This window comes from Bacillus sp. ATD (assembly GCF_050585765.1).
GTDB classification, from domain to species: Bacteria; Bacillota; Bacilli; order Bacillales; family Bacillaceae; genus Bacillus; species Bacillus stercoris.
This window is the reverse complement of record NZ_JBOBQH010000004.1, coordinates 342743-400413: the sequence shown is the minus strand read 5'-3', so window position 1 is coordinate 400413 and position 57671 is coordinate 342743. Positions and strand designations below refer to the sequence as shown.

General features: G+C 44.3%; 55 protein-coding genes, 1 riboswitch and 1 other annotated feature (1 of these 57 cut by a window edge). Of the genes, 40 read left to right on the top strand and 15 right to left on the bottom strand.

What is annotated here, in order from left to right; genetic code table 11:
• Positions 1-202: the 5' portion of a phosphoenolpyruvate carboxykinase (ATP) gene (pckA, locus tag ACQXR1_RS12695; protein ID WP_014665082.1), read on the bottom strand. Its footprint begins 1382 nt before the window's first position; the window shows 202 of its 1584 coding nt (coding positions 1-202); its start codon is at positions 200-202; its stop codon lies off the left edge, out of view.
• 196 nt (positions 203-398) lie between these two features.
• Positions 399-537, top strand: a riboswitch (SAM riboswitch).
• A gap of 167 nt (positions 538-704) precedes the next feature.
• On the opposite strand from pckA, the gene metK reads away from it, so the two are divergent.
• The 3 genes from metK to alaP all read left to right on the top strand — a co-directional run bounded on the left by metK (position 705) and on the right by alaP (position 5482).
• Positions 705-1907: a methionine adenosyltransferase gene (gene metK, locus ACQXR1_RS12690; protein ID WP_014665081.1), complete on the top strand. Its 1203-nt coding sequence runs from the start codon at positions 705-707 to the stop codon at positions 1905-1907.
• 148 nt (positions 1908-2055) lie between these two features.
• Positions 2056-3954, top strand: coding sequence for an asparagine synthase (glutamine-hydrolyzing) (gene asnB, locus ACQXR1_RS12685; protein ID WP_014665080.1), 1899 nt, complete (start codon positions 2056-2058; stop codon positions 3952-3954).
• A gap of 136 nt (positions 3955-4090) precedes the next feature.
• Complete coding sequence (gene alaP, locus ACQXR1_RS12680) at positions 4091-5482, top strand: alanine permease AlaP (RefSeq protein WP_172640561.1); 1392 nt, start codon at positions 4091-4093, stop codon at positions 5480-5482.
• 241 nt (positions 5483-5723) lie between these two features.
• On the opposite strand, the gene ACQXR1_RS12675 is transcribed toward alaP, so the two are convergent.
• A complete protein-coding gene (locus ACQXR1_RS12675) occupies positions 5724-6239 on the bottom strand; it encodes a gamma carbonic anhydrase (protein WP_071581101.1) in 516 nt (171 codons plus the stop codon).
• Between the two features lie 48 nt (positions 6240-6287).
• Between ACQXR1_RS12675 and ytpA the strand changes: the two genes are divergently transcribed.
• Positions 6288-7067 (top strand): phospholipase YtpA, encoded by a 780-nt coding sequence (gene ytpA / locus ACQXR1_RS12670; protein ID WP_069150119.1) that lies wholly within the window; start codon positions 6288-6290, stop codon positions 7065-7067.
• A gap of 20 nt (positions 7068-7087) precedes the next feature.
• Positions 7088-8191 (top strand): tetraprenyl-beta-curcumene synthase, encoded by a 1104-nt coding sequence (gene tbcS / locus ACQXR1_RS12665; RefSeq protein WP_040082058.1) that lies wholly within the window; start codon positions 7088-7090, stop codon positions 8189-8191.
• Here tbcS and ACQXR1_RS12660 read toward each other — a convergent pair.
• Together ACQXR1_RS12660 and ACQXR1_RS12655 are read right to left on the bottom strand one after the other, a co-directional pair.
• Complete coding sequence (locus tag ACQXR1_RS12660; RefSeq protein ID WP_069840176.1) at positions 8181-8765, bottom strand: tRNA (mnm(5)s(2)U34)-methyltransferase; 585 nt, start codon at positions 8763-8765, stop codon at positions 8181-8183. The two genes, tbcS and ACQXR1_RS12660, sit on opposite strands and share 11 nt — an antisense overlap.
• Complete coding sequence (locus ACQXR1_RS12655) at positions 8762-9727, bottom strand: TIGR01212 family radical SAM protein (protein WP_069840175.1); 966 nt, start codon at positions 9725-9727, stop codon at positions 8762-8764. The genes ACQXR1_RS12660 and ACQXR1_RS12655 overlap by 4 nt, the downstream gene beginning before the upstream one ends.
• Before the next feature lie 164 nt (positions 9728-9891).
• Between ACQXR1_RS12655 and ACQXR1_RS12650 the strand changes: the two genes are divergently transcribed.
• From ACQXR1_RS12650 to bceB, 12 genes are all read left to right on the top strand, one after another.
• Positions 9892-10164 carry a YtzC family protein gene (locus tag ACQXR1_RS12650; protein ID WP_014665073.1) on the top strand — a complete coding sequence of 91 codons (273 nt, stop codon included), beginning with the start codon at positions 9892-9894 and terminating at the stop codon, positions 10162-10164.
• Between the two features lie 155 nt (positions 10165-10319).
• Complete coding sequence (locus ACQXR1_RS12645) at positions 10320-10457, top strand: hypothetical protein (RefSeq protein WP_003229119.1); 138 nt, start codon at positions 10320-10322, stop codon at positions 10455-10457.
• Between the two features lie 33 nt (positions 10458-10490).
• Positions 10491-10880, top strand: coding sequence for a GntR family transcriptional regulator YtrA (gene ytrA, locus ACQXR1_RS12640; RefSeq protein ID WP_168781220.1), 390 nt, complete (start codon positions 10491-10493; stop codon positions 10878-10880).
• Positions 10877-11755 (top strand): ABC transporter ATP-binding protein YtrB, encoded by an 879-nt coding sequence (gene ytrB / locus ACQXR1_RS12635; RefSeq protein ID WP_024572828.1) that lies wholly within the window; start codon positions 10877-10879, stop codon positions 11753-11755. Before ytrA ends, ytrB begins: the two co-directional genes overlap by 4 nt.
• The gene (locus ACQXR1_RS12630) at positions 11749-12723 is read left to right on the top strand and encodes an ABC transporter permease (RefSeq protein ID WP_103030879.1); all 975 of its coding nucleotides are present in this window, start codon (positions 11749-11751) and stop codon (positions 12721-12723) included. The genes ytrB and ACQXR1_RS12630 overlap by 7 nt, the downstream gene beginning before the upstream one ends.
• A gap of 30 nt (positions 12724-12753) precedes the next feature.
• The gene (gene ytrD / locus ACQXR1_RS12625; RefSeq protein ID WP_430772261.1) at positions 12754-13731 is read left to right on the top strand and encodes an ABC transporter permease YtrD; all 978 of its coding nucleotides are present in this window, start codon (positions 12754-12756) and stop codon (positions 13729-13731) included.
• A gap of 14 nt (positions 13732-13745) precedes the next feature.
• Positions 13746-14441, top strand: a complete 696-nt coding sequence (gene ytrE, locus ACQXR1_RS12620; protein WP_014477726.1) for an ABC transporter ATP-binding protein YtrE — start codon at positions 13746-13748, stop codon at positions 14439-14441.
• Positions 14431-15741 (top strand): ABC transporter permease YtrF, encoded by a 1311-nt coding sequence (ytrF, locus tag ACQXR1_RS12615; RefSeq protein WP_430772260.1) that lies wholly within the window; start codon positions 14431-14433, stop codon positions 15739-15741. Before ytrE ends, ytrF begins: the two co-directional genes overlap by 11 nt.
• Before the next feature lie 96 nt (positions 15742-15837).
• Positions 15838-16533: a two-component response regulator BceR gene (gene bceR / locus ACQXR1_RS12610; protein WP_069840171.1), complete on the top strand. Its 696-nt coding sequence runs from the start codon at positions 15838-15840 to the stop codon at positions 16531-16533.
• Positions 16526-17530, top strand: coding sequence for a two-component sensor histidine kinase BceS (gene bceS / locus ACQXR1_RS12605; RefSeq protein ID WP_430772259.1), 1005 nt, complete (start codon positions 16526-16528; stop codon positions 17528-17530). The genes bceR and bceS overlap by 8 nt, the downstream gene beginning before the upstream one ends.
• A 101-nt stretch (positions 17531-17631) precedes the next feature.
• Positions 17632-18393, top strand: a complete 762-nt coding sequence (bceA, locus tag ACQXR1_RS12600) for a bacitracin ABC transporter ATP-binding protein BceA (protein ID WP_014665065.1) — start codon at positions 17632-17634, stop codon at positions 18391-18393.
• Complete coding sequence (bceB, locus tag ACQXR1_RS12595; RefSeq protein ID WP_430772258.1) at positions 18383-20323, top strand: bacitracin ABC transporter permease BceB; 1941 nt, start codon at positions 18383-18385, stop codon at positions 20321-20323. Before bceA ends, bceB begins: the two co-directional genes overlap by 11 nt.
• Before the next feature lie 36 nt (positions 20324-20359).
• Here the strand turns inward: bceB and ACQXR1_RS12590 are convergent, their stop codons facing one another.
• Positions 20360-21106, bottom strand: coding sequence for an LMBR1 domain-containing protein (locus ACQXR1_RS12590; protein ID WP_430772257.1), 747 nt, complete (start codon positions 21104-21106; stop codon positions 20360-20362).
• A gap of 188 nt (positions 21107-21294) precedes the next feature.
• On the opposite strand from ACQXR1_RS12590, the gene ACQXR1_RS12585 reads away from it, so the two are divergent.
• Positions 21295-22488, top strand: coding sequence for an MDR family MFS transporter (locus ACQXR1_RS12585; RefSeq protein WP_206869217.1), 1194 nt, complete (start codon positions 21295-21297; stop codon positions 22486-22488).
• Between the two features lie 32 nt (positions 22489-22520).
• Here the strand turns inward: ACQXR1_RS12585 and ACQXR1_RS12580 are convergent, their stop codons facing one another.
• The gene (locus ACQXR1_RS12580) at positions 22521-23306 is read right to left on the bottom strand and encodes a blue-light photoreceptor (protein WP_306289566.1); all 786 of its coding nucleotides are present in this window, start codon (positions 23304-23306) and stop codon (positions 22521-22523) included.
• Between the two features lie 404 nt (positions 23307-23710).
• On the opposite strand from ACQXR1_RS12580, the gene ACQXR1_RS12575 reads away from it, so the two are divergent.
• From ACQXR1_RS12575 to ACQXR1_RS12565, 3 genes are all read left to right on the top strand, one after another.
• Entirely contained in the window at positions 23711-24046 is a 336-nt protein-coding gene (locus tag ACQXR1_RS12575) for a DUF4257 domain-containing protein (protein ID WP_003223352.1), read from the top strand.
• 102 nt (positions 24047-24148) lie between these two features.
• Positions 24149-24363 (top strand) — a binding site (T-box leader).
• A 109-nt stretch (positions 24364-24472) separates the two neighbouring features.
• On the top strand, positions 24473-26887 hold the full coding sequence (leuS, locus tag ACQXR1_RS12570; protein WP_103030873.1) for a leucine--tRNA ligase: 2415 nt from the start codon (positions 24473-24475) through the stop codon (positions 26885-26887).
• Between the two features lie 115 nt (positions 26888-27002).
• Positions 27003-27314 carry a rhodanese-like domain-containing protein gene (locus ACQXR1_RS12565; RefSeq protein WP_014665058.1) on the top strand — a complete coding sequence of 104 codons (312 nt, stop codon included), beginning with the start codon at positions 27003-27005 and terminating at the stop codon, positions 27312-27314.
• 21 nt (positions 27315-27335) lie between these two features.
• Here ACQXR1_RS12565 and melA read toward each other — a convergent pair whose 3' ends face one another.
• The 5 genes from melA to ACQXR1_RS12540 are packed head-to-tail and all read right to left on the bottom strand — an operon-like array spanning position 27336 to position 32733.
• Positions 27336-28634 (bottom strand): alpha-galactosidase MelA, encoded by a 1299-nt coding sequence (gene melA, locus ACQXR1_RS12560; RefSeq protein ID WP_326246004.1) that lies wholly within the window; start codon positions 28632-28634, stop codon positions 27336-27338.
• Between the two features lie 19 nt (positions 28635-28653).
• Entirely contained in the window at positions 28654-29484 is an 831-nt protein-coding gene (locus ACQXR1_RS12555) for a carbohydrate ABC transporter permease (protein ID WP_069150109.1), read from the bottom strand.
• Positions 29481-30392 carry a carbohydrate ABC transporter permease gene (locus ACQXR1_RS12550; protein ID WP_069150108.1) on the bottom strand — a complete coding sequence of 304 codons (912 nt, stop codon included), beginning with the start codon at positions 30390-30392 and terminating at the stop codon, positions 29481-29483. The genes ACQXR1_RS12555 and ACQXR1_RS12550 overlap by 4 nt, the downstream gene beginning before the upstream one ends.
• The gene (locus ACQXR1_RS12545) at positions 30385-31665 is read right to left on the bottom strand and encodes an ABC transporter substrate-binding protein (protein WP_103030870.1); all 1281 of its coding nucleotides are present in this window, start codon (positions 31663-31665) and stop codon (positions 30385-30387) included. Before ACQXR1_RS12545 ends, ACQXR1_RS12550 begins: the two co-directional genes overlap by 8 nt.
• A 33-nt stretch (positions 31666-31698) precedes the next feature.
• Positions 31699-32733 carry a LacI family DNA-binding transcriptional regulator gene (locus tag ACQXR1_RS12540; RefSeq protein ID WP_071581115.1) on the bottom strand — a complete coding sequence of 345 codons (1035 nt, stop codon included), beginning with the start codon at positions 32731-32733 and terminating at the stop codon, positions 31699-31701.
• A gap of 217 nt (positions 32734-32950) precedes the next feature.
• Between ACQXR1_RS12540 and ACQXR1_RS12535 the strand changes: the two genes are divergently transcribed.
• The 11 genes from ACQXR1_RS12535 to ACQXR1_RS12485 all read left to right on the top strand — a co-directional run bounded on the left by ACQXR1_RS12535 (position 32951) and on the right by ACQXR1_RS12485 (position 44248).
• Entirely contained in the window at positions 32951-33850 is a 900-nt protein-coding gene (locus tag ACQXR1_RS12535) for a dienelactone hydrolase family protein (RefSeq protein WP_430772256.1), read from the top strand.
• A 73-nt stretch (positions 33851-33923) separates the two neighbouring features.
• Positions 33924-34406 carry a hypothetical protein gene (locus ACQXR1_RS12530; protein ID WP_430772255.1) on the top strand — a complete coding sequence of 161 codons (483 nt, stop codon included), beginning with the start codon at positions 33924-33926 and terminating at the stop codon, positions 34404-34406.
• Positions 34407-34594: 188 nt separating this feature from the next.
• Complete coding sequence (gene bioW / locus ACQXR1_RS12525) at positions 34595-35371, top strand: 6-carboxyhexanoate--CoA ligase (RefSeq protein ID WP_071581116.1); 777 nt, start codon at positions 34595-34597, stop codon at positions 35369-35371.
• A complete protein-coding gene (gene bioA, locus ACQXR1_RS12520) occupies positions 35361-36707 on the top strand; it encodes an adenosylmethionine--8-amino-7-oxononanoate transaminase (RefSeq protein ID WP_430772254.1) in 1347 nt (448 codons plus the stop codon). Before bioW ends, bioA begins: the two co-directional genes overlap by 11 nt.
• On the top strand, positions 36697-37866 hold the full coding sequence (gene bioF, locus ACQXR1_RS12515) for an 8-amino-7-oxononanoate synthase (RefSeq protein ID WP_014665048.1): 1170 nt from the start codon (positions 36697-36699) through the stop codon (positions 37864-37866). The genes bioA and bioF overlap by 11 nt, the downstream gene beginning before the upstream one ends.
• The gene (gene bioD / locus ACQXR1_RS12510; RefSeq protein ID WP_103030864.1) at positions 37863-38558 is read left to right on the top strand and encodes a dethiobiotin synthase; all 696 of its coding nucleotides are present in this window, start codon (positions 37863-37865) and stop codon (positions 38556-38558) included. The genes bioF and bioD overlap by 4 nt, the downstream gene beginning before the upstream one ends.
• Positions 38559-38560: 2 nt before the next feature.
• On the top strand, positions 38561-39568 hold the full coding sequence (gene bioB / locus ACQXR1_RS12505) for a biotin synthase BioB (protein ID WP_430772253.1): 1008 nt from the start codon (positions 38561-38563) through the stop codon (positions 39566-39568).
• A gap of 65 nt (positions 39569-39633) precedes the next feature.
• Positions 39634-40821: a cytochrome P450 gene (locus tag ACQXR1_RS12500; RefSeq protein ID WP_430772252.1), complete on the top strand. Its 1188-nt coding sequence runs from the start codon at positions 39634-39636 to the stop codon at positions 40819-40821.
• A gap of 77 nt (positions 40822-40898) precedes the next feature.
• On the top strand, positions 40899-41660 hold the full coding sequence (locus ACQXR1_RS12495; protein ID WP_168781215.1) for an NAD-dependent epimerase/dehydratase family protein: 762 nt from the start codon (positions 40899-40901) through the stop codon (positions 41658-41660).
• Between the two features lie 207 nt (positions 41661-41867).
• The gene (locus tag ACQXR1_RS12490; protein ID WP_080478349.1) at positions 41868-42728 is read left to right on the top strand and encodes a carbohydrate ABC transporter permease; all 861 of its coding nucleotides are present in this window, start codon (positions 41868-41870) and stop codon (positions 42726-42728) included.
• Between the two features lie 23 nt (positions 42729-42751).
• On the top strand, positions 42752-44248 hold the full coding sequence (locus tag ACQXR1_RS12485; protein ID WP_430772251.1) for an extracellular solute-binding protein: 1497 nt from the start codon (positions 42752-42754) through the stop codon (positions 44246-44248).
• Between the two features lie 40 nt (positions 44249-44288).
• Here the strand turns inward: ACQXR1_RS12485 and ACQXR1_RS12480 are convergent, their stop codons facing one another.
• The gene (locus tag ACQXR1_RS12480) at positions 44289-46604 is read right to left on the bottom strand and encodes a helix-turn-helix domain-containing protein (protein WP_151257192.1); all 2316 of its coding nucleotides are present in this window, start codon (positions 46602-46604) and stop codon (positions 44289-44291) included.
• A 214-nt stretch (positions 46605-46818) separates the two neighbouring features.
• Here ACQXR1_RS12480 and rmgP point away from each other — a divergent pair, with 214 nt between their 5' ends.
• The 6 genes from rmgP to ACQXR1_RS12450 all read left to right on the top strand — a co-directional run bounded on the left by rmgP (position 46819) and on the right by ACQXR1_RS12450 (position 51650).
• Positions 46819-47784, top strand: coding sequence for a polygalacturonan/rhamnogalacturonan ABC transporter permease (gene rmgP / locus ACQXR1_RS12475; protein ID WP_014665041.1), 966 nt, complete (start codon positions 46819-46821; stop codon positions 47782-47784).
• A gap of 7 nt (positions 47785-47791) precedes the next feature.
• On the top strand, positions 47792-48913 hold the full coding sequence (gene rmgQ / locus ACQXR1_RS12470) for an unsaturated rhamnogalacturonyl hydrolase (protein ID WP_151257193.1): 1122 nt from the start codon (positions 47792-47794) through the stop codon (positions 48911-48913).
• The gene (locus ACQXR1_RS12465; protein WP_151257194.1) at positions 48910-49413 is read left to right on the top strand and encodes a lipoprotein YteS; all 504 of its coding nucleotides are present in this window, start codon (positions 48910-48912) and stop codon (positions 49411-49413) included. Before rmgQ ends, ACQXR1_RS12465 begins: the two co-directional genes overlap by 4 nt.
• Before the next feature lie 11 nt (positions 49414-49424).
• Complete coding sequence (locus ACQXR1_RS12460) at positions 49425-50711, top strand: Gfo/Idh/MocA family oxidoreductase (RefSeq protein WP_430772250.1); 1287 nt, start codon at positions 49425-49427, stop codon at positions 50709-50711.
• A 20-nt stretch (positions 50712-50731) separates the two neighbouring features.
• Positions 50732-51400, top strand: a complete 669-nt coding sequence (locus ACQXR1_RS12455) for a YesL family protein (RefSeq protein WP_430772249.1) — start codon at positions 50732-50734, stop codon at positions 51398-51400.
• Positions 51401-51467: 67 nt separating this feature from the next.
• Positions 51468-51650: a sporulation protein Cse60 gene (locus ACQXR1_RS12450; RefSeq protein WP_003223398.1), complete on the top strand. Its 183-nt coding sequence runs from the start codon at positions 51468-51470 to the stop codon at positions 51648-51650.
• Positions 51651-51688: 38 nt separating this feature from the next.
• Here ACQXR1_RS12450 and opuD read toward each other — a convergent pair whose 3' ends face one another.
• Together opuD and ACQXR1_RS12440 are read right to left on the bottom strand one after the other, a co-directional pair.
• Positions 51689-53224, bottom strand: coding sequence for a glycine betaine transporter OpuD (gene opuD, locus ACQXR1_RS12445; RefSeq protein ID WP_014665036.1), 1536 nt, complete (start codon positions 53222-53224; stop codon positions 51689-51691).
• Between the two features lie 189 nt (positions 53225-53413).
• Positions 53414-54676 carry an NAD(P)/FAD-dependent oxidoreductase gene (locus ACQXR1_RS12440; protein ID WP_040082530.1) on the bottom strand — a complete coding sequence of 421 codons (1263 nt, stop codon included), beginning with the start codon at positions 54674-54676 and terminating at the stop codon, positions 53414-53416.
• Positions 54677-54878: 202 nt separating this feature from the next.
• Here ACQXR1_RS12440 and murJ point away from each other — a divergent pair, with 202 nt between their 5' ends.
• A complete protein-coding gene (gene murJ / locus ACQXR1_RS12435; protein ID WP_040082102.1) occupies positions 54879-56513 on the top strand; it encodes a lipid II flippase MurJ in 1635 nt (544 codons plus the stop codon).
• A 68-nt stretch (positions 56514-56581) separates the two neighbouring features.
• Complete coding sequence (locus tag ACQXR1_RS12430; protein WP_014665033.1) at positions 56582-57301, top strand: pseudouridine synthase; 720 nt, start codon at positions 56582-56584, stop codon at positions 57299-57301.
• 118 nt (positions 57302-57419) lie between these two features.
• Here the strand turns inward: ACQXR1_RS12430 and ACQXR1_RS12425 are convergent, their stop codons facing one another.
• Positions 57420-57641, bottom strand: coding sequence for a DeoR family transcriptional regulator (locus tag ACQXR1_RS12425; RefSeq protein WP_003152337.1), 222 nt, complete (start codon positions 57639-57641; stop codon positions 57420-57422).
• Between the last annotated feature and the right edge of the window lie 30 nt (positions 57642-57671).

The window sequence follows — 57671 nt, the reverse complement described above, 5'->3', positions numbered from 1 at the left end:
TTTCTTCCTCCACGATGAATTTATCTTTAGGTGAACGTCCTGTGTAAGCGCCTGTTGTCGCGCGAACAGCACCCGTGGATGTTAAAATGCCTTCGTTTCGGGAGAGTACTTTTTCTGTTAGCTGTGCTGCTGATAAATTATGACGCACATTTGGACTTGTTAATAAGGCTTGTAAATCAGCGGTCAAATCAACTGAGTTCATATGAAACCTTCCTTTATCGTTTTTTGTGTTTTGCTAATTGTGAATTAGTATAACATATATTTTCAAATAGTCTATACTATTTATCATTTTTTGTGTGTGCATTTCCATTGTTTTCCCTCAATATAGGTGCCTATTTCTTCTGAATCATATTGACATTGCAAACCCTTTTACGATAAGATATTTCATTGAGCGGATACTCTTATCCCGAGCTGGCGGAGGGACAGGCCCTATGAAGCCCAGCAACCGGTTTCTCTGTTATTTATTATGTTGAACTGAGTGAGACAACCAAGGTGCTAACCTGTTGCAAGGTTGTATGATTCCTTGAGCGATAAGAGTGAAAGGCACAAAGACCAAACCCTTTCCTCGATGGAAAAGGGTTTTTTATTTCATAAATATGCCAATTAACATTCTCTAATATAACGTTACATTGTATAAGAGGGAGCGAGTTCCGTATCATATATGCAAGGTCTATCGGGAGACCTTGTGCAGGAGGAAGCAAATCATGAGTAAAAATCGTCGTTTATTTACATCAGAATCTGTTACGGAGGGGCATCCAGATAAAATCTGTGACCAGATTTCTGACAGCATTTTAGATGAAATTTTAAAGAAAGACCCTAACGCGCGTGTTGCTTGTGAAACATCTGTGACAACTGGTTTGGTTCTTGTCAGCGGAGAGATCACAACATCTACGTATGTTGACATTCCAAAAACAGTGCGCCAAACCATTAAAGAAATCGGATACACACGTGCGAAATACGGATTTGATGCGGAAACTTGTGCGGTTTTAACATCAATTGATGAGCAGTCTGCTGATATCGCAATGGGTGTAGACCAAGCGCTTGAAGCCCGTGAAGGCACAATGAGCGAAGAAGAAATTGAAGCGATCGGTGCTGGTGACCAAGGTTTAATGTTCGGTTATGCGTGCAACGAAACGAAAGAGCTTATGCCTCTTCCAATTTCACTTGCTCATAAATTAGCCCGCCGCCTAAGTGAAGTCCGTAAAGAAGATATTCTTCCGTACCTTCGCCCTGACGGCAAAACACAGGTAACGGTTGAGTACGATGAAAATAACAAGCCTGTCCGCATTGACGCGATTGTTATTTCAACTCAGCATCACCCTGAAATTACACTTGAGCAAATTCAGCGTAACATTAAAGAACATGTCATCAATCCGGTTGTTCCTAAAGAGCTGATTGATGAAGAAACAAAATATTTCATCAACCCAACAGGACGTTTCGTAATCGGAGGCCCTCAAGGGGATGCGGGACTTACAGGACGCAAAATCATCGTTGATACGTACGGCGGCTATGCACGCCACGGCGGAGGCGCGTTCTCAGGAAAGGATGCGACGAAGGTAGACCGTTCTGCGGCTTATGCAGCAAGATACGTTGCGAAAAACATCGTTGCGGCTGAGCTTGCTGATTCTTGCGAAGTACAGCTTGCTTACGCGATTGGTGTTGCACAGCCTGTGTCAATCTCAATCAACACGTTCGGATCCGGAAAAGCTTCTGAGGAAAAACTGATTGAAGTTGTCCGCAATAACTTTGATTTACGACCTGCCGGCATTATCAAAATGCTTGATTTACGCCGTCCGATCTACAAACAAACTGCTGCGTACGGCCACTTTGGACGTCACGATGTTGACCTTCCATGGGAGCGTACAGACAAAGCGGAGCAGCTGCGTAAAGAAGCGTTAGGAGAATAATTTTATAGCCGCTTACTGGTTAAGCGGCTTTCCTTTTTTATCGTTGTATTCATGTTTATTTTTTTACATAACTGTGAAACCAAATACTATTCACAGCGTCTATAAATAGGGGTTCAATGATGACAATTTTAATTATGGAGGCAATACTATGTGTGGATTTGTCGGGGTTTTTAACAAGCATCCGTTAGCTCAAACCGCTGATCAAGAAGAACTAATCAAACAAATGAACCAAATGATCGTTCACCGCGGTCCTGACAGTGATGGATATTTCCATGATGAGCACGTCGGATTCGGATTCAGACGTCTCAGCATTATTGATGTAGAAAATGGCGGACAGCCTTTATCATATGAAGATGAAACATATTGGATTATCTTTAACGGGGAAATCTATAACTATATTGAACTGAGAGAAGAGCTTGAAGCAAAGGGGTACACATTCAACACGGATTCGGACACAGAGGTTCTTCTTGCGACTTACCGTCATTATAAAGAAGAAGCGGCGTCCAAATTGCGCGGTATGTTTGCCTTTCTGATTTGGAATAAAAACGATCATGTGCTTTATGGAGCAAGAGATCCATTCGGCATTAAACCGTTGTACTACACAACGATCAATGATCAGGTTTATTTTGCCTCAGAGAGAAAAAGTTTAATGGTTGCTCAGAATGATATTGAAATAGACAAAGAGGCATTGCAGCAGTACATGTCTTTCCAATTTGTTCCTGAACCAAACACGCTTGATGCCCATGTGAAAAAAGTAGAGCCGGGTTCACAGTTCACAATCCGCCCGGACGGCGATATCACATTCAAAACGTATTTCAAAGCGAACTTCAAGCCGGTTCAGACTGAAGAAGACAAGCTTGTGAAAGAAGTCAGAGACGCGATCTATGACTCTGTAAACGTTCATATGAGAAGTGACGTTCCTGTCGGTTCATTCCTGTCTGGCGGAATTGATTCTTCCTTTATTGTGTCTGTTGCGAAGGAATTTCATCCAAGCTTAAAAACATTCTCAGTCGGCTTTGAACAGCAGGGCTTCAGTGAAGTCGATGTAGCGAAAGAAACTGCAGCGGCGCTGGGCATTGAAAATATCAGCAAAGTCATTTCGCCTGAGGAATACATGAATGAGCTTCCGAAGATCGTATGGCATTTTGATGACCCGCTTGCTGATCCGGCAGCGATTCCGTTGTACTTTGTTGCAAAAGAAGCGAAAAAACATGTAACGGTTGCTTTATCAGGTGAAGGAGCGGATGAGCTCTTCGGTGGATATAACATTTACCGTGAACCGCTTTCGCTCAAACCATTTGAACGCATTCCGTCCGGCCTGAAAAAAATGCTTCTGCACGTTGCTGCCGTTATGCCTGAAGGGATGAGAGGAAAGAGCCTGCTTGAGCGCGGCTGTACTCCGCTTCAGGATCGTTATATCGGTAACGCGAAAATCTTTGAAGAGTCTGTCAAAAAGCAGCTGTTGAAGCATTATAATCCGAACCTTTCATATCGCGATGTGACGAAGACTTACTTTACAGAAAGCAGCTCGTACAGCGATATCAACAAAATGCAGTATGTCGATATCCACACTTGGATGCGCGGCGACATTTTGTTAAAAGCGGATAAAATGACGATGGCAAATTCTTTGGAACTGCGTGTGCCGTTCTTAGATAAAGTCGTATTTGACGTCGCTTCAAAAATTCCTGATGAACTGAAAACGAAAAACGGCACGACGAAGTATCTTCTTCGCAAAGCCGCTGAAGGAATTGTGCCTGAGCACGTATTAAACCGCAAAAAGCTTGGTTTCCCTGTACCGATCCGTCATTGGCTGAAAAACGAAATGAACGAATGGGTGCGAAATATTATTCAAGAAAGCCAAACGGATGCATATATCCATAAGGATTATGTCCTTCAGCTTCTTGAAGACCATTGTGCGGACAAGGCTGATAACAGCCGTAAAATCTGGACTGTACTGATCTTTATGATTTGGCACAGCATTAATATTGAAAAACGGTATATGCCTGAAGAGCTGAGCCATCAGCCTAAAGAAGTCATCTTTGTGTAACAGACAACAAGGCTTTCGATTAGTCGAAAGCCTTGTTATTATCCTTTTATTTCTCCATCATCATTGATTTACCCAATCCACACGCAATATTCAGAAAAATGATTTAATGATATTTTTTTCTAGGGGAGAAGAAAGCATGCAAAAACAAAAACAAGAGCTGCACCGCGGACTCGAAGAAAGGCATATTTCTTTAATGTCTTTAGGAGCTGCCATAGGAGTGGGGTTGTTCCTCGGCTCCGCATCAGCTATTCAGTTAGCAGGGCCAGGTATTTTGGTAGCATATGCCGCAAGCGGCCTGGTCATGTTTTTTATTATGAGAGCGCTTGGGGAAATGGCCATTCAAAAACCGGTTGCCGGTTCCTTCAGCAGGTATGCGCGTGATTATTTGGGACCGCTTGCAGGCTATTTAACAGGGTGGAACTACTGGTTTTTATGGGTTGTCACCTGTATGGCTGAAATTACTGCTGTCGGCATCTATATGGGGTTCTGGTTTCCTGATGTGCCAAACTGGATTTGGGCATTATCGGCGCTAATCATTATGACGGGTGTTAATTTCCTGGCTGTCAAAGCTTACGGCGAGCTGGAATTTTGGTTCGCATTGATTAAAATTGTCGCGATCCTATCTATGATTGCTGTCGGTTTATTGATGATTATTGCAGGAGTCGGCAATGGGGGCATTGCAACCGGAATCGGCAATTTATGGAATAACGGAGGATTTTTCCCTCATGGAATAAAAGGGGTTTTATTGTCGCTTCAAATGGTGATGTTCGCCTATTTAGGGATTGAAATGATCGGGGTGACGGCTGGCGAAGTGAAAAACCCGCAAAAATCATTAGCCAAAGCAATCGATACAGTATTTTGGCGGATTTTGATTTTTTATGTAGGCGCTTTATTTGTCATTATGTCTATTTATCCGTGGCAGGAAATTGGCTCCCAGGGAAGCCCATTTGTTCTCACGTTCCAAAAAGTGGGCATTCCATCGGCTGCAGGCATCATTAACTTTGTTGTGTTGACAGCCGCGCTGTCTTCATGCAACAGCGGTATTTTCAGCACAGGGCGGATGCTGTTTAACTTGGCGGAACAGAAAGAGGCGCCACAAGCATACGGTCAGCTGACGAAAGGCGGCATCCCGGGTAAAGCTGTTCTGGCTTCAGCGGGCGCTTTATTAGTCGGAGTGCTGTTAAACTACGTTGTCCCTGCGAAGGTATTTACTTGGGTTACAAGTATTGCGACGTTCGGAGCGATTTGGACGTGGGCAATCATTTTGCTTTCTCAAATCAAATACAGGAAAAGTTTGAAGCCCGAAGAAAAGAAACACTTAAAGTACAAAATGCCTTTCTTTCCGTTTACGTCTTATGTGTCATTGGCATTTCTGGCATTCGTCGTCATTCTTATGGCTTACAGCCCTGATACAAGAGTAGCCGTGATTATCGGGCCGATATGGTTTCTCATCTTGCTTGCCGTGTACTATGGAAAAGGTTTTCATAAAAAAAATGCGGCTAATGACAGTGAACGAAATATCAGCTGACAAAAGAGCTCCCAGTGGGCTCTTTTTGTGTGCTCATAGAAAATAGAGAACAGGAAAGAATAGGTATGTGTTTTTGCAGAGGCTGTTTACGTTTTGTGATAAGATAAAAGTCATACGTTTAATGCGACATGTGAACGTTTTATGGAAAAATTGAAACCCGAACCGTCATGACGTCCGGGTTAACAATGGTTATTGCTTTCAAATATAATTTGAAAAATGGTAAAGTAAGACGAAGCAGGTCTTATGTTTGTTGAAGTGATTTATAATATTGGCCCTTTTCTACATATTCTGACCGTATTCTTTGCATATCTTTTCGGTCTTCTTCCGTCAAAGGGCGGATGACTTTTGCAGGGCGGCCGAAGGCGAGATGGCCAGGCGGAATAATTTTTCCGGGCGGGACCAGACTGCCGGCACCAATAAAGGCGCCTTCGCCAATTTCGGCTCCGTCTAAAATGATTGAGCCCATGCCGATTAAGGCGTTCTTGCGGATGACAGCGCTGTGAAGTGTAACCTGATGGCCTATCGTGGCGTCATCTTCAATGAGCAGCGTCTTGTTCGGGCTTTGGTGGAGGCAGCTTAAATCTTGGATATTGACTCTGTTTCCGATTCTGGTCGGCGCAACATCTCCCCTTATGACAACAGAAAACCAAACGCTGGACTGTTCTCCGATCACGACATCACCGGTAATTGTTGCATTGTCAGCTATAAAGGCTGTTGGGTGGATATCTGGCATGTGTTTCTTATAAGGGTAGATCATAAGATTCATCCTTCTTTCTCTATTTAAATTTCGTATGAGGTGAAGAGCATGTGGACCTGGAAAGCAGACAGACCTGTTGCAGTGATTGTAATCATTCACGGGGCAAGTGAATATCACGGACGATATAAATGGCTGATTGAAATGTGGCGATCTTCGGGTTATCACGTTGTCATGGGCGATTTGCCTGGACAGGGAACAACGACAAGGGCGAGAGGGCATATTCGCTCTTTTCAAGAATACATTGATGAAGTAGATGCTTGGATAGATAAAGCGCGAACCTTTGATTTGCCGGTTTTTCTTTTAGGTCACAGCATGGGCGGTCTGGTCGCGATTGAATGGTTTAAACAACAAAGAAATCCCCGCATTACGGGAATTATTTTATCATCACCGTGTCTCGGACTGCAAATTAAAGTCAATAAAGCGCTTGACCTTGCATCAAGAGGCCTGAATGTTATCGCTCCGTCGCTTAAGGTTGATTCGGGATTATCAATTGATATGGCGACGCGCAATGAGGACGTCATCGAGGCTGACCAAAATGATTCGTTATACGTCAGGAAAGTTTCTGTCAGATGGTACAGAGAGCTTTTAAAGACAATTGAGTCAGCGATGGTGCCGACAGATGCTTTTTTGAAAGTGCCGCTTCTTGTGATGCAGGCCGGTGATGACAAGCTTGTTGATAAAACGATGGTCATCAAATGGTTTAATGGCGTTGCTTCTCATAATAAAGCGTACAGAGAGTGGGAAGGGCTTTACCATGAGATCTTTAATGAACCCGAAAGAGAAGATGTCTTTAAAGCAGCAAGAGCGTTTACTGATCAATATATTTGAACTAGTTGGGGGTGCATGTGTTGACAGTACCGGAACATCCTTTTGGATTGATGGCAAAGGTATATCGAGATATTTTTCCGCTCGTTCATCAAGAGCTGGACATATGGAAGCAAAAATCAGAATCGATTCATAACAGTGAGTTAAAAGCGCAGGCAACCGCAAGTATTCGAGACAAAACGTTTCACTGTGAAGGCGGCGGAATACTGGCTTTATTGTCAGGCAGCCAAAAACAGAAATGTGTCGAGTTTATCATCGCGTATCAAACGATTAGTGATTATTTGGACAATCTGTGTGACCGCAGCACCTCACTTGACCCGCAGGACTTTCGGATGCTCCATGCCTCAATGCAGGACGCACTGACAGTGGGGGCTGAACTGCAAAACTATTATCAATTCAGAGAAGAACAGGATGACAGCGGATATTTGCATGAACTGGTCAAAACGTGCCAGCGTGTTCTCGGCTCCATTGAGCACTATGACATGATTAAACCTTATCTGCTTGAACTGTGCGGCTATTATTGCGATTTGCAGGTGCATAAGCATGTCATTGAGCATGAACGTGTGCCGCGGCTTGAAAAGTGGTTTACTCAATATGAATCAGAGCTCCCTGAGATGGAGTGGTATGAATTTTCAGCCTGTGCAGGTTCAACGTTAGGCATTTTCTGTCTAGTTGCGTATTCGTTCCAGCCTGATTTCACAGAAAGCACCGCTAAAAAAATCCGCGACAGTTATTTTCCTTACATACAGGGCCTTCATATTCTGCTTGATTATTTGATTGATCAAGAGGAGGACTTGCTGGAAGGAGACTTGAATTTCTGCTCGTACTATCAGTCTCATGAAGAGATGATGAATCGGCTTGAACACTTTATCCATAAAGCCGACGAGCATTTACAAGGCATTCCGCATGAAAACTTCCATCGTTTAATCAATCGAGGCTTGCTTGGCGTTTATTTGTCGGATGATAAAGTGGCGGGCCAAAAGGAAATGGGCCGGCTCGCAAGGAAGCTGATCAAAGCCAGCGGAAAAACTTCCTTTTTCTTTTATATCAACGGCAGAGCCTACCGGAAATTTCAAAAAATGTCCTGGATGAAAAACTCAAAGAAAAAAGCTCAAATCATTTGCTGATCTGAGCTTTTTTTTCGATGGCGACAATAAATGGCGGGTCATTTTGCTGATTGATAAATCCGTATGTTAATACACGGGCTGTTTGCTGGTCCAAGTCCCGGCAAAACTCAAGCACATCATTTTTTTCCGCTTTGCCTTCCGGGTGGCCGTGATAGACGACGAGAACGATCAGGCCTTCGTCTTTCATGATGCTGAGAAGCTGTTCAATTGCTTTGATCGTAGAACTGCCGTTTGTTGTAATTGATTTGTCCCCGCCCGGCAAATAACCGAGGTTAAATACCGCGGCCGCCACTTTGCCATGTGTTTCAGGCGGAAGGGATTCAGCGATTTTGTCATGGCTTTTGTGAAATAATGTTGTTCGCGCTTGATAAGTCTCACCGAGCCGTTCCTGTGTATTGGCCACGGCTGATTCTTGAATGTCAAAAGCGTACACGTGGCCGTTTTGACCGACAAGCTCCGCTAAAAACTGTGTATCATGTCCGTTGCCCATCGTTGCATCTACAACGATATCTCCTTCTCCCGCGGCCATTTTCAGCAGTTCTTTGCTGTAAGGAAGAATTTTCTTCAATATCATAGTGCTGATTCCTCCTCAAGCCGCTGAAAGAACTTTCCTTGATAACTGCCTCGATTTTCCAGCTCTTTATTAATGGCGCCAAGCACTTCCCATTTGTTGACGCTCCACATTGGCCCGATCATCAACTCAATCGGTCCGTCGCCTGTAATGCGGTGGACAATCATTTCCGGCGGAATGATCTCAAGCTGATCGCAGACGAGCTGCACATAATCATCTTGAGAAAGGAATTCCAGCTTTCCCTTTTCATATTGCTTGACCATCGGCGTGCCTTTCAGTAGGTGAAGCAGATGGATTTTAATGCCTTGGACGTCCAAATCTGCGACGGCCTTTGCCGTTTCCATCATCATGTCCCGGTCTTCCAAAGGCAGTCCGTTGATAATATGTGAGCAGACACGTATGCCGTGTTTTCTTAATTTATTGACGCCTTCCACATAGCAGTTAAAATCATGTGCGCGGTTGATCAGAAGTGCAGTCCGTTCATGAACCGTTTGAAGCCCAAGCTCCACCCACAAATACGTGCGTTCGTTCAGCTCTGCCAAGTAGTCCACGACATCATCAGGCAGACAGTCCGGGCGTGTGGCGATCGAAATGCCGACCACATCATCTAAGGCGAGGACAGATTCGAATTTCTCACGAAGCACCTCAACCGGGGCGTGAGTGTTTGTGAAAGCCTGAAAATAAGCGATGTATTTGCCGTCCTTCCATTTTTCGTGCATGCGGTTTTTGATGTCATGGAATTGCGTAATTAAATCATCGGCCCGGTTCCCGGCGAAATCACCGGAGCCTGCTGCGCTGCAAAAAGTACAGCCTCCGTGGGCAACGGTGCCGTCTCGGTTTGGACAGTCAAAGCCGCCGTCAAGCGCCACTTTAAACACCTTATGGCCGAAATGATCTCTAAGATGATAATTCAATGTATGATAGCGTTTTTCCGTATTTGAATAAGGAAAAGGATTGTTCTGCATTACAATTCATGTGCCTCCTTGCGTACGATTGCATCCTAAAATTGTAGCACGCATTTCACAAGAGAACAAATGAATATCGACCATAAATTACTTTATTGAACAAAGTCAGATGAGGCTACAATAAGAATGATGGATGACTTCCATTACCAAGAGGAGGGGTTACTGTGGCAACAAGACAATCAGTAGATGAACATCTCCAGCAATGTATGCAGGCGTATGATTATGCTGAAGAACAGCTGAAAATCGCTTCTAAACAAGAGCATTATAATGATCAAGAATATAGTGATGCCCAAATGCAGCTTGAAGATGCGGTAAATGCCTTGAATAAGCTATGGCTGTCGTCAAATGATCAGCAGAGAGAACAGCTGTACAGAATGAGGCTTCAGCTTCAAGCTTTGCAAAATAATATGATCCTGCAGCACCCTCTTGATGTGTAGGAAACGGACCCTTTTCATAAGGGTCCGTTTTTTTTGTGAAAAAAGGATTGACTTTAAGTGCCAAAGTATTTATTGTATTAAGTGTACTAATTGAAGTAATACACTATAGACACTGATATAACACCATTTATATATTGAAATTAAGGGAGGCAGTTATGAAACATAAAAAACGAAACAAACGTAACGTGCCGATGCTGATTGCGGCATCTGTGATCGCTTGTTCTTTTTTTCTTGTTCTCGTGATGATCGGTTTTGAATGGCAAAAAAGTATCATTGACCATTTTTATCTGTAAAAGGTTCAGATCGTATAGAAAGTAGGGAAGTAAATGATTCAAATCGATCCAAGAAGCTCAACACCCATTTACGAACAAATTATTCAGCAAATGAAAGAGCTTTGTTTGAAAGGGATCATGAAGCCTGGTGATAAGCTTCCTTCTGTCAGAGAATTGGCGACGATCATTATTGCGAATCCGAACACTGTCAGCAAAGCGTACAAAGAGCTTGAGCGAGAGGGGATTATTGAGACGCTGCGGGGCAGAGGAACCTATATATCGGAGAATGCAAAAACGACACTGGTTGAAGGGAAGATGGCGATGATTAAAGAGCAACTCAAACAGCTCATCATCGATGCACACTATGCAGGGGTTGAGCTGGAAAAACTGCAAGAATGGATAAAGGAAATCAGCGCTGATGTGAAGGGAGGCAAAGAAAAATGATTGAACTGCGGCAGCTGTCAAAAACGATTGACGGCAATCAAGTGTTAAAAGATGTTTCATTAACAATCGAAAAAGGAGAAATCTTCGGATTGCTTGGACGCAATGGATCAGGAAAAACGACGATGCTCCGTTTAATCCAGCAAATCATTTTCGCAGACAGCGGGACAATTTTATTTGACGGCGTAGAAATCAAAAAGCATCCGAAGGTCAAACAAAATATCATCTACATGCCTGTTCAAAATCCGTTTTACGATAAGTATACATACAAGCAGTTAGTCGATATTTTGAGAAGAATATATCCGAAATTTGATGTCACGTACGCGAATGAGCTGATGAACAGGTACGAAATTCCGGAAACGAAAAAATATCGCGAACTGTCGACGGGCTTAAAAAAACAGCTATCGCTCGTTCTGTCGTTTGCGGCGAGACCGGCGCTGATTCTTCTGGATGAGCCGACGGACGGAATAGACGCGGTGACAAGGCATGATGTGCTGCAGCTGATGGTCGATGAAGTGGCGGAGCGTGATACGAGCATCCTGATCACTTCCCACCGGCTTGAGGACATAGAGCGGATGTGCAACCGAATTGGTTTTCTCGAAGATAACAGGCTGACAAATGTAATGGATCTTGATGAATTAAAAGAAGAATACATCAAAATTCAAATGGCGTTTGACACAGATGTCAATCTGGCGATCAGGGAGCAAAACATTCCGATGCTCGATCAGGCTGGTGTGTTCTATACGGTGCTGATTCCGAAAAGCGATGAGGAGAAAAAGAGCTTTTTGAGAGAGCTGAAGCCGAAAGTATGGAATGAGCTTCCTGTCAACTTAGAAGAAGTGTTCATTGCGAAGTTTGGAGGGAAGCGGAGATGGTAGACCGAGGTCTCCTCTATCGAGAGTGGAAGCAGAATCAAGTGGTGATTTTGCTGAGTATTGTGTTTTTGGTGTTTGCAAATCCTTTAATGGTTTATCACACATATTCGAGCAGCCAGGCATGTCTAGCGCATTATTCAGATCTGAAATTTTGTTCTTTCACCCTGAATTACCATATAAACAGCAATATTCAATACAATTGGGTAATGGGGATTATATTGGCAGTTTGCTTAATGGGGCTCGAACGTTCGAAAGGTTCGATTGATTTTTTGTTAAGTCTTCCATATACAAGAAGACAAATTTTCCAAACGAAATTTTGGTTAGGCGCTATTGTTATTGTTTTTTCACAATTGGTTGGGTTTTTATTGGCATGGTTACTTATTTTAATTTTAGAACCCGAACAGGTAAACTATTTTGAACATGGAAGCATTGGTATGATCATCACCAGCTTTATGTTTTATTCATTAGTAATGGCCGCTGGGACATTAGCTGGGAATGTTTTTGCTCAGTTGCTGACAGCTTTTGCAACTGCGATATTGCCATACTTAATTATCACGTTGCCGATTTATCATATAGGCATCCTTTCAGGGCTTCAAGCTTGGAATTATTTCTCTTATGAATTTGACCATAAACTGATGGACTTTACACCAATTTTTTATGTGGATTCAAGTTGGATGACGGAGAGTAAATATTTATTGCTTATTCCTGCAGTGATGAGTATTCTCTTTTATCTCATTGCATCTATCAGTTTTAAAAAGCATCATAATGAACGAAATGGACACTTCTTTTTATGGAGAGAATTGGATCGGCCTATACACATCCTTGTCATTGTGTTAGGTATCCTTAGTTTCGGTTTAATGGGGTATTCTACGGGCAAATCCATAGTTGGTTACATTATCGGAATGGTTATAGGAGGAGTCGTCGGATTTTTGATCAGTTATTTTTCCATCTATAAAAAAGTGAGACATTAGAAATGGCTTAGAGTTTGGAGGGGAATACAAATGCCGGATTTCGGGCTGTTTTATAAAGAGTGGAAGCAAAATAAAGCTCTGTTGGCCATAATTATTTTAGTATTAATGCTTAGCAATCCTTTTACCGTTTTAAATACGTACATCTCATATCAAGGCTGTGTCACTCATCAGGACGAGTGGGTCGGAACCTGCGTATTTTCGATTAACTATTTAAACGGCACATTTATCTCATTTTTTTGGATTTGGGGAGTCGTTTTGGCAGTCAGCCAGCTTGGGATTGAACGTAGCAAGAGCTTCTTTGATTTTACTTTAAGCCTTCCATATACACGAGGGCAGATATTTCATGCGAAGTTCCTTACCGGCGGAATGGTGATTGTGGTGCCGCAGCTCATCGGTTATGTTTTGTCTGTTTTGCTGATCATGCTTTTGAAGCCAGATCAGGCCGTTTATTTTCACAATTACAGCCTTGGGATGATCATTGTCAGCATGCTGGCTTATTCGCTTGTTATGGCGGGTGGAGCTCTGACAGGCAATATTTTTGCCCAGCTTTTGGTCTCATTTACCGTGGCCATTTCGCCATTTTTGCTCATCAGCCTGCCTGCGATCAACCTTGAGATCCTTTTTGGCGGATCAATAGATTTTATCCATGGTCCAGTACCCAAATGGGTGCAGTATTTCATTCCGATAATCTATGTAGACGCGAAATGGGTTGAGAATTCACCATATTATTTAGTGATTCCGGCTATCATGACTATCATCTTCTACATCATCGGCTATATTAGTTTTGTCAAACTATCTAATGAAAGAAACGGGTACTTCTTCTTATGGAAGCCGCTTGACCGTCCGGTGCAGATCATCGTTATTATCATAGGAATCATGGGTTTTGGGTACTTTGGATTTTCGGCCAGCGAGAGCTTTGCAGGCTATCTCATTGGCATGGCTGCCGGCGCGGTAATCGGTTTCTTGATTAGTTATTTTGCGATTTATAAAAAAACAAAACTTTTGTAAGGGAGAGAGAACATATGATAGATGTTCAGCATATCGACCATTCTTTCACGATCGGAAAAAAGGGCCGTGAGAATGAAGTTCCAGTATTGAAGGATGTTTCATTACGTGTGGCGAAAGGGGAAATCGCCTGCATTGTCGGGCGAAGCGGATCAGGGAAATCAACGCTTTTGAATTTGATTTCCGGCTACATATCGCCGACAAAAGGGCGGATTGTCATTAATGGCACTGATGTTACGGGGTTTAATGAAAAGGAATGGGCGCAATTTCGGCTTGACCATTTCGGGTTTATTTTCCAAAGCTTTCAGCTCATCCCGGGTTTAACGACGTATGAGAATGTTGAAATGCCGTTGGCGTTAAAAGGAATCAAGCCCTCTGAGCGGAAGCAAAAGGTGCAGGACATGCTGAAACGCGTCGGTCTGGAAAACCACGCCGCTCATTATCCGAATGAACTGTCAGGCGGCCAGCAGCAGCGTGTCAGTATTGCTCGAGCGTTGATTTTAAATCCTTCAATTATCTTAGCGGATGAGCCGACGGGAAGCCTTGATTCAGAAACGGAACATGAAGTGCTGGAATTGATTCAGCAGCTGAATCGCGAGCGCGGCATTACATTTGTGATCATTACTCACGATGATGAGGTCGCTTCTATCGGACATTCAAAATTTCAGCTCCATGATGGTGTGCTAAAAGGGGGAATTACCGTTGAGGTTTAAGGATCAGGTTCATTTTATCAGAAGAAATATGAAGAAAAACAGGCTTCGCGTCTTTATGACGATTCTTGCGACAACAATGGCGTGTGCGTTTTTGGTTGTGCTGTCGTCGGTTGGATTTGGGATTCAAAAGACGATTACAGATATGACAATGAGCCAGCAGATTGTAACGAAAGTCAGTGTAATGGGCAAGGAAGGAGACAAGCCGATTAAAAAAGCTGATTTAGAGAAGTACGATCACGTAAGGTCAGTTGTCGAAAGAACGCAAGTATATGAACCAAACAAAGCTACTTTAGGCAATCGCACAAATGAAAGCTCAAATCTCATTTTTACTAATATGAATGATGAATTAAAGGCCAATATGGAATTGGAAAAGGGAAGAGTCGCAAAGTCGGAAAATGAAATCGTAGTAGGATACGACTTCGCAAAGAGATTATTGACGAAAAAAGAATCGGAAGAATATAACAAAAAAATCGAAGAGGCAAAAGGCAATCCAGAAGATATAAAAGAACCAAAAGGCTATACGAAAGACATTCTGAACAAGACGATTGAACTAAGTGTATCGAAGACAGATCCTAAAACAGGGGATGTTTCAAAAACAAAAACATATGACTTTAAAATTGTCGGTATTACAAAAAAACCATCTCAAGACTGGATGGAGGACTCAAACATTTTCATCAGTGATCAATTCAAAAAGGATTTTTCGGAATTCTTAGATTTTAAAGGCGGGAACGTTGAAACGAACATTGGCGTTTTTGCTGATAAATTTGAGAACGTGGAACAGCTGACAAAGGATCTAACAGATGACGGATACTATGTCACATCAGTGACTACCGAACTTGAGGGAGCCAACACCTTCTTCATGGTCTTCAAAATCGGACTGATCTTTGTCGGATGTATCGCGGTTATCATTTCAGCGATCGGCATTTTTAACACGATGACGATGGCGGTGACAGAGAGAACGCAAGAGATCGGCATTATGAAAGCGATTGGGGCAAGTCCGTCTATCATTCGCCGAATGTTCCTGATGGAAAGCGCATATATCGGGATTTTAGGCTGTGTGATTGGAATTATCATTTCCTACGGCGTGAGCTACCTTGTCAACCTGGCCGTTCCGATGATTCTCGCGGCGACAAGCGGAAGCGATGCGGGCGATTTGAATTACACATTCTCCTACATCCCGGCGAGCCTTGTGATCATTGCCGTTGTGATTTGCGGAGGGGTCGCAGTCATTTCCGGAATGAATCCGGCTAGAAAAGCAACCAAAACCAACGTGCTGACAGCGTTGAGAAGAGAATTATAATGCAAACGAGCCGGCTGAGACAGCCGGCTTTCTCTATAGCACATGCTGGCATTTTGCTATACACTTGATAAAAAAGGAAAAAGTGCGGTGAGTCGATTGTTTAAACTTTTGCTGATTGAAGATGATGAATCGCTGTTTCAGGAGATCAAGGATCGTTTAACGGGATGGTCCTATGATGTATACGGCATTCAGGATTTCAGTCAGGTGCTGCAGGAATTTGCGGCAGTTAATCCTGATTGTGTCATTATTGATGTACAGCTGCCTAAATTTGACGGCTTTCATTGGTGCCGGCTGATCCGCTCCCGGTCAAATGTTCCGATTCTCTTTTTATCCTCCCGGGATCATCCTGCAGATATGGTGATGTCCATGCAGCTCGGGGCAGATGACTTTATTCAAAAGCCGTTTCATTTTGATGTGCTGATCGCGAAAATCCAAGCGATGTTCCGGCGTGTACACCATTATAATACGGAACCGAGCGCAATTAAAACATGGTGCGGCGCTGCTGTAGACGCGGAGCAGAATCTCGTCAGCAATGACAAAGGATCTGTTGAACTGACCAAAAATGAGATGTTCATTCTTAAACAATTAATAGAGCAAAAAAACAAGATCGTCAGCCGGGAAGAGCTGATCAGAAATTTGTGGAACGATGAGCGTTTTGTAAGTGATAACACGCTGACCGTCAATGTCAATCGCCTGCGGAAAAAACTGGACGCCCTCCAGCTTGGCGCATATATCGAGACAAAGGTGGGCCAGGGCTACATCGCGAAGGAAGAGGATCAGTTCTATGATTAAAGCATTCCTTACCGAAAGGCGAAGCTGGATTGCCGCGTTTTTGTTTCAGCAGGCTTTAACGCTGGTCGTAGCTTTTGTTGATCCTTTCATACCATTTGGAAATGTGCTTTATATGGTGTATTTGTGCATCTTGTTTTTTGTTATATTCCTTTGGTTCCGCTATCGGAAAGAAACCGCGTTTTATAAAAGCCTGAAAACATGGGAAAACAATCTCGATGTGACTGCCATAAATGAACCGGAAACGCCATTTGAAGCAATCGTTGATAGAAGCATTACCGGGCAAACGGAACACTTGAAGCAGACTGCAACACAGCATCGCTTAGCATTGGAAAATGAAAAAGATGAGCTGATGGCATGGATTCATGAGGTCAAAACCCCATTAACAGCAATGCATTTAATCATTGACAGAATGGAAGAAAAAGCTTTGAAATCCCAGCTGTCATATGAATGGCTGCGTATTCACCTGCTTCTTGACCAACAGCTTCATCAAAAACGCATTTCATTTATTGAAAACGATCTGTCTGTAGAATTTATTCAGCTTCAGCCTTTGATTTTCAAGGAAATCAAAGATTTACAATCGTGGTGTATCCAAAAAGGGGTCGGTTTTGACATACAGCTTGAGGCTGAAGAAGTGCTGAGTGATGCAAAATGGCTGGCGTTTATCATCAGGCAGCTGCTGACAAATGCGGTGAAATACAGCGAAGCCTCTGAAATTGAGATCAAAAGCTTTCAAAAAGGGGAACAGACGCAGCTCCAAGTGAAAGACTGTGGCAGGGGCATTGATCCAAAGGATGTACCGCGTATTTTTGATAAAGGGTTTACATCCACAACAGATCACCATAATCAAGCGTCCACTGGCATGGGGCTGTACTTGGTGAAAAAAGCAGCGGCGCCGTTATTGATTCATGTTGATGTTGAGTCGGAGTTCGGTGCGGGGACAGTTTTTACATTAACCTTTCCGAAACGGAATCAATTTGAACGGGTCATAAGCGTGTGACGAAAATGTCACATGCTTTTCTTTTTTGTTCGCCGTATCGAAGGAAAAGCCCGGCATTCCTTTTTATAATGAGATTATCCAATATAAAGGAGACTGCGTAAATGATGATTTTAGAAGCGAATAAAATTCGAAAAAGTTATGGAAACAAGCTGAATAAACAGGAAGTGCTGAAGGGCATTGATCTTCACATTGAAAAGGGCGAATTCGTCAGTATTATGGGTGCTTCCGGGTCAGGAAAAACCACTTTGCTTAATGTACTGTCCTCAATCGATCAGGTCAGTCACGGAACCATTCATATTAATGGAAATGACATGACGGCTATGAAGGAAAAGCAGCTGGCTGAATTCAGAAAACAGCATTTAGGCTTTATCTTTCAGGATTACAATTTGTTAGACACATTGACAGTGAAAGAAAATATCCTTCTGCCATTATCAATCACGAAACTGTCAAAAAAGGAAGCCAATCGTAAGTTTGAGGAAGTTGCAAAGGAACTGGGAATATATGAATTAAGGGATAAGTACCCGAATGAAATTTCCGGCGGCCAGAAGCAGAGAACATCCGCCGGAAGAGCGTTTATTCATGACCCGAGCATTATTTTCGCTGATGAACCGACCGGTGCGCTCGATTCGAAATCGGCCTCCGATTTATTAAACAAGCTGAGTCAGCTCAACCAAAAACGCCACGCCACGATTATTATGGTCACCCATGATCCTGTCGCGGCCAGCTACTGCGGCAGAGTCATTTTTATTAAGGACGGGCAAATGTATACACAGCTGAATAAAGGGGGCCAGGACAGGCAAACGTTTTTCCAGGATATTATGAAAACGCAAGGCGTGTTAGGCGGGGTGCAGCATGAACATTAATCAGCTCATCCTGCGAAATTTGAAAAAGAATCTCCGGAATTACTATTTGTATGTGTTTGCGCTCATCTTTAGTGTGGCGCTTTATTTCGCCTTTGTCACGCTGCAGTATGATCCAGCAATTAACGAAGTGAAGGGTTCAATCAAGGGAGCCGCGGCTATTAAAACCGCTTCGATTTTGCTTGTGGCTGTAGTGGCGATCTTCATTTTATATGCCAATACGATTTTTATTAAGAGACGGAGTAAAGAAATCGGGCTGTTTCAATTAATTGGAATGACAAAGCATAAAATTTTTCGCATCTTAAGCGCAGAAAATGTCATGCTGTATTTCGGTTCATTAGCGATCGGGGTCGCGGCCGGGTTTTCGATATCGAAGCTGGTCTTGATGATTCTGTTCAAAATTGTCGATGTCAAAGCGGATGCGAAGCTGCATTTTTCTGAGCAGGCCTTGGTCCAAACGGTCATTGTGTTCTGCGGCATTTACCTTTTGATCATGATCATGAATTATATGTTTATCAAAAAACAGAGTATTTTATCTTTGTTTAAAGTAACGTCCTCCACTGAAGACAAAGTGAAGAAAATATCATTTTTCCAAATGATAATCGGCGCTTTAGGCATCGTGCTGATTTTGACAGGATACTATGTGTCTTCTGAGCTGTTTGGCGGAAAATTCAAGACCATTAATGAACTGTTTGGTGCGATGAGCTTTATTCTAGGGAGCGTCATTATCGGGACGTTTTTGTTTTATAAAGGTTCGGTTACATTTATCTCGAACATCATTCGAAAAAGCAAGGGCGGCTACTTAAATATTTCTGAGGTCCTGTCACTGTCATCGATCATGTTCAGAATGAAATCGAACGCTTTGCTGCTGACGATTATTACAACCGTTTCAGCACTTGCGATCGGGCTGTTATCTCTTGCTTACATCTCGTATTACTCGTCAGAAAAGACCGCTGAACAAAATGTAGCGGCTGATTTTTCATTCATGAACGAGAAAGATGCCAAGTTATTTGAAAACAGTTTGAGTGAAAGCAACATCTCGTTTGTTACAAAAGTAACCCCTGTCCTGCAAGCAAATGTTGACATTGCAAATATCATGGATGGAACTCCGAAAGAGATGCAGGGTGATCCTAGCAACATGCAGCTTGCTGTTGTTAGCGACAAAGATGTAAAAGGAGTCGATGTGGCGTCTGGAGAAGCCGTTTTCTCAGGATACACCGACTTGCTGAAAAAAATAATGGTCTTCAAGGACTCTGGTGTTATTAAAGTGAAAAGCAAGCATGAGACGGAACCATTAAAATATAAAGGATTAAGAGAAGAGTTTCTTGTGTCCTACACGTTTACAAGCGGGGGCATGCCCGCTGTCATTGTGGATGACAGCCTGTTTCAACAGCTGGACAAGGATAAAGATCCCCGCATTCAGCTGGCGCAATCTAGATTTATCGGCATCAATGTGAAACATGAAGATCAAATGGAAAAAGCGAATGAACTTTTTCAACAGGTAAACAAGAAAAACGAGCATTTATCAAGACTGGATACAAGCATTGCGCAAAAATCACTGTTTGGTATCGTGATGTTCATCGTTGGCTTCCTAGGGTTAACGTTCCTGATCACATCAGGATGTATCCTTTATTTTAAACAAATGGGAGAAAGTGAAGATGAAAAACCGAGCTATACAATTTTAAGAAAACTCGGCTTTACGCAAGGCGACCTGATAAAGGGGATACGCATTAAACAAATGTACAACTTCGGCATTCCGCTGGTTGTCGGCCTCTTCCACAGTTACTTTGCCGTCCAATCCGGCTGGTTTTTATTTGGATCAGAGGTGTGGACGCCTATGATTATAGTGATGGTATTATATACTGCGCTCTATTCCATTTTTGGTTTTCTGTCAGTTCTTTATTATAAGAAGGTCATTAAATCGTCGTTGTGAAACAGAAAAAGCTCCAGACATTCTGGAGCTTTTTGTTTATCGTTTTGGCGCCCGGTAACCAGCGGCTTCAGCCTCTTCAACTGAGCAAAACATTTCCGCCGGATCGGTTGTCCGGTCATAGTATGTACTGCCTGGCGTGTGGTAGATGCCGTTTTTGCTTCCTTTGATATGACAGCCTTCTGCTTTGTCAGCTGTCTTGGTTTCATCACTTTTATTCGTATTGCTTGAAGAACCTCCAGCGTCTTCATGAGAACTGGCAGTTTGGCTATTTGCCTCTTTTAATTGCTTTTCAAGCTTTGTTTTATCTTGTCGGAGTGTTTCATTTTCAGCCTTTACCGTTTTTGTATCTTCTTTGAGCTGCTTTTGATTTTCTTGAAGCTCTTTCAACTCAGTTTTTAATGATTTCTGAGTCTTTTTTAGTTCGCGATTTTCTATTTCAAGCTTCTCAAGCTTGTCTTGATCTTCTGTATTGTCCTTTAATTTCTTTGCTTCAGAGCTGACAGATTTATATTCTTTCTCAAGTTCCTCATGCTCTTTTGTGAGACTTTTATATTCGGCGTTTAGTGCTGAATATTTTTTCTCAGCATTTGCTGCTGCAGCATCAGGTTCTGACAAGCCTGCCCCGGTGAAGAGCAGCACCAGGCCCCCTATCAAAAGCGGCCAAAAAAGTTTTTTAGAGAAACGTTTTTCTTTTTTTAAAACATATCTGGCGAGGTGATACAATCCGTAGCCAAGCGAAATGAGACATGCAAGAAAACCTAAGAATGCTAATACCATTTCCATATTATTACCCCTTTTTCTATTTATTTTACATTTTTTGAACCATATTTGTTAGATTTTTTCACGCTCATCAGTTGAAAAATGTGAGATAGACAGATAGAATGAATGTGCTATGATAACTGGATTCATACGGAGCCGTTTTAGGTTTCGTTTTTTTCATGAGCTTTTTTAGGGAAGAAAGGGGGATGAGTATGCCGCGTGCTCTTAAAATATTAGTTATTGGAATGTTTATCAATGTGACGGGTGCTTCTTTTTTATGGCCGCTGAATACGATTTATATCCATAACCATTTGGGAAAATCGTTAACAGTAGCCGGACTTGTCCTAATGCTGAATTCCGGCGCCAGTGTAGCTGGAAATTTATGCGGCGGTTTTTTGTTTGATAAAATTGGCGGCTTTAAATCGATTATGCTTGGGATTGCGATTACGTTAGCAAGCCTGATGGGCCTTGTCTTTTTTCATGATTGGCCAGCCTATATTGTGCTGCTGACGATTGTGGGCTTTGGCTCCGGTGTTGTTTTTCCGGCTAGCTACGCAATGGCAGGATCGGTATGGCCTGAAGGGGGAAGGAAGGCATTTAATGCGATATACGTCGCGCAAAACGCAGGTGTGGCTGTCGGTTCAGCGCTTGGCGGTGCCGTTGCATCTTTCTCGTTTTCATATGTATTTTTGGCGAATGCCGTATTGTATCTGGTCTTTTTCTTTATCGTATATTTCGGATTTCGAAATATTCAGACGGGAGATGCGTCCCAAACATCTGTGCTTGATTATGATGCTGTGAACAGCAAAGCAAAATTTGCCGCGCTCATCATTTTAAGCGGAGGCTATGTACTCGGATGGCTGGCTTATTCTCAGTGGTCCACCACAATTGCTTCGTACACACAAAGCATTGGAATCTCTCTTTCCTTATACAGTGTGCTCTGGACGGTTAACGGAATTCTCATTGTGCTTGGCCAGCCGCTTGTCGGTTTTGTGGTGAAAAAATGGGCCGAGTCGCTAAAAGCGCAAATGGTCATCGGCTTTATCATTTTTATTGTGTCTTTCAGCATGTTGCTGACAGCAAAGCAATTTCCAATGTTTCTGGCTGCGATGGTGATCCTGACGATCGGAGAAATGCTCGTTTGGCCTGCAGTGCCGACGATTGCCAATCAGCTTGCCCCTAAAGGGAAAGAAGGCTTTTATCAAGGCTTTGTCAACAGTGCGGCGACAGGCGGCAGAATGATTGGCCCTCTGTTCGGAGGAGTGCTTGTCGACCATTACGGCATTAAGGCTCTTGTTTTATCTCTGTTGGTATTGCTGCTGATCAGTATTGCCACAACGCTTTTATATGACAAACGGTTAAAATCAGCTAAAGAAACAAAAAAGCAGGCATCAATCTCTTCATAAATAAAAGATCCCGCCGGATGAGCGGGATCTTTTTACATAATCGGAAGCACTTTAACGGCATCCTTTACATTTGAATATGTTTTCAGCGACGAAAAATTGGCATCCAGTTTATTCATTTTCATGGCCAATTCAGGCTTAATGCCGGTAATAATTAACTCAGTTCCGGTCAATTTCAGCAAATGGCTCAGCTTAAAAATTTGGTCGGCCGTTTGTTCGTTCACTTGGGCCAATCCAGATAAATCAATGATCAAATAATCATCTTTGGATGTTGATAAGATATTCGTCAATGTGCAAACGATGGAATTAAATCGCTCCTCTGTCAGGTTTCCGACTAGCGGAAGAGCCGAAATGCCATTGCGAATCGGGACAATAGGAGTTGAAAGTGCAGTAATTTCTGTGAGGGAATCCTCGAGAAGTTTTTCATACTCTTTTTGCTCGGTGATATCTTTCTGAATTCCGACAAAATACGTTTTGTCCTCTATTTCCATTGGATCAATATTTAATTCATTCCAGAACATCGTTCCGTCTTTTTTATAGTTTTGGATCTGAACGGTGACTGGCTCTTTATTTTGTATAGCGGTTCTGATGTTGTCCACTTCTGCAGGACCTGTGTGTTTCCCCTGTAAGAAGCGGCAGTTCTTTCCTAAAATTTCCTCGGCCTCATAGCCGGTGATTTGAACAAAGCCTTGATTGACGTAGACAATAGGATTATCTTCAAGTGCGGGATCTGTAATTACCACACCGACTCGCGCGTGATCAAGCGCTTTTTTGATGATTTCCAGCTGTTCTGGTATCCCAAATGATTGAAAACTAGCCATATAAATCCCCCTTAGGCCGTCAGCTTGCTATGCGAAAGCCTGATATTCCCCTTTTTTAAAATGAATTCTACAGTAACCCTAGCACAACACATGTTCTGATTCAAGCAAGCGCAGTTTGTTGTTTGTCATTAGGGCTTGTCCTCGTATACACTAAAAATAAGAACAGAATTTGAACATATGAACGGAAAGGTTTTTTACATGCTAAATAGGTGACTAGGTCAATGTCACTGGGTGAAAAATGAATCCAATGCATCAAGCTTACCGATCATGTGTTCACATATAATGGAAGAAACAAGCTTTTTTCAGATTTGCCAGTATGTAGATATCGAAAATCATCGGAATCGTTTAAGGGGGCTGGATGGCCTGAAGTCGCTTTACGAAATAAGGGCTTTAGGAAGGTGATGATGAAGATGCTGCATCAGGTACTTATTGCTTGTGTAATTGGAGGAATCATGGGGATTCTCGGTCACGTTAAAAAGAGAGGCAGGCTGGAGAAGCCCAGAATGACGAAGCGGTTTATCTACCTTGGATTTTTGGAAGATTGGTTTATCGGAATGACAGCTTCCATTTTACTTGTACTATCCGCTGACCCCGATTCAGGAATTCAACTTGTCATCTTATCCATTATCTCAGGCTACGGCGGTGAAGCTGTGCTCAGAAGTTTTGACTTTGTGAGAGAAATGAACAGCGGCGGCGAACCGGCCGAGTCCAAACGTCAAACCAAAACTCCACCCGAATAATTGTCCTCAATCTTCGCCCGTTCAGGGTACATTCCCATTGTATACAAACCTGCTTGCACTTATGAACAGAATTCTATAAAATACAGTTAGATTACGGTTGCGATAAGAACAATGAAGAGGAGCAGTAAGAAACAGATATTGTTGCAGAGAGTTGACGGCTGGTGAAAGTCAATCAAGTTTGTTTCCGAACTCACCTCAGAGTTGCAGCGGTGAAAAGCCGCTGACGCATAACTGCGTTAAAAGTATCAAGTGAGTGCGGTGTATGCCGCGCTAACGAGGGTGGTACCGCGGGAAAACGAAAGTCTCTCGTCCCTTTTAGGGATGAGGGAGTTTTTTTTAGTTTGGGAATATTCTGAATATAATCCTCTCCTTCCCGTCAATACTTGAACCATACACGCCGTATTCAATCAGAAGGAGGTTTTTACTTTGAGTTTTCAGCACAAAGAGATAGAAAAGAAATGGCAAACATATTGGCTTGAAAACAAAACATTTGCCACTCTTGATAATAATGAAAAACAAAAATTTTATGCGCTGGACATGTTCCCTTATCCGTCTGGAGCTGGGTTGCACGTCGGCCATCCTGAAGGATACACTGCAACGGATATTCTGTCCCGCATGAAGCGCATGCAGGGCTATGATGTCCTTCATCCAATGGGCTGGGACGCATTCGGCCTGCCGGCTGAACAATACGCGCTTGACACAGGGAACGACCCCGCTGTGTTTACGAAGCAGAATATTGATAATTTCCGCCGCCAAATTCAAGCGCTTGGCTTCTCATATGATTGGGATCGTGAAATCAATACGACTGACCCTGAATATTACAAATGGACGCAATGGATTTTCTTAAAGCTTTATGAAAAAGGCCTTGCTTACGTTGACGAAGTGCCTGTAAACTGGTGCCCTGCACTCGGTACGGTTCTTGCCAACGAAGAAGTCATTGACGGCAAGAGCGAACGCGGCGGCCATCCGGTAGAGAGACGCCCAATGAAGCAGTGGATGCTGAAAATCACAGCCTATGCGGACAGGCTCCTTGAAGACTTGGAAGAGCTTGATTGGCCGGAAAGCATTAAAGATATGCAGCGCAACTGGATCGGCCGTTCGGAAGGCGCTCACGTTCATTTTGCTATAGATGGACATGATGAATCCTTTACGGTGTTTACAACAAGACCAGATACGCTGTTTGGCGCTACATACACTGTCCTTGCTCCGGAACACGCATTGGTGGAAAACATCACAACGGCTGAGCAAAAAGAAGCTGTTGAAGCTTATATCAAAGAAATTCAATCAAAGAGTGACCTTGAGCGTACGGATCTTGCAAAAACAAAGACAGGCGTATTCACAGGAGCGTATGCGATCAATCCTGTAAACGGAGAAAAACTGCCGATTTGGATTGCTGATTATGTGCTTGCATCATACGGAACAGGTGCTGTCATGGCTGTTCCTGGCCACGATGAGCGTGATTTTGAATTCGCCAAAACATTCGGCCTTCCGGTGAAGGAAGTCGTAAAAGGCGGAAACGTTGAGGAAGCAGCCTACACTGGCGACGGCGAGCATGTGAACTCTGATTTCCTGAACGGCCTTAACAAACAGGAAGCGATTGAGAAAGTGATCGCTTGGCTGGAAGAAACGAAAAACGGCGAGAAGAAAGTGACGTACCGCCTTCGTGACTGGCTCTTCAGCCGCCAGCGTTATTGGGGCGAGCCGATTCCGGTCATTCACTGGGAAGACGGAACGTCAACAGCTGTCCCGGAAGAGGAGCTGCCGCTGATTTTGCCGAAAACGGATGAAATCAAACCGAGCGGAACGGGCGAATCACCGCTTGCGATCATTAAAGAGTGGGTGGAAGTCACAGACCCTGAGACAGGGAAAAAAGGAAGAAGAGAAACGAATACAATGCCGCAATGGGCGGGAAGCTGCTGGTATTTCTTGCGCTATATTGATCCGCACAATCCGGATCAGCTGGCATCACCAGAAAAATTGGAAAAATGGCTTCCGGTCGATATGTATATCGGCGGTGCGGAACATGCCGTGCTTCACCTTCTGTATGCCCGTTTCTGGCATAAGTTCCTTTATGATATCGGCGTAGTGCCGACGAAAGAACCGTTCCAAAAGCTGTACAACCAAGGAATGATTCTCGGCGAAAACAACGAAAAAATGAGTAAATCTAAAGGGAACGTTGTCAATCCTGACGAAATCGTGGCCTCTCACGGTGCTGATACACTGAGATTGTACGAAATGTTCATGGGACCTCTTGATGCTTCAATCGCCTGGTCTGAATCAGGATTAGACGGTGCGCGCCGTTTCCTTGACCGTGTATGGCGCCTATTCGTTGAAGACAGCGGTGAGCTTAATGGCAAAATCGTTGAAGGCGCTGGTGAAACATTGGAGCGCGTGTATCATGAAACAGTCATGAAAGTCACAGACCATTATGAAGGCCTTCGTTTCAACACGGGTATTTCTCAGCTGATGGTCTTTATTAATGAAGCTTATAAAGCAACAGAACTGCCGAAAGAATATATGGAAGGCTTCGTGAAGCTTCTTTCTCCTGTCGCGCCACACTTAGCGGAAGAGCTTTGGGAGAAGCTTGGCCATTCCGGCACAATTGCCTACGAAGCTTGGCCTGTATATGATGAAACAAAACTTGTGGATGATGAAGTTGAAATCGTTGTTCAGCTGAACGGAAAAGTAAAAGCGAAATTACAGGTTCCTGCCGATGCAACGAGAGAACAGCTGGAACAGCTTGCTCAAGCTGATGAAAAGGTCAAAGAGCAGCTTGAAGGCAAAACGATTCGGAAAATCATCGCGGTGCCTGGCAAGCTTGTCAATATTGTGGCAAACTAAGCCTAGAAAAAATCCCCTTTGCCAAAAGGGGATTTTTTTCATCAGTCTCAGAATAGCAATCGTTCAGCTGACTTTGATATACTGAACATGATCACTGTGAATAGGAGTGTTTTCTTTGGAAATAAAAGAAATCAGCACAGCCGCTTTGAAAGAAAAAATTGAGGCGGACGAAGAATTATATTTAATTGATGTCAGAGAAGATGAAGAGGTAGCGGAAGGCATGATTCCGCAAGCCGTTCATATTCGCATGGGGGATATTCCTGAAAAAATGGACACCCTTGATAAAGACAAAGAATACGTATTTATCTGCCGCTCAGGAATGCGCAGCATGAACGTCTGCAAGTACCTGGATGAGCAAGGCTTTAAAACAGTCAATGTTGAAGGCGGCATGATGGCCTGGGAAGGCGAAACAAAACCAAAAAACTAGGGGAGAGCGATCCCCTAGTTTTTATTTGTATTCCGGAAGCCAATCGCCATGTGCTGCAAATAAATCGTCACACATGGAAATGATGTCCTTCATGGAAAGCTCCGCACTTGTATGCGGATCAAGCATTGCAGCTTGGTAAACCGCTTCTTTTTTCCGTGTGACAGCCGCTTCGATTGTCATCAGCTGTGTATTAATATTCGTCCGGTTTAAGGCTGCAAGCTGCTCAGGCAGTTCTCCGGCGAAGCACGGTGTAATTTTTTTTCTGTCGGCGACGCATGTCACTTCCACAACCGCTTTTGAAGGAAGGTTGGTGATCAGTCCTGTGTTTAAGACGTTTCCTCCGAAGGTGAATGGCTCGTTTGTTTCCATTGCTTCTATAATTCTAGAACCATATTCCTTGGAGCGTTCGTGCGTAAGGTTTTTATTGTTGACAATGTCATCCCGCATTTTCTCCCAATTTTCAATCTGCTTGACGCACCTTCTCGGATATTCGTCGAGCGGGATTTGCAGCTCGCTGAGCAGTTCAGGGTAATTCCGTTTAATAAAGTACGGGTGATACTCTGCGTTGTGTTCGGATGATTCCGTGACATAATAGCCAAACTTATCCATTAATTCAAATCGCACCATATCATGATGCTTTGTTTTTTGTTTTTCTTTCGCTCTCCTTTTGATTTCTGGATACAAATCCGCGCCGTCTTTTTTGACTTCCAAAAGCCAAGCCATATGATTGATGCCCGCAATGCGTTCCTCAATTCCGTCATGCTCCATTCCGAGAGCTTTACATAAATCCTTTGTGCATACTTGAACACTGTGGCAGAGCCCGATTGTTTTGATATTGGTATAGCGGAGCATGGCGCCTGTAAGAGAAGCCATAGGATTTGTATAGTTTAAAAACCACGCATCCGGGCACATTTCTTCCATATCTTTAGCGATATCAAATAAGACCGGGATGGTTCTGAGTGATCTGAAGATCCCGCCGATGCCGACTGTATCGGCGATCGTCTGGCGCAGCCCATACCGTTTAGGAATCTCGAAATCAATGACTGTGCTTGGTTTGTAACCTCCAACCTGAATCGCATTGATGACATAGCCTGCGTTTTGCAAGGCAAGTTTTCTGTCATCATAGCTGTTGATCGCCACACTCGGGTTATAGCGGTCTCTTAGATTTTCGAGCATGAGCTGGGATTCCTGCAGGCGTTTGGGATCAATGTCGTAAAGCGCGAACTCAAATCCGTTCAGTGCCTCTGTTAACAGGCAGTCTCCCAACACATTTTTGGCGAAAATCGTGCTTCCTGCGCCGATAAATGTAATCTTTTTCATAATGCTTCCTCCTTTAGTGTTAACCCTTTACCGCTCCGGAAGACAGGCCGGCAATAAAGTATTTTTGCAGCGCCAAAAACAGAACAACCATTGGCAGCATTGCCATAAGCGCCGCTGCGGCAACTAAATGCAGGTTGTTGGCGTTTTCTCCGAAAAAACCTGCCATGGCTACTGTTAATGTCTGAACCTTTTGATCTTGTAAAAAGAAAATGGCAAATTGATAGTCGTTCCATATAAAAACACAAGAAATAATACAGATGGTTGCAGTGATCGGCTTCAGCAGAGGAAACACAATCGTAAAAAAGATTTTCAGCATCCCTGCGCCGTCAATTCTTGCGGCTTCTTCAAGCTCTTTTGGAATGGTCGATCGGATAAAGCCCGAATACAAGAATACGGTTAACGGCATGTAAGCCGCTGTATTGATCAAAATGGCGATGGCGTGTGTATTGACCATTCCGGCGTCCACGACCATTCGGTACAAAGGGACCATGGATGTTAACGGAGGGATGATCATAATGGAAATCAGCAAGGCAAAAACGGCTTTATTCAGTTTTGTTTCCCGCCGGGCAAGCGGGTAGGCGGCAAGTGAGCCGAATATAATTAATAACAAGGCAGAAAAACCTGTGATGATCATGGTGTTCATAAAAGAGTTTCCTAGCGAAGCACGCTCCCACGCCTCTGAAAAATTGTGAAAGGAGATGTCGGCTGGAAATATCCATTTCGAACTGTAGTCTCCTTTTGCTTTCAATGAAGTAGTCAGCAGAATATAAAAGGGAATAAAATGCGCACAGGCTACAATGGCGGCAAGAAGCGTAATGATCCGCGTGTTTTTTGAACGGGCGGCTCTCATGACATTTCCGCCTCCTTTCTTTTAAAGTACGCAAGCGCGCAAAAGCTGATGATCAAAATGACAAATGCCATAAATATGCCTTGTGTTGCAGCATAGCCGGCATCCTGTCGCTTGAAATACAAATCATACATAAACGTGGACATGGATTGTGATGCATTTCCGGGACCGCCCGCGGTGAGCGCAATGATGACGTCAAACAGCTTTAAGCCTCCGATAATGTTAATGACCATATTAATGGTAATGGAGGGCATTAACAGCGGCAGCGTGATGGTGAAAAACTGCTGGCCTTTTTTCGCGCCATCCATTTGTGCTGCTTCATAGTAATCTTTCGGAATGCTTTGCAGCCCGGCTAAGTAGACAACCATAGCGATCCCGACATATTGATAGGTGTTAATCATGACAATAATCCATGGATTGAGCGATGGGCTGGCGAGCGCATTAATAGGGCTGATGCCGAAGACACCGAGCAAATCGTTGAGCGCGCCTCCGTCATAGGAGAAGAAAAAGTACCAAATGTAACCCATAATGAGCGGGCTGATCATCACCGGCAAATAGACAATTGTTCTTGTTAGCGCTTTCGTTTTAATGCTTTGATTCAAGAGGAGAGCGTACAGAAGCCCGACCACATTTTGAAAAAAAGTGCTGCCAAGCCCATAAAGCAGGGTGTTTTTTAAGATGTGCCACGTGTCAGGGTCAGAAAACAGCCTTTCATATTGCGCGAATCCTACCCATTGGTAGACTTGTGAAAAGCCGTTCCAGTTTGTAAAGGTAATTAATGTGCCTTTCACAAACGGGTAAATCATAAAGACCAGAACGGAAAGCAAAGCAGGAATGTACATCCACCAAAGTGAGGACTGCTTTTTTGGCTTAACCTGTTTCACATGAACGTCCCTTGCGATCTCACTCATTGTTTTCAGCCCCCTGTGTTTCCGATTGCTCCCGGAGTCGTTTATATTCTCTTCCCAGCTTCTTCGAAATGTCTTGAGGCGCCAAAATGTCAGCCGTAAGCTCCTGTCCGACCGTGCCCAGGACATCCCACATTCCGTTTGGCAAGTATAAACGGTCGAAGTAAGGCTCAACTTTGACATTTTGATAATGCTCATAATCATTTGCGTAGAAAATATCAGCCTTCACATTGGTCAGCCCTGAAGGAAGCGATGTGGCCTCAGCCATTTGTTTGGCATTGGCCGAGCGGGCCATAAATGCGATAAATTCTTTTGCCTCTTCTAAGTGAGGCGAATCTTTCCATGCTGCAAGCGTGTAGCGTTCACCGCCAATCCATATTGGGTCATCACCGGGATGTATGGCAGGTGTCGGGATAATGCCGACCTTGACGTTCGGATTGATCTGGGCAACGTCTTGGCCGAGTGTGCCGCCTTGCATTGTAAAGGCGATTTTGTTTTGGGCCATTAATTCAATAAGCTGTGATTTTTTTGCCGTGACGGCGTCGATATTCATCAATTTTTCCTTCTGCATTTGTTTGAGGGTTTCTGATAAATAAGTGAATTTACTCCATTGAAAAGTGCCGTTGATGAGCTGTTTTTTTTCATTATGGGCAGGATCTGTGATGAGAAGAGGTGTAGCGAATTGGTCGTAATATTGAGCGAATGAGCTTTTGTCATAGCCGGCAAACCAGAAGGGCACAATCTTTCCCTTGCTCTTTTCTTTAATCGTTCTCAGCGCTTTGATAAAGTCATCCATGGTTTCCGGCGGGGCAATGCCATAACGGTCTAAAATATTACGGTTATACGCCAGGCCGTCTTTTGCCTGATTGATCGGATAGGCATACACCTTTCCGCTTTTATTTTTGAGGATGCTGTTTAAATTGGGATCGAGATCTTGAGTCCATTCCATCTTCCGGAGATCCGCTGTATATTCTCCGTACCTGATTTTCCCCCAGCCATGTGTATCGAATAAATCAGGCAAATCATTGGCCGCCATTCTGACACGCATCATATTTTCATAGTCATTGCCTGGGAAATGAAGGCTGACATGAATGTCACTGTGTTCCTTTTCGAATGCTGCCGCCAGTTTTCTGAACGTATCTCTTTCACTGTCGGTTGACATTGTGGAATAAATGGTTAACGTCTTTTTTGCGGTATCTTCTGAGCTTTTCTCTGCTGAGCATCCGGGCAGAATAAGCAGAATAAGAGAGAGAAATAAAACAAAAGTGTGTTTCATCTTTTCCTCCTTATCATCGTGATGAATATTTGCTTATGTCACCTCCTTAGCTGTACATCCGCAGCTTTGTCTTACGATTAATGTTGTGGGCAGGGTGACATGGTGGGGAAGGGTTCGTCCCTTAAGACGGTCAAGCAGCAGTTTTACGCCTGTCCGGCCCATTTCCTCTGTGTATACCTTCACCGTCGTTAAAGGCGTGCTGGCAAATTCAGCTTCCTCAATCCCGTTAAAGCTTACGATTGCAGTATCCCGCGGCACTTGCAGCCCGGCTTCCTGGAGCGCTTTTAATGCACCGATCGCCATGGAATCGCTGGCAATAAAGAATGCTTCAGGCAGATGGCCTTGAGCGATTGCTTTTTTCATCAGGCGATAGCCCTCACGCATGCTGTATTCTCCAATCAGCACATGCTCAGGCTGGGGGGCGGCTGACTCCAAAAAAGCGGTGAGGCGTTTGTCTTCAATGGTTCTGCGAATGCTTTGGCCGTCCTTCAGCGTATGCTCTTTTTCCTGTCCGCCAATGTAGCCTAACCGTTTGTAGCCTAAGTCGAAAAGATGATCAATCGCCTGGCGTGAAGCCGATTCAAAATCGATGCTAATCGAATCGTATGCTTGCGGATCAGGAGAATGATTGATGAATACGGCATGCTCCAGCTTTCCGCTAATATGCTTAACCGCTTCATCATGAACACGGCCGATGACAATGACACCATTCAATTCCCGAAAGATATGTTCCTGAAAGGAGCCGAGATGAATCGAGTTTGTAATAAAAATTTCCTGTTCAAAGCATTCCTTTTCAATGCCTTTGCGAATGGAAGAAAAATAAGGGTCCTGCCTTTCCTGATCAGGGGACAGACAGCTCAGCACGCCGATCAGCGGCTGGGCCCGCGGTTTTTGCCCGCGGGCTTTCCGGCGTTTGGCAACGGTTTGATAACCAAGCTCTTCAGCGATATTGATGACTCTTTGTCTCGTTTCGCCCGCAACAGAAAGCGACTCATCTTCATTTAAAATTCTGGAAACAGTTGCACTGGAAACATTAGCTTTCAAAGCGATATCTTTAATACGAACCATGGAAATCCCTCTCATCTATTTAGTAAAATATTAACTCACCTGTTTTTGATAAATTGATACTATCATATAAAAGTAAGCGGTTACAATGATTATTTTCGGAATATTTCGTTATGTTTACTAAATATTTAGTAAAAGATGTGATTTGTTTTGGAAAAATAAAGGGGAACCCGGATCTGTCTCGTAAATGTGAAGTAAGCGAATAAGGAAGGGTGATGGGATGAGAGCTGATAGAAGAAAGCAACTGTTTCGATTGCTTGGTGATTTGCCTGACCGGAGGCCAATAAGTGTTGAGACATTACGTATTGAAGAAAGAGGAGAAAATATCGTTGAAACGCTCCTGCTCGATTTAAATGGACTTGAAAAGGTGCCCGCTTATTTTGTGAAGCCGAGGATAACAGAAGGAGCTTGCCCAGCCGTATTGTTTCAGCATACGCATGGGGGCCGGTATGACAGGGGGAAAAGTGAACTGATAGAGGGAGCGGATTATTTGAAACCGCCTTCTTTTTCTGATGAGCTTACTTCTCTCGGATACGGCGTGCTTGCGATTGATCATTGGGGATTTGGAGATCGGCGGGGAAAAGCGGAAAGCGAGATTTTTAAAGAAATGCTTCTGACCGGAAAAGTGATGTGGGGGATGATGATTTATGACAGTTTAAGAGCGTTAGATTATATGCAGTCACGCTCTGATATTCAGTCTGACAGGATCGGTACCATCGGCATGTCTATGGGAGGGTTGATGGCGTGGTGGACAGCGGCGCTCGATGACCGGATTAAGGTGTGTGTTGATTTGTGCAGCCAGGTAGATCATCACGTGCTGATCAAAACACAGAATCTTGACAGGCACGGCTTTTATTATTACGTCCCATCTCTTGCAAAGCATTTTTCCGCATCGGAGATCCAAAGCCTGATCGCGCCGCGCCCGCACCTTAGTCTTGTTGGAATACACGATCGGTTAACGCCGGCCGAGGGCGTGGACAAAATCGAAAAAGAACTGGCAGATGTCTATGCTGGACAGGGAGCTTCTGATTGCTACCGGGTGGTCCGTTCTGCTTCAGGACATTTCGAAACATCAGTCATGAGGCATAAAGCAGTCCGTTTTTTGCAAACATGGCTGTGACTGTTACAGGAAACAGGCGGAAAGGCGCAGAATTGAAGCGAGGGAAGTGGAACCAATGGAATGACTAGACATAATGGATTGGGCTTTCTGGCGGCATCTCAATCCATTCAGCTGGTATATTCGTCCCCTTTTTTTATTAGTATTGGTTTATGCTGCGTATAAGCGCAGCTGGAAAGGTGTCCTCGTCACTTTTGTATTGATGATGAGCAGTATGGTCTGGTTTCCGGAACCTAAGAAGATTGATCTGCAAATGAAAAAAGTGCTGGAATTCGAGCAAATGCTTTTAAGCAGTCCGGTCTCGGCTGTTTTAACAATTGCTTTCATGCTGGTTTTTCCCGGTTTTATTTTGGCTGCTTTCTGGAAGCGGTCACTTGTATTTGGTTTAATCCTATTGAATGTGACACTTGTTGGGAAGGTGGCCCTGTCCTTATTATTCACAGGTGAGAATGGTTGGGCACCGTTAGGCAATACGATTTTTGGGCTGATGATGGTCAATGGAATCGGCCTGTTCATCAAGTATCGAAATCAAAAAAAACGCAGAGGAATAGACATCTAAGGCTAGGACCGTTTTACTGTAAAACGGTCTTTTTTGCTCGTTTCAGGGACAGGCCCTACAATTCCTATATTGACAGAATCGTATGTGAATAATAATATTCTAATTGTTAACTTTAATTTATAAATGGTTAACATTTAGAATAGGATGTGATATACGTTCTTCAGTTATCAGTGAAAGGGCGAGGAAACATGCAAGAAGAAACATTTTATAGTGTCAGAATGAGAGCTTCTGTGAATGGATCTCATGAAGACGGCGGAAAGCATATATCCGGCGGAGAACGGCTTATTCCTTTCCATGAGATGAAGCGTACAGTCAATGCCTTATTGGAAAAAGGGTTATCCCATTCAAGAGGAAAACCTGATTTTATGCAAATTCAATTTGAAGAGGTTCATGAACCGATAAAAACCATTCAGCCATTGCCTGTCCATACGAATGAAGTGAGCTCCCCGGAAGAAGGACAAAAGCTTGCGCGGTTGTTATTGGAAAAAGCAGGCGTTTCACGAGACGTGATTGACAAAGCATATGAACAAATCCCTGAATGGTCGGATGTCAGGGGAGCGGTGCTGTTTGATATTCACACAGGCAGGCGAATGGATCAAACAAAAGAAAAAGGCGTGCGGGTCTCCAGGATGGACTGGCCGGACGTTAATTTTGAAAAATGGGCGCTTTACAGTCACGTGCCGGCACATTCAAGAATAAAAGAGGCCCTTGCGCTTGCTTCAAAGGTAAGCTGGCACCCGGCAGCCATTGCAGAATTATGCTGGTCAGATGATCCAGATTACATAACAGGCTATGTTGCGGGTAAAAAACTGGGCTATCAGCGTATTACAGCAATGAAAGAATATGGGACTGAAGCGGGCTGCCGAGTCTTCTTTATTGATGGCTCCAAAGATGTAACCACGTACATACATGATCTGGAGAAGCAGCCTATTTTAATAGAGTGGGAGGAAAATTATGACTCATGATTTGATAGAAAAAAGTAAAAAACATCTCTGGCTGCCATTTACCCAAATGAAAGATTATGATGAAAACCCCTTAATTATCGAAAGCGGCAAGGGAATCAAAGTCAAAGACATAAACGGCAAGGAATACTATGACGGTTTTTCTTCAGTTTGGCTAAATGTCCACGGGCATCGTAAAAAGGAATTAGATGACGCCATAAAAAAGCAGCTCGGAAAAATCGCGCACTCCACGTTATTAGGCATGACCAACGTTCCTGCAACCCAGCTTGCTGAAACATTAATCAACATCAGCCCAAAAAAGCTTACGCGGGTCTTTTATTCAGACAGCGGTGCAGAAGCGATGGAAATAGCCTTAAAAATGGCGTTTCAGTATTGGAAGAACATCGGGAAGCCCCAAAAACAAAAATTTATCGCCATGAAAAACGGGTATCACGGTGATACGATTGGCGCCGTCAGTGTCGGTTCAATTGAACTGTTCCACCACGTATACGGCCCGTTGATGTTTGAGAGTTACAAGGCTCCGATTCCTTATGTGTATCGCTCTGAAAGCGGTGATCCTGATGAGTGCCGTGATCAGTGCCTGAAAGAGCTCGAACAGCTGCTTAAGGAACATCACGAGGAAATTGCCGCGCTTTCCATTGAATCAATGGTACAAGGGGCTTCCGGTATGATCGTGATGCCGGAAGGATATTTGGCAGGGGTGCGAGAGCTGTGTACAACATACGATGTCTTAATGATTGTTGATGAAGTTGCTACAGGCTTTGGCCGTACAGGAAAAATGTTTGCGTGCGAGCACGAGAATGTCCAGCCTGATCTGATGGCTGCAGGTAAAGGCATTACAGGAGGCTATTTGCCAATTGCCGTTACATTTGCCACGGAAGACATCTATAAGGCATTTTATGATGATTATGAAAACCTAAAAACCTTTTTCCATGGCCATTCCTATACAGGCAATCAGCTTGGATGTGCAGTTGCGCTTGAAAATCTGGCATTATTTGAATCTGAAAACATTGTGGAACAAGTAGCGAAAAAAAGTGAAAAGCTCCATTTCCTTCTTCAAGATCTGCTTGCTCTTCCTCACGTGGGGGATATTCGGCAGCTTGGCTTTATGTGCGGTGCAGAGCTTGTTCAGTCGAAGGATACCAAAGAGCCTTATCCGGCTGATCGGCGGGTTGGATACAAAGTTTCCTTAAAAATGCGAGAGCTGGGAATGCTGACAAGGCCGCTTGGGGACGTGATTGCATTTCTGCCTCCTCTCGCCAGTACAGCTGAGGAGCTCGAGGAAATGGTTGCCATTATGAAACAAGCGATCCATGAGGTTACGAGCCTTGAAGATTGATTCATGGCTGAACGAACGGTTAGACAGAATGAAGGAAGCCGGCGTACATCGTAACCTGCGGTCAATGGATGGAGCTCCGGTTCCGGAGAGGAACATTGATGGCAAGAATCAAACGGTCTGGTCCTCAAACAATTATTTAGGACTTGCAAGCGATAGACGTTTGATCGATGCAGCCCAAACAGCATTGCAGCAATTTGGGACAGGAAGCAGCGGCTCACGTTTAACGACAGGCAATTCGATCTGGCATGAAAAGCTAGAAAAGAAGATTGCCTGCTTTAAACGGACAGAAGCGGCGCTATTGTTTTCGAGCGGTTATTTGGCCAATGTCGGTGTCCTTTCATCTTTGCCAGAAAAGGAAGATGTCATTTTAAGTGACCAGCTCAATCATGCAAGTCTGATCGATGGCTGCCGACTTTCTAAGGCTGATACAGTTGTTTATCGGCATATTGATATGAATGATCTTGAAAACAAGCTGAATGAAACGCAGCGTTATCAGCGCCGTTTTATCGTAACAGACGGAGTATTCAGCATGGATGGCACGATTGCTCCTCTTGACCAGATCATCTCGCTTGCGAAACGCTATCATGCCTTCGTGGTCGTTGATGATGCCCACGCAACAGGAGTTTTGGGTGATTCAGGGCGAGGAACGAGTGAATATTTTGGTGTTTGTCCCGACATTGTGATCGGCACCTTAAGCAAGGCTGTTGGCGCGGAAGGAGGTTTTGCGGCAGGATCAGCGGTCTCCATCGACTTTTTGCTGAACCATGCCAGAACATTTATCTTTCAAACCGCTATTCCGCCAGCCAGCTGTGCGGCTGCACACGAGGCTTTCAACATGATTGAAGCCAGCAGGGAAAAACGGCAGCTTTTATTTTCTTATATCAGCATGATCAGAACCAGTCTGAAGAATATGGGTTATGCCGTGAAAGGAGATCACACGCCGATTATTCCCGTGGTCATCGGCGATGCCCATAAAACGGTCATATTTTCTGAAAAGCTGCAGGGCAAGGGAATTTATGCTCCTGCCATTCGGCCGCCGACCGTTGCGCCAGGTGAAAGCCGGATTCGAATCACAATCACGTCGGATCACAGTACGGGTGATATTGATCATTTGCTGCAAACATTTCATTCAATCGGAAAGGAGCTGCACATCATTTGAGGGGTTTTTTTGTGACAGGAACAGATACAGAAGTGGGGAAAACGGTTATATCCAGCGGAATCGCCGCATTATTGCGAGAACATAACAAAGATGTTGGGGTGTATAAACCATTTCTAAGCGGTATATCGCGCCATCATCCAGATAGTGATACAAGTCTGCTGAAAGACATGTCGCAGACCGTCCTCTCTCATGAAGACATTACGCCTTTTGCCTTCAAAGCGCCCCTTGCACCATACGTTGCAGGGAAACTCGAGGGAAAGACTGTCACCATGGAAGAGGTTTTAAGCCATTGGGAGCGGATTAAAGAAAAACATGAATGCTTCATCGTAGAAGGTGCGGGCGGTATTTCTGTGCCCTTGGGAGAGGATTATTTGGTCAGTCATGTCATAAAAGCGTTACAGCTTCCCATGATTATTGTGGCGCGTCCAAACCTTGGAACCATTAATCATACCTTTTTAACTGTCAAATATGCAGAAAGCATGGGACTTCCAATCGCCGGAATTATCATCAATGGAATCAGTGATTCTCCCGATCAAGATGAAAAAACCAATCCTGAGATGATTGAACGCTTATGCGGTGTGCCGGTTTTAGGGATTACGCCAAAGCTTGCCAACGTGACGAAAGAAACGGTTCTACATATGGTAAAAGACCATATCAATCTATCATTACTGATGAATCAAGTGGGGGTATGAGAATGAATCAATGGATGGAACTCGCAGACCGGGTGCTGGCTGGAGCAGAAGTGACAGACGAAGAGGCGCTTTCAATATTAAATTGTCCGGATGAAGATATTTTGCTATTAATGCACGGGGCTTTTCACATCAGAAAACACTTTTACGGAAAAAAAGTAAAGCTCAATATGATTATGAATGCGAAATCAGGGCTCTGCCCGGAGAACTGCGGCTATTGTTCACAGTCTGCCATTTCGAAAGCGCCAATTGAGTCTTACCGGATGGTGAATAAGGAAACGCTGCTTGAAGGCGCAAAGCGGGCGCACGATCTGAATATCGGCACATATTGTATCGTGGCAAGCGGCAGAGGGCCGTCCAACAGAGAAGTAGATCAGGTCGTAGATGCGGTACAGGAAATTAAAGAGGCGTATGGATTGAAGGTTTGTGCGTGCCTCGGACTGTTAAAGCCAGAGCAGGCGAAGCGGCTCAAAGATGCAGGAGTAGACCGTTATAATCATAATTTGAATACTTCGCAGAGAAACCATTCAAACATCACGACCTCACATACATACGATGACAGAGTCAATACGGTTGAAATCGCCAAAGAATCGGGACTGTCTCCGTGTTCAGGCGCCATTATCGGAATGAAGGAGACAAAACAGGATGTCATTGACATCGCCAAAAGCTTAAAGGCTCTTGACGCGGATTCCATTCCGGTGAATTTTTTGCATGCGATTGATGGCACGCCATTAGAAGGCGTCAACGAATTAAACCCGCTGTATTGTTTAAAAGTGCTGGCGCTGTTCCGTTTTATCAATCCATCAAAAGAAATTCGCATTTCCGGAGGGAGAGAGGTCAACCTCCGCTCATTGCAGCCATTAGGGCTTTACGCCGCAAACTCCATTTTTGTCGGAGACTACTTAACAACTGCCGGGCAAGAGGAGACGGAGGATCATAAAATGCTGAGTGATTTAGGCTTTGAAGTTGAATCAGTCGAAGAAATGAAGGCCAGTTTAAGCGCGAAAAGCTGAAGAATCAATAAAAGCAATCGGTGATGTCGATTGCTTTTATTTTTGAACAGAAAGGAGAAGATCACATGACAATTGCATCTTTACATGCATCCTCTGAGTTTTTGAAAAATCCATATCCTTTTTACGACACATTGCGAGCTGTTCATCCCATATATAAAGGGAGTTTCTTTAAATATCCGGGCTGGTATGTCACGGGATATGAAGAAACGGCAGCTATTTTGAAAGATGCGAGATTCAAAGTCCGCACACCGCTGCCTGAAAGATCAACCAAATATCAGGACCTTACACATGTGCAAAATCAAATGATGCTGTTTCAGAATCAGCCTGATCATAGACGATTGCGGACGCTTGCCAGCGGAGCGTTTACGCCGCGAACAACAGAGTGTTATCGGCCGTACATCATTGAAGCTGTTCACCAGTTGCTCGATCAGGTGCAAGGTGAAAAAAAGATGGAGGTCATTTCGGACTTTGCTTTTCCGTTAGCAAGCTTCGTCATCGCTAACATTATAGGTGTGCCGGAGGAAGATCGGGAGCAATTAAAGGAATGGGCTGCGAGTCTCATTCAAACGATTGATTTTACCCGGTCAAGAAAGGGATTAACAGAGGGCAATCATATTGCTGTACAGGCTATGGCATATTTCAGAGAGCTGATTCAAAAGCGAAAACACCACCCTCAACAGGATATGATCAGCATGCTCTTGAAGGGGGAAGAAAAGGATAAGCTGACGGAAGAGGAAGCAGCATCTACGTGCATATTGCTGGCGATCGCCGGACATGAGACAACGGTCAATCTCATCAGCAATTCAGTCCTTTGTCTGCTGCAGCACCCAGAACAGCTTTTGAAACTGAGAGAAAATCCAGATCTTATTGGTACAGCAGTCGAGGAATCTCTGCGATATGAAAGCCCCACGCAAATGACAGCCAGAGTTGCGGCAGAGGATATTGACATCAGCGGGGTGACAATCCGTCAAGGAGAACAAGTCTATCTTTTGTTAGGGGCGGCTAATCGAGATCCAAGCATATTCACACACCCGGATGTCTTCGATATTACGAGAAGCCCTAATCCGTATCTGTCATTCGGGCATGGCCATCATGTTTGCTTAGGGTCCTCGCTGGCACGGTTAGAAGCGCAAATTGCGATTAACACCCTTCTGCAGCGAATGCCCAGCCTGAAGCTCGCAGATTCTGAATGGCGATATCGGCCGCTTTTTGGATTTCGGGCGCTTGAAGAGCTGCGGGTGATTTTTGAATAAACCAAAGCATGTGAGTGCCAAAAAAAGTGTCAGCCCCGCCGAAAATGGGCAATCTATAAAAAAGGGGAGTGAACACAGTGAAAAAAGTGCTGATTGCCGGCGGAAATGGTGTGATAGGGAGACTGCTTGCTGAAGGGCTTATTTCAGATTATGAAGTGACAGTGCTTGATAAAGACCATTTCGATGGCACAGCCTCTTTCATTCAGGCTGACGCCGCAAATTACGAGGACCTCTTGAAGAAGATTCCGAAAGATACCGATGTGATCTTAAATTTACTGGCTGTCAAAATCAAATACGATGTCATGGACATCGCTGAGTTTGAAAAAATGACGGATGTTTTCTATAGGGCAAGCTATTATCTGTGCCGCGCGGCAGCAGAGCTCGGCATTCAAAAGCTCGTGTTCGCCAGCAGCAATCATGTCACAGATGTATACGAAAAGGACGGGCGTTCTCTGTTAGGACGGGAAATCACAACAAGCGATTATCCGCTGTCAAAAAACTTGTACGGTGTATTAAAGCTGACCTCTGAACAGATCGGCCATTTGTTTTATTTGGAAAATAAGCTTTCAGTGATCAACCTTCGAATCGGAACAGTCGTCACAGATGAAATGGATACGCTGCATGAAAAAGAACGGACGAAAAAGACACTGCTTTCTCATCCCGATCTGCTGTCGATTTTCAAAGCCGCTATTGAAACCAATATCCGGTACGGCACTTATTACGCCGTCTCTGATAATCCGGGCCGGCCATGGTCCATTGAATCTGCTGTCAATGAACTTGGTTTTTCGCCACAAATCAATACGGCAGAACTTCTGAGCGAGGAGGAGAACGGAGCATAATCATTTTCTAAGATTATGCTCTTTTTCTTTTGTCATTGGCTTTCATGCGCGGGATTCCCCGCCCGGCCTGGGGCTCTGTTCAAATGATTATAGACATGGCAATTACTGATTTGCTACATTTTAGACACGATATCGTCACATGCTGCAGCTTGTTTAGGAAAGAATGATAACGCTTACAAAAGAGAGGTGGGAGCTATCGCACATTCACTGAAAAGTCGCTTGTTTGATATGTTGATTTACGGGTTTTTGCTGATGTTCGCTTTAATATGCGTACTTCCGTTCATTCATGTCATCGCAGCTTCCTTCGCCACAGTAGAAGAAGTTGTGTCGAAAACATTTATTTTAATACCGACCACTTTTTCGCTAGATGCTTATCGCTACATTTTTTCAACAGATATTATTTATAAGAGTTTGCTTGTTTCTGTGTTTGTGACAGTGATAGGCACTGCAGTCAGCATGTTTTTATCTTCACTGATGGCTTACGGGTTATCCCGCCGTGAATTAATCGGACGGCAGCCGCTCATGTTTCTCGTTGTATTTACAATGCTGTTCAGCGGCGGCATGATTCCGACTTTTCTTGTGGTCAAATCCCTTGGATTGCTCGATTCTTACTGGGCGCTCATTTTGCCGACAGCCATTAATGCTTTTAACCTGATCATTCTGAAAAACTTCTTTCAAAATATCCCGGCAAGCCTGGAAGAGTCCGCGAAAATCGATGGGTGCAATGACCTGGGCATTTTCTTTAAAATCGTGCTGCCGCTGTCTTTGCCTGCGATCGCAACGATTTCATTGTTTTATGCGGTCACGTATTGGAACACGTATATGACAGCGATTTTGTACTTAAATGATTCAGCAAAATGGCCGATTCAGGTGCTTCTGCGCCAAATCGTCATTGTATCAAGCGGCATGCAGGGGGATATGTCAGAGATGGGCTCGGGCAGCCCGCCGCCTGAGCAAACGATTAAAATGGCGGTCATAGTGGTGGCGACCATCCCGGTTCTGCTTGTCTATCCGTTTATACAAAAGCATTTTGCAAAAGGAGCTTTACTGGGATCTGTTAAAGGATAAAAAATATGAAACGGAGGGGTACGATGGGAAACAAATGGAGGGTGCTTTTTATGGTGCTTGTACTGGCACTCGGCGGAGTGCTGGCAGGCTGTAAAGGGGCTGACCAGTCTGCGGCTGAAGGCAAGGCTGACTCGGATTCAAAGGTAAAGCTGTCTTGGATGGCGATTTTGTATCACCAGCAGCCGCCGAAAGACAGGGCGATTAAAGAAATTGAAAAGCTGACAAATACAGAACTCGACATCACCTGGGTTCCAGACGCGGTGAAAGAAGACAGGCTGAATGCGGCGCTTGCAGCCGGCAATCTTCCGCAAATCGTGACCATCCAGGATATTAAAAATTCGTCAGTCATGAATGCCTTCCGGTCAGGAATGTTCTGGGAAATCGGCGATTATATCAAGGATTATCCTAACTTAAACAAAATGAACAAACTCATTAATAAAAACGTAACCATCGATGGCAAGCTCTACGGGATATACAGAGAGCGTCCGCTTTCAAGACAGGGGATCGTCATTCGGAAGGACTGGCTGGACAATTTGAATTTGAAAACGCCGGAAACGCTAGATGAGCTTTATGAAGTGGCCAAAGCATTTACGGAGGATGACCCGGACAAGGATGGGAAAGATGATACGTTCGGGCTGGCAGACCGTAATGACTTGATTTACGGCGCGTTTAAAACGATTGGCTCGTATGAAGGCATGCCGACAGATTGGAAGGAATCAGGCGGCAAATTCACCCCTGATTTCATGACACAGGAATATAAAGACACGATGAATTATATGAAAAAGTTGCGTGATAAGGGGTATATGAATAAGGATTTTCCCGTCACAAGCAAAACCCAGCAGCAGGAGCTTTTTTCTCAAGGAAAAGCCGGCATTTATATTGGCAATATGGTAGATGCCGTCAATCTGCGCGACCATGCTTCTGATAAATCGATGAAGCTTGAGATCATCAACCGCATAAAAGGCCCAGATGGGAAAGAGCGGGTATGGGCATCAGGAGGCCATAACGGCGTGTTTGCTTTCCCGAAAACGAGTGTGAAAACGGAAGCTGAGCTTAAACGGATCTTGGCATTTTTTGACCGAATTGCCGAAGAAGACGTCTATAGCCTGATGACTTATGGCATCGACGGCGTGCACTACAACAAAGGAGAGGACAAAACGTTCACACGCAAAGAAACCCAGGTAAAAGACTGGCAGACTGATATTCAGCCGCTGTCCGCCTTAATAGCCATTGATAAAGCCTACTTAAAAAACACGGGAGACCCGCTTCGGACGGCGTATGAGGAGCTGACTGAGGACAATGAAAAGATCATCGTCTCTAATCCTGCTGAAAGCCTGTATTCCGCGGCGGAGTCGGAACGGGGGGATGAACTGAAGAAAATCATTGATGACGCGACCTATAAATATATGATTGGCGACATCACAGAAAGCCAGTTTGATAAAGAAGTGGAAAAATGGGAGTCAAGCGGAGGAAAACAAATTATTCAGGAATACGAAGAAGCGTTTAAACAATCAAAATAACATTGGAAAAACCCAAAACCGCTTGCGTGTTTTGGGTTTTTTACATGCTTCTTTTTTGCTGGCGATAGTTTCCCGGTGTAATCCCCTCCAGCTTTTTAAATGACCTGATAAAATTTTGCGAGTTTTTATATTTTAGTTTTTCCGCAATGTCCTTGACCGCCATGTCGGTTTCGGCAAGCCAGCTTTTCGCCATATGATGTCGGTAGCTTGAGACATACTCGCTGAATGAAATACCCATTTCTTTTTTGAAAATGCTGCTTAAATAGTTTGGGTTGTAATGGAGCCTGCGTGCGATTTCATCCAGTGTCAACTCAGATTCAAACTCATGGTGGATGATATGAATGATGTTGTCGGAAATATTTTTGTACTGGGCATCCGCGCGGGCGTTCACTTTGTCTGTCATCGGATCAATAAACTCATTTTTGAGCCAGTTTTCGGTATCCTCGAACGTTTTCAGCTCGAAAATCTGGTCATACAGCATTTTGTTTTCTTCAAGCTCAAACAATTCGATCCCGAGCACATGCATCAGCTCAATCACATGGTTCAAAAAGCGCGCGATGGCGATCTGAAATTGGTACGGGTTAGTGTTCTGGGTGAAAATGGCTTGCAAAATCGCGTGCAGGCATTTGTCCGCTTTCTCCTTGTCTCCTGCTTTGACGGCATCGAACAGCTCATGCTGAAGCTGCTTGGGAAAATGGGTTTTGAAGGTTTTTTTCTGGTCCAGGTCTTCATAAAAGATAATCGATTTGTTTTCTGCTTTAAGCCGGTATTTCAACGCCTCCGAACCTTCAGCGTAGGCTGTTTTCGCCTTAATCAGCGCATCAAACGGCTGGCTGATGCCGATGCTGACAGACAGCTGCAGCTCAGCTTCCGCTTTTTCCTGAATCATCCTTGCAGTCTCATTCAGCTCGGCCATGAATTCCTCCTTTGTCCCGCTTTGATTGATCAAAATCGTTGCCTGCTGTTTGTCCACCACGGCGGGGGCAAGATGTTTGTCCGTCGGGATGCTGCGCTCAATCAGGCTGTTGACGGCAAACAAAAGCAGATCCATATCTTTTTTCTCGTAAGGTGTATGAGTCAGTGTGTCAATTTGGAGCACAAGCAGGGCAAGGTGCCGCCAATTTTGCTTTAAGCCGAGGCTTTCAAAGCGGTTATTAACCTCCTCATCCGTCAGTTTTCCGAGCATAAGCCTGACCATAAAATATTGCTGCAGGTGGGTGGCTTGCTGCTTCATCGTTTCTTCAAGGTCATCATTTCTGTCCTTCAGCTGCTTAAAGCTCTGTTCAATTAACTCAAATTCATTTTGAGGCGGCTGTTTTTCTTGTATGGCACCATGCCTTGCGAATGATTCGTAAAGCACCCTGATCGGCTTGTAAAAATGGCGGGAACCCAGCCAAGAAAACAATAATGAAAGCGTTAACAAAATAAGGCATACTGTAAAAGTGATCCAGCCGATTGACTTGGCTTCTTTTTTTAGCTCAGGCAGGGAAACGAGAGAAAAATAAGTCCACGTGTTATAATCGGATTTTTGATAGGTGACTTTATAATGAATCCGGTCAATAACTGTTTCAAACTGACCGCTATTAGCGGTTTGCGCCAGCATTTTTTGGACAAAACCGTCGTTATGAAGAGATTCTCCGACGTCAGACATATTGTTATGCAGGATGATGCGGCCTTTTTCATCCATGATAAACAGGTTGTTGGCGTTAGAATAGTCAGGCATATTTTTGACAAGCGAACAGCTCGGGATGCTTGCGGCGGCTAATCCTTTTGTATTTGTGCTGTTCAAAGGCAGCTGCTTAATTAAATTGATATTGTAACGGCAGTTTTCTGATGTGCCTTCTTTTGTGGAAATCAAATGATTGTTTTCCTCAAGTGTCCAATATGAGCGGCTCGCTTTGTGTTTCGTGTATGCTGAGGCTGCTTCATGAAGAGTGTCTGTGTTTAAGCGGTACAAACCGGAATTGTTCATGTACCATTTTTTCGTATAACTGACTAACGTCATGTTGGACAGGTCGGTATCAAAGCTTTGCAGATAATTGAGCTCTTGGTTCACTTGGTTATAGATTTGAAATTGGTCAGAGTGCAAAGACTCGGACAGAGTGCGAAGGAGAGGCGGCGAACTCACATAGTGGGTCAAAGAGTGATCAACGGTTTTCAAGATATGCTCGATGCTTTGCTGGGTCTGCTGGAGTGTGTCGAATTTTTCCTCCGAAACGTTGGAAATAGCCGTTTTCTGAGAGTGCTCGTACGAAAACAATCCGACCAAAATAACCGGAATGGTGCTGAGCAGGCAGAAAAACGTGATCAGCTTGTAGTAAAACTTGTATTGGCTTCTTTTCATAAAACCCCCCATTTCCTAAATCCACTTCACTTTAATACAATTAATCCAAAGATTGATAGATATTGTCAATAATCATTTTCTAATATCGGTGTCTTTTTTTCAGGTGGAACCGCTGAACCATTGACTATAAAGGGATAAAACAGGATGTGATCATATGATTGTAGACGGACTTTTGCCTGCTGAGCTACAGTGAATGCAAGAACCTGTGAAAGGAGGCTTGAAAAAAATGAAAACAGCAGAAGCGCAAGCGCCGGCTGTTGATGCAGTCATTTTTAAAAAAGAAAAAAGAAAGCGCTTACTAAGCAAACTGATCCAGCAAAAATATTTGTACTTGATGATTTTGCCTGGGTGTATTTATTTTTTGCTTTTTAAGTATGTCCCGATGTGGGGGATTGTGATTGCATTTCAGGATTATCAGCCATTCCTCGGCATTTTGGGCAGTGAGTGGGTCGGGCTGAAGCATTTTATCAGGCTGTTTACTGAGCCTACATTTTTTCTCTTGTTAAAAAACACGCTCGTGTTATTTGCGTTGAACCTGGCCATATTTTTTCCGGTGCCGATTTTGCTGGCGCTTCTATTGAACGAAGTGCGGATTGCTCTCTTTAAAAAATTTGTTCAGACGCTGATTTATATCCCGCATTTTATGTCTTGGGTCATTGTGGTATCGCTGTCGTTTGTGCTTTTAACGGTAGACGGAGGCTTGATTAATGAACTGATTGTGTTTTTTGGCGGTGAAAAAATCAATTTTCTGCTGAACGAAGAATGGTTCAGGCCCCTGTATATTCTTCAGGTTATCTGGAGGGAAGCTGGATGGTCGACGATCATTTATCTGGCGGCCATTACAGCGGTTGACCCTCAGCTGTATGAAGCGGCGAAAATGGACGGAGCGGGACGGCTGCGGCAAATGTGGCATATTACGCTGCCCGCCATTAAAAGTGTTATCGTCGTTTTGCTGATTTTGAAAATCGGAGACACGCTGGAGCTTGGCTTCGAGCATGTGTATTTGCTTTTAAATGCAACAAATAGGGAAGTAGCGGAAATTTTTGATACGTACGTTTATACTGCCGGGCTGAAACAGGGCCAATTCAGCTACAGTACAGCAGTCGGCGTATTTAAAGCGGCAGTCGGGCTGATTTTGGTCATGCTTGCGAATCGTTTGGCGAAGAAATTTGGCGAGGAAGGAATTTATTAGGAAAGGGATGGGATCAATGGATCAATCAATCGCTGTAAAATCGCCTCTTACGTACGCGGAGGCATTGGCAAATACGATTATGAACACGTACACAGTCGAGGAGCTGCCGCCTGCAAACCGCTGGCATTACCATCAAGGCGTTTTCTTATGCGGTGTATTGCGGTTATGGAAAGCAACCGGGGAAAAGCGGTATTTTGAGTATGCGAAGGCTTATGCAGATCTCTTAATCGATGATTATGGCAATCTATTATTTAGGAGAGATGAGCTGGACGCTATTCAAGCGGGTCTCATTCTTTTTCCATTATACGAGCAGACGAAGGATGAGCGGTATGTCAAAGCGGCAAAAAGGCTCCGCGGCTTATATGGAACATTGAACCGGACGTCTGAGGATGGTTTTTGGCACAAAGACGGTTATCCTTACCAAATGTGGCTTGACGGCTTATACATGGGGGGGCCGTTCGCACTGAAATACGCGAATCTGAAGCAAGAGCCGGAGCTGTTTGATCAGGTCGTGCTGCAGGAGTTATTGATGAGAAAGCATACGAAGGATTCAAAAACCGGACTCTTTTATCACGCCTGGGATGAAGCGAAAAAAATGCCATGGGCCAATGAAGAGACAGGCTGTTCACCGGAATTTTGGGCACGTTCCATCGGCTGGTACGTCATGTCACTTGCTGACATGATTGAAGAGCTGCCGAAGAAGCATCCAAACCGTCATGTGTGGAAAAACACGTTGCAGGACATGATGGAAAGCATCTGCCGCTATCAAGACAAGGAGACAGGGCTATGGTATCAGATCGTTGATAAGGGAGACAGGTCTGATAACTGGCTGGAAAGCTCAGGGTCCTGCCTGTACATGTACGCACTTGCGAAAGGAATCAATAAAGGCTATCTAGACAGAGCTTACGAAACAACACTACTAAAAGCGTATCAAGGCTTGATTCAGTATAAAACCGAAACAACAGAAGACGGAGCGTTTCTCGTCAAAGACATATGTGTCGGAACATCAGCCGGCTTCTATGACTATTATGTCAGCCGCGAAAGAAGCACAAACGATCTGCACGGAGCCGGCGCGTTTATTTTGGCCATGACAGAACTGGAGCCTCTAGTTAGGTCAGCGGGGAAATGACAAAAAGGATACGTACGGCTTTGTGGGTAATCGTCATAGTGCTCTTTTTGGCATCATGCTCAAGCAGGCCGGACGGAATGCATGTCATTCTCTTTTCTGATATGAAGGCTGGCGTACAGGAAAACATAAAAATGGCCGCTGGGCAGAATGCCGGGAAGGTCGATATCTTTCCAGCTTTTCAGGAAAAACTGCTGACGGAAATTACCGCCCATGAGGGAGATGTTTTCATCGTGCCTGAAGACATGTTTCAAGCTTACGATGATCCGGAAAATTTTCAGCCGTTAAACGGATTGTCTCCTGAAAAAACATCTCCTTATACAACGGTTAATAAAAAAACAGGAGAGAAAACAATCTATGCCGTTCAGATCGAAAAAGGGGAAAAACAGCTGAACGGCTATTCTTTTCGATTGAATCGCGATATGGCGGCGTTTATCCCTGTGTATGCTGAAAAAACAGAGGAAGCGCTGCAGCTGATTTCCCAACTAACTGACCCCCGATAGAGGTGAGAATATTGAAGAACATCGTCTTTTGCGGAGTGAGCAGCAGAGCTCTCAGTATGTTTATCAAGCCGCTGGTGGAGCGGTTTTCAACTCATTATGAGATTACCGGATTGCTGGATGCCGATCCAAAACGTTTTGCCGTTTGCAAGAAGAAATTTCCCGAGCTGGCCCACGTGCCCGAGTTTAACGAAGATGCTTTTGACGAGATGATGCGCGTGTCAAAGCCTGATATCGTCATTGTAGCAGGCAGGGACGATACGCATGTCACATATATTGTAAAAAGCCTTCAGTGGAATACAGATGTGATTACTGAAAAACCAATGGTGACGACAGTGCAGGATGCGAATCGGGTGCTTGAAGCGGAGGCCAAAAGCGAAGGAAAAGTCACCGTCGCGTTTAACTATCGCTACAGCCCGTTTCATCGGAAAATAAAAGAAATGATTCTGGAAGGAAAAATAGGCAGGGTCACTTCCGTTGATTTAAATTGGTATATTGATACGTATCATGGCGCCAGTTATTTTAAACGCTGGAACAGGTCGCGACCGCTTTCCGGAGGTCTTTCAGTCCATAAATCAACGCATCATTTCGATCTTGTCAATTGGTGGCTCGGGCAAAATCCGGAGGAGGTATTTGCTTACGGCGCCTTGAATTACTATGGGCCAGACAGTGAGTGGAACCCCTTGCCGGAAGAAGACGGGCGTTTTTGCGGGACGTGCCGGGTCAAAGAAAAATGCCATTACTATTCTAGGTGGCATCCCCGTTCCTCCAAAGTTTCTGTAAAGGATGATCATCTCCAAGCAGGAGACCAGTCCAGCTTATATACTGCATACAGGCCTGACGCGTGTATTTTTGACGAAGAAATTGACATCGAGGATACGTACGTGGCGACAGTCAAATATGATGGCGGTGCACTATTAAGCTATTCGATTTTATTTTCGGTCCCGTATGAAGGCTACCGGCTGACGATCAACGGCACAAAAGGGCGGATCGAATCAAATGAATTTCACGAACCTTCCAGAATTCCGTTTGCTTTTCCTGAGCAGAAAATCGAATACTATCCGCTTTTTGAATCAAAGCAGACGATACAAGTGGTCAAAAATGAGGGAGGGCATGGCGGAGGCGATCCGCTTTTGCTTGAGGATCTTTTTTTAGGGAAAGACCCGCTTCGCCGCTATGATATTTTAGCCGGGGCTGAAGCCGGAGCCTACTCCATCGCGGTTGGTGAGGGAATGTGGCGCTCGGTTGCCGAAAAGAGGCCAATTGGGATTAAAGAGCTTTTTCAGATGCAGAATGTATAGTGCAAAAAGGGGGGGACGCCATGGAACATGATCGTTCACTGGGGCGGATGCTGCGCTTTTGCGAATGGATCATGAGATTCGCGTATACAAACTTGCTGTGGCTGTTGTTTGTATTGCTCGGTCTCGGTGTGTTTGGCATCATGCCCGCGACCGCGGCTTTATTCGCTGTCATGCGGAAGTGGGTTCAAGGGCAGGACAACGTTTCGGTGCTAAAAACGTTTTGGCGGGAATACAAGGCTGAGTTTTTTCGTTCAAATCTGATTGGCGCTGTATTGGCGATCATCGGATTGATCATTTATATCGATTTGGCCTTTATTTATCCGAGCCATTTCCTTCTGCATGTTCTGCGCTTCGCCATTATGATATTTGGCTTTTTGTTCGTATCCATGCTTTTTTATGTGTTTCCGCTGCTTGTCCATTTTGACTGGAAAAAACGTCTGTATGTGAAGTTTTCGCTCTTGCTCAGTGTAGCGTATTTGCAATATACGCTTGCGATGCTTGCGCTGACTGTGGCTCTCTTTTTCTTGCTTGCGTACCTGCCCGGCATTGTCCCTTTTTTCAGCGTCAGCCTGATCAGCTACTGCCATATGCGAATGGCTTATGCCGTACTGTTGAAAGTGGAGAACCAAGACGGTGTGCCGCATAAGAAACACCATACAAAGGAAGCTTTTTATCCGGAGATGAGGTGATCATCATTTCTCTATCATAACGCTGTTCCAAATGGAATAGATTGATAGAGAAAGGAGAGCGGATAAGATGCTGAAGGTGGCAGTATTTGATGAAGAACATGAAAAAGACTTACAGACGGAAATCAATTCATTTTTAAAAGGGATATCGGAGGAGCAGCTGATTGATATCAAATATACGGTTTCGGCGGCATGCGACCCAGACGGTGAGCAGCTTTACTGTTTTTCCGCCCTTATTCTATACCGCAAATAAAAAAAGATCTTCCCGCGTGTGCGGAAAGATCTTTTTTGTTAATATGCCTTTTTCACTCTTGGACTTCTCGGTTTGTCGATTTTCTCCGCTCTTTTGATCTCTCTTCGTTCTTTTGAGAGCGATTTATAGAGAGCGGCAATCATCAGCAGGATGACGATAGAAAACGGCAGCGCTGCCAGAATGGCTGTGTTTTGCAAAGCGGAAAGACCGCCGGAATACAAGAGGACAGCAGCCATGGCAGATTGAATGATGCCCCAGCTGAATTTTACTGAATTGGCTGGGTTCAATGAGCCGTAGGTCGTCTGCATGCCGAGCACAAATGTTGCAGAGTCAGCAGACGTAATAAAGAATACAGCGATCAGGATCAGTGACAAAATAGATGTCACCATTGCCAGCGGATAATGGTCAAGTGTTCCAAACAGCATTGTTTCCGTTGACAGCTTCGCTACATTGAATGTGCCGTTCTGCTGAAGATCCATAGCTGATACGCCAAAGATAGAGAACCATAGGAACGCGAGAATACATGGTGTTACCAAGACGCCGATCAAAAATTCACGGATCGTCCGTCCTCTGGATACCCGGGCGATGAAAATGCCGACAAATGGAGACCAGGAAATCCACCATGCCCAATAGAAAATCGTCCAGCCGTTAATCCATTCGCGTTTTTCAGGATCGTACGGTGTCAGTCTGAAGCTCATTTGCACGATGTTTTGAATATACTGTCCGATAGAATCTGTAAATGAGTTCATAATCAGTACGGTAGGCCCGACAAACAGCACAAACAGCATTAACAGTCCAGCTAATACCATATTGGTGTTGCTCAAATACTTAATGCCTTTTCCGAGTCCGCTCCACGCAGAAATCAAGAAAAGCACAGTAACAATGGCAATCAAAATAAATTGAACGAGAAAGTTATTTGGGATGCCAAATAAGTAACTCAATCCGCCGTTAATTTGAGTCGCCCCGATACCAAGGCTTGTGGCTACTCCGACGACTGTGGCAAAAACAGCAATACAGTCAATTAATTTGCCGATCGGACCGTTAACTTTATCGCCTAGAATCGGTGACAGCGTGCTGCTGATTAATCCTGGAGCGCCTTTTCGGAATTGGAAATAGGCAATGCATAATGCCACGACGGCATAAATGGCCCAAGCGTGCAGACCCCAGTGGAAAAACGTATAGCGGAGTGCATCTCTAAAGGCTTGGGGGGTTTCTGTTTCACCTGATGGAGAGCTAATTGCGTAATGGCTGATCGGTTCAGCCGCACCGTAGAATACCAAGCCGATTCCCATGCCTGCGCTGAACAGCATGGCGAACCATGATAATAACCCGAATTCCGGTTTCTCATCGGGTCTTCCGAGTTTAATTTTGCCGATCGGGCTGAAAATCAAAAAGAGACAGAACCCGACAAACAATGAGACAACTAAAAGATAATACCAACCAAACGTATTGGTGATAAATGCTTGTGCGGATTGGGATACGTTTTGCAGGCTGTCTGGAGAAACAACGCCCCATAATACAGCAGCAGCTGTGATCACAATCACAATCCAAAATACACTAGATATATTTTTCAAATATTCTCACCCTCTAAATTTTTTGTGTACGCCTATATCTGCTCGCAGGCTTAGTATGGTCGTACGCTGGCAGATCATTCCTCTCTTAAAATTACCCCGCAATCAGGTGAAACAAAACAAGTCTCACCCTACCATGAATGCGGAGAATTTTCAAATGTTCAGCGTTTTGTAAAAATTTGAAAAGGCTGGTCAGGAGCGGGAAAAGCGACCGGCATTGAGCCCCGCAAGCCTTCCTGTTACTAGGGCGGAGGTGATATTGTATCCTCCTGTGTAGCCGTGGATATCCAGAATTTCTCCGCAAAAGTAAAGCCCCTCCATTTTTTTAGAGGCCATCTTTTTCGGGTCGATTTCTTTTACAGATACCCCGCCTCCCGTGACAAATGCCTTATCAAGCGACAGTGTGCCATTTGCGAGAACAGTAAACTGCTTGCAGTCCTTTACAAATTGTCTGAAAGGGTCCCTTGGCAGCTCAGAAAACGATACGTTCGGAGAGATGCCGTTTTTTTCGAGCAGAAATAGGAGGTAGCGCTCCTGCATCCAGGGTTTCAGCACGTTTTTAATGGCTTTTTTCGGTGCTTCCTTCAATTCTTTAAACATCTTTTGGAAAAGCGTTTCTTCATTGATATCCGGATATAAGTCAATTCTGATCGGAACTTGGGGCTGTTTTTTCAGCTCTTTCACGACAAATTGGCTGCATCTGAGAATGGCAGGGCCTGAGAGGCCGAAATGGGTAAACAGCATGTCCATTTTATGTGTGATGATTGGTTTGCCTTTTTTATTTAACACACTGACGGCTACATCTCTTAGTGATAAGCCCTGAAGTGTTTTTTGCTTAATGAACGGTTCGCCAGAAGTAACGGGTACCTCTGTCGGAAACAGCTCTGTTATGGTATGGCCTGCGGCTTCAGCCCATTCATAGCCGTCTCCCGTGCTTCCGGTATGAGGCACACTTTTGCCGCCGACAGCGATAATGACAGCCTGGCTATGGATCATTTCGCCATTATTCGTCACAATCCCTGCCGCCTGTCCATCTTTATATATAACAGATTTAATTTTCTCGTTCGTTCTGATTGTTACACGGAGCTGCTTCAGCCTGTTTAACAGCGCGTCAACAACACTTTGGGCTTTGTCGGTCACAGGAAACATTCTGCCGTGATCCTCTTCCTTTAATTGAATGCCAAGGTTTTCAAAAAACTTGATAATATCTTCATTATTAAATTCAGAAAACGCGCTGTATAAAAAACGCCCGTTGCCTGGGATGTGCTTAATAATTTCTTCCACAGGAAGGCGGTTTGTCACATTGCAGCGGCCGCCCCCGGAAATCGCGAGTTTCCGCCCTAATTTATTTCCTTTATCTATCAGCAAAACGCCAGCGCCCTGCTCCCCTGCTGCAATCGCAGCCATCAAGCCTGAAGGGCCTCCGCCGATTACGATTACGTCATATTGTTTCATCTTTATCATCAACTTTCTTTTCGTTTCGTATGCGGACACCCCGTCCGCAGTACTATTATAGCGAAAGAAAGCCGCTCCTTAAACGTCTTTTACCGCGAATACGAATGTTCACAGGATTGCTTTTGTATTTATTACCGTCTAAATGCCCAGTTGTGGTAAAATAGAAAAGTTGAATCTTCGTAGAAAATGGTGATGAAGAAACATGTCAAGCAAACTGTTAAGAGGCACGTTTGTGTTAACGCTCGGTACATATATATCGCGAATTCTGGGAATGGTCTATTTAATTCCTTTCAGCATCATGGTCGGGGCGACAGGCGGTGCATTATTTCAATACGGATACAACCAATACACTTTATTTTTGAATATTGCTACGATGGGCTTTCCGGCGGCTGTTTCTAAATTTGTGTCCAAATATAATTCCAAAGGGGATTATGAGACAAGCAGAAAAATGCTCAAGGCGGGCATGTCGGTTATGCTCGTTACAGGAATGATAGCCTTTTTCATTCTGTATCTATCCGCTCCGATGTTTGCGGAAATATCGCTGGGAGGCAAGGATAATAACGGCCTGACAATTGATCATGTTGTTTATGTCATTCGCATGGTCAGCTTAGCGCTTTTGGTCGTACCGATTATGAGTCTTGTTCGCGGATTCTTCCAAGGGCACCAAATGATGGGTCCGACAGCTGTATCCCAAGTCGTTGAACAGATTGTCCGCATCATCTTTCTATTGAGTGCGACATACCTGATTTTGAAGGTTTTCAACGGCGGTCTTGTCATCGCTGTCGGCTATGCGACCTTCGCAGCGCTGATCGGTGCCTTCGGAGGGCTGGTCGTGCTGTATATTTATTGGAACAAACGGAAGGGCAGCCTGCTGGCGATGATGCCGAATACGGGTCCGACAGCAAACTTAAGCTACAAGAAAATGTTTTTCGAGCTGTTTAGCTATGCCGCTCCGTACGTTTTTGTCGGACTAGCCATCCCTTTGTATAACTATATTGATACAAATACGTTTAACAAAGCGATGATTGAAGCCGGCCATCAAGCCATCAGCCAGGACATGCTGGCAATTCTAACCCTGTATGTGCAGAAGCTCGTGATGATCCCGGTTTCCCTTGCAACTGCTTTCGGACTGACATTAATTCCAACGATTACTGAATCGTTTACAAGCGCAAACTATAAGCTGTTAAATCAGCAGATTAACCAAACGATGCAGACGATCCTGTTTTTAATTATTCCGGCTGTTGTCGGAATCTCTCTATTGTCAGGACCGACGTATACGTTCTTTTACGGGTCAGAGAGCCTTCATCCTGAACTGGGAGCAAACATTCTGCTTTGGTATTCCCCAGTCGCGATTTTGTTCTCTTTGTTTACGGTCAATGCAGCCATTCTACAGGGCATCAATAAACAAAAATTTGCGGTTGTCAGCCTTGTGATCGGTGTCGTGATCAAGCTTGTGCTGAATGTTCCGCTAATCAAGCTGATGCAGGCTGACGGTGCGATTTTAGCGACGGCTCTTGGATATATCGCTTCACTTTTATATGGATTTATCATGATTAAGCGCCATGCAGGCTATTCGTATAAGATACTGGTTAAACGAACTGTTTTGATGCTGGTCTTATCAGCTATTATGGGTATTGCCGTGAAAATCGTACAGTGGGTTTTAAGCTTCTTTATTTCCTATCAGGATGGCCAGCTGCAAGCTGCGATTGTTGTGGTGATTGCGGCCGCTGTTGGCGGTGCTGTTTACCTGTATTGCGGCTACCGGTTAGGATTTTTGCAGAAAATTTTAGGCCGCCGTTTGCCGGGTTTCTTAAAGAAAGGCAGACATGCGGGCTAATGAACAATATATGATGAAACAGAGGGCTCGCATGCTGCGGGCTTTCTTTTATAAAGGAGAGATGAGAAATGAGACTTGATAAGCTGCTTGCCAACAGCGGGTATGGTTCCAGAAAAGAAGTCAAAGCCGTTGTGAAGGCGGGAGCCGTTATGATCGACGGCAAACCGGCCAAAGATGTAAAGGCGCACGTTGATCCTGATACACAGGAGGTTACCGTATACGGGGAACCGGTTGATTACCGTGAGTTCATTTATCTTATGATGAATAAACCGCAAGGCGTGCTGTCGGCGACCGAGGACAGCCGGCAGCAAACGGTGATCGATCTGCTGACGCCGGAGGAGATGAGATTTGAGCCATTTCCCGCCGGCAGGCTTGATAAAGATACAGAGGGCTTTTTGCTGCTCACAAACGATGGCCAGCTCGCACATCGGCTCCTTTCTCCTAAAAAGCATGTCCCAAAAACGTATGAAGTCCATTTGAAATCACAGATTTCACCGGAAAACATTTCCGATTTAGAAACGGGTGTCTACATAGAAGGCGGCTATAAAACAAAGCCGGCAAAAGCGGAAATCAAAACAAACGACAATGGCAATACTGTGATATACCTGACAATTACCGAAGGAAAATACCATCAAGTCAAGCAGATGGCAAAGGCTGTCGGCAATGAAGTGGTTTATCTGAAGCGGCTTTCGATGGGGCGCGTTTCCCTGGATCCCGCTCTGGCACCCGGAGAATACCGGGAGCTTACGGAGGAAGAACTTCATTGGCTCAATGAACCGCAAGCATGAAAAAACCCCGCATACGAATGCGGGGTTTTATTTATAAGCGCACAAAAACAAGGCTCGGAAGTTTCTTCGCCCTGTATCTATCAGGCCGCTCACAGGCGGCCCTATGTAATTTTTCAATTTATGAGGTAATCTTTACTTTCTTTCTCGTTGTCTCCCACTTGCCACGGCTTGGACTATGAACAAGATCATTATATGCCAACACATTTAAGTCTCTTTGAATCGTTCTAGGTGTAATGCCGAATTCGTCAACCAGTTCCTGCGTTGTCACAAGACCTTTTTCTTGGATAAACATGTAAACTGATTTGATTCGAGTTAGCATACGGTTTGTTGAAGGTTTCAAAAAACCACTCCCTATCATAAGATCGGATGG

Coding starts and splice junctions, on each gene's coding strand:
- metK (WP_014665081.1), top strand. CDS start 705: ATGAGTAAAAATCGTCGTTTATTTACATCAGAATCTGTTACGGAGGGG.
- asnB (WP_014665080.1), top strand. CDS start 2,056: ATGTGTGGATTTGTCGGGGTTTTTAACAAGCATCCGTTAGCTCAAACC.
- alaP (WP_172640561.1), top strand. CDS start 4,091: ATGCAAAAACAAAAACAAGAGCTGCACCGCGGACTCGAAGAAAGGCAT.
- ACQXR1_RS12675 (WP_071581101.1), bottom strand. CDS start 6,239: ATGATCTACCCTTATAAGAAACACATGCCAGATATCCACCCAACAGCC.
- ytpA (WP_069150119.1), top strand. CDS start 6,288: ATGTGGACCTGGAAAGCAGACAGACCTGTTGCAGTGATTGTAATCATT.
- ACQXR1_RS12660 (WP_069840176.1), bottom strand. CDS start 8,765: ATGATATTGAAGAAAATTCTTCCTTACAGCAAAGAACTGCTGAAAATG.
- ACQXR1_RS12655 (WP_069840175.1), bottom strand. CDS start 9,727: ATGCAGAACAATCCTTTTCCTTATTCAAATACGGAAAAACGCTATCAT.
- ACQXR1_RS12645 (WP_003229119.1), top strand. CDS start 10,320: ATGAAACATAAAAAACGAAACAAACGTAACGTGCCGATGCTGATTGCG.
- ytrA (WP_168781220.1), top strand. CDS start 10,491: ATGATTCAAATCGATCCAAGAAGCTCAACACCCATTTACGAACAAATT.
- ytrB (WP_024572828.1), top strand. CDS start 10,877: ATGATTGAACTGCGGCAGCTGTCAAAAACGATTGACGGCAATCAAGTG.
- ACQXR1_RS12630 (WP_103030879.1), top strand. CDS start 11,749: ATGGTAGACCGAGGTCTCCTCTATCGAGAGTGGAAGCAGAATCAAGTG.
- ytrD (WP_430772261.1), top strand. CDS start 12,754: ATGCCGGATTTCGGGCTGTTTTATAAAGAGTGGAAGCAAAATAAAGCT.
- ytrE (WP_014477726.1), top strand. CDS start 13,746: ATGATAGATGTTCAGCATATCGACCATTCTTTCACGATCGGAAAAAAG.
- bceS (WP_430772259.1), top strand. CDS start 16,526: ATGATTAAAGCATTCCTTACCGAAAGGCGAAGCTGGATTGCCGCGTTT.
- bceA (WP_014665065.1), top strand. CDS start 17,632: ATGATGATTTTAGAAGCGAATAAAATTCGAAAAAGTTATGGAAACAAG.
- bceB (WP_430772258.1), top strand. CDS start 18,383: ATGAACATTAATCAGCTCATCCTGCGAAATTTGAAAAAGAATCTCCGG.
- ACQXR1_RS12590 (WP_430772257.1), bottom strand. CDS start 21,106: ATGGAAATGGTATTAGCATTCTTAGGTTTTCTTGCATGTCTCATTTCG.
- ACQXR1_RS12585 (WP_206869217.1), top strand. CDS start 21,295: ATGCCGCGTGCTCTTAAAATATTAGTTATTGGAATGTTTATCAATGTG.
- ACQXR1_RS12580 (WP_306289566.1), bottom strand. CDS start 23,306: ATGGCTAGTTTTCAATCATTTGGGATACCAGAACAGCTGGAAATCATC.
- ACQXR1_RS12575 (WP_003223352.1), top strand. CDS start 23,711: ATGAAGATGCTGCATCAGGTACTTATTGCTTGTGTAATTGGAGGAATC.
- melA (WP_326246004.1), bottom strand. CDS start 28,634: ATGAAAAAGATTACATTTATCGGCGCAGGAAGCACGATTTTCGCCAAA.
- ACQXR1_RS12555 (WP_069150109.1), bottom strand. CDS start 29,484: ATGAGAGCCGCCCGTTCAAAAAACACGCGGATCATTACGCTTCTTGCC.
- ACQXR1_RS12550 (WP_069150108.1), bottom strand. CDS start 30,392: ATGAGTGAGATCGCAAGGGACGTTCATGTGAAACAGGTTAAGCCAAAA.
- ACQXR1_RS12545 (WP_103030870.1), bottom strand. CDS start 31,665: ATGAAACACACTTTTGTTTTATTTCTCTCTCTTATTCTGCTTATTCTG.
- ACQXR1_RS12540 (WP_071581115.1), bottom strand. CDS start 32,733: ATGGTTCGTATTAAAGATATCGCTTTGAAAGCTAATGTTTCCAGTGCA.
- ACQXR1_RS12535 (WP_430772256.1), top strand. CDS start 32,951: ATGAGAGCTGATAGAAGAAAGCAACTGTTTCGATTGCTTGGTGATTTG.
- ACQXR1_RS12530 (WP_430772255.1), top strand. CDS start 33,924: ATGGATTGGGCTTTCTGGCGGCATCTCAATCCATTCAGCTGGTATATT.
- bioW (WP_071581116.1), top strand. CDS start 34,595: ATGCAAGAAGAAACATTTTATAGTGTCAGAATGAGAGCTTCTGTGAAT.
- bioA (WP_430772254.1), top strand. CDS start 35,361: ATGACTCATGATTTGATAGAAAAAAGTAAAAAACATCTCTGGCTGCCA.
- bioB (WP_430772253.1), top strand. CDS start 38,561: ATGAATCAATGGATGGAACTCGCAGACCGGGTGCTGGCTGGAGCAGAA.
- ACQXR1_RS12500 (WP_430772252.1), top strand. CDS start 39,634: ATGACAATTGCATCTTTACATGCATCCTCTGAGTTTTTGAAAAATCCA.
- ACQXR1_RS12485 (WP_430772251.1), top strand. CDS start 42,752: ATGGGAAACAAATGGAGGGTGCTTTTTATGGTGCTTGTACTGGCACTC.
- ACQXR1_RS12480 (WP_151257192.1), bottom strand. CDS start 46,604: ATGGGGGGTTTTATGAAAAGAAGCCAATACAAGTTTTACTACAAGCTG.
- rmgP (WP_014665041.1), top strand. CDS start 46,819: ATGAAAACAGCAGAAGCGCAAGCGCCGGCTGTTGATGCAGTCATTTTT.
- rmgQ (WP_151257193.1), top strand. CDS start 47,792: ATGGGATCAATGGATCAATCAATCGCTGTAAAATCGCCTCTTACGTAC.
- ACQXR1_RS12465 (WP_151257194.1), top strand. CDS start 48,910: ATGACAAAAAGGATACGTACGGCTTTGTGGGTAATCGTCATAGTGCTC.
- ACQXR1_RS12455 (WP_430772249.1), top strand. CDS start 50,732: ATGGAACATGATCGTTCACTGGGGCGGATGCTGCGCTTTTGCGAATGG.
- ACQXR1_RS12450 (WP_003223398.1), top strand. CDS start 51,468: ATGCTGAAGGTGGCAGTATTTGATGAAGAACATGAAAAAGACTTACAG.
- ACQXR1_RS12440 (WP_040082530.1), bottom strand. CDS start 54,676: ATGAAACAATATGACGTAATCGTAATCGGCGGAGGCCCTTCAGGCTTG.
- murJ (WP_040082102.1), top strand. CDS start 54,879: ATGTCAAGCAAACTGTTAAGAGGCACGTTTGTGTTAACGCTCGGTACA.
- ACQXR1_RS12430 (WP_014665033.1), top strand. CDS start 56,582: ATGAGACTTGATAAGCTGCTTGCCAACAGCGGGTATGGTTCCAGAAAA.